Consider the following 55,446-nt stretch of genomic DNA (forward strand, 5'->3'; position numbering starts at 1 on the left):
CGCCAAGCGTCTTGCTCAGGATCGCGTGACCGATATTCACTTCAGCGATCAACGCCTCGATCCCGTAGACCGGTCCCTGCAGCGGCGCCAGTCCGGCCTGCGACGTCGCCAGTTCCTCCTTGAACTGACCCAGCGTCGCCGAAAAATCCTGCAAGCTCCGGAGACGCAATCGGCAGTCGACGATGAATTCGTTCAGCGCGTTCTGGCGGTCGAGCAGGCTGGCGCCGCTGGAATCCGTCTCAATCGCCGCAAGTGAGCGCTCCAGATGCGTCCGACGTTCCCTGAGCTCTTCCAGGTCAAGGCGAATAGCGTCCAGAATATGGAGGCAATCATCAACGTGCGCGACCCGCTGCTCGATCTCGACCTTGTTCTTCGAGAGGCTCTCGACCCGCAGGCTGAGCTTTTCATCCCCGCTGGATTCGAGTTCATCCAGCATCCTGGTCAACTGGTCGCCGGATGAGCGCAGCTCGGTAATGAGGGCGTTGATCCCCGTTTCCGGCGTGCGCACGGGTACAAGCTCTGCGTGGGTCTTGGCCAGTTCTTCCTTGAAGCGGTTGAGCGTCGCCAGTGACTGCTGCAGCACACCGTGACGGTCGTGAATCGCTGATACGCTTTGGTCCAGTTCGTTGACGCGATCGCCGAGGTTTTTCTTGTTGTCGTCGGTCTCCAGCTCAGTGAGCCACCGCTCGAGCTGACGCAGCCGGTCCTTCAATTCGCTGAATACAGGCTCGGCAACGCGCCGCTTTTCCGATACGACGCCGACCGTCTCCCGAAGGGCCTGCTGGCGGCGCCGGATTTCTTCAAGCCGCTCATGGAGATCAACGGAATCGTACCGGCTCTGCTGTTCGGCTATCCGTTTTTCAGTGTCCGCGAGCGTCGTCTGAAGCGATACGATGGCTTCTTCGGGGTCACTCTTGGCGAGATGCTGGACCGACGAGTCGAATCCAGCTTGCGCATCATGCGCGGCCAGAACCCCTTGTCGCAGGCCCCTCAGACGATCCCGCAATAACTTGTTCTGGCGTGCCAGGCCGTAGGCTTGCCAGACGGATGAGCCGATCAGCGACAAGGTGGTCAGCATGATGGCGCCGAGCGCGAACCGCTGGGGACCTGGCAACGCCGCTAGCTGAACCGATATTTGGGCTGGATCGAGTCCCAATGTCGCGCCTGCAAAAAACGCGCAAGCGCTGAACAGCACTATCCAGGCGATGATCGGAAACCACATACCGCGATCTAATCAAACTGTGTCGTAATCGATTGAAGGGATATTTCTTTGGGGCGAACCGGGTTGGATGCCCGTTTCCGCAAATCTACGTCCCCCTTTTGGTCGGGAACCATAACGGCTTTTAAGGTCGGGCGGTAGTCTTACGGCGCCGGCACACGCGACTTGGCGCCGCAACCCGGGCGCGTCCATGGAGAGAAGGCCGGTAGGGTCGCGTGTCCGAACGGCGCCAGGCGCCAGACGTCATCCACTAGCGCTTCGCCATGCTTACGGCGCGGCCGGTCTCGCCGATTACCTTCACTTCATCCTTGCCGCAGGTGAAGCTGCGCGCGACCTCGTCTGCGGCCTTGCGGGCGAGTTCGTTGGGATTTGGGTTGGCCTGTGCATCGATATAGGCGACGTGGCAGACGGCGCCGGGCGGCAGCCTGGTCACCGCCAGCATCGGCTTGGCGGTGGGGCGGCCTTCCTTGTCCGGATCGCTGTTGTCGGCGATGTGCCAGCGCTGGATGATCGCGAACGGCTTGCCGTCCATCGCCCGCCATTCGACGGTGTGGGTGGTCGAGTTGAACGGGCCGAACCAGCCTTGCGCGGCCGGCTCCTTGGCCGCCGCGGCGCGGTTGCGGCCGACCGAGACGGTTTCGCGTAAGTCGCCTTCGCTGATCAGCACCACCAGGCCCGCTGTGCCCTGGCAGACCCGCGTCGTGCTGCCGTCGAGTTCGCTGGGCTTGCCGATCATGCGGCAATCCTTCGGCGCCGTGGACGTATAGCTGCTGCTGAATGTCTGGGCATTTGCGGGTGAAAACAGGCCAAGCACGGCGCATGCCGCACCGGCCAATGCCGTCAAATGCAGATTGCGGAGGCGTTTCATCCCTTGGCGTCCCTTGCCGCCCCCTTGAGGTCCCCTGGGCCATCCCCGGCCTTTGGGGAACCATGACATTCTGACGTGTGCAATCTGGGGAAGGTTCAAGGAAGCCAAGCGAAATACCTGACATCGGCGCGGAATCGTCCTAGAAGAGCAGCTTCGCCGTTCCTTTCACTCACCAGCGTGTCAGTAATTCAATCGTCATGGCTACCGTATCTCCGAACAAACCCTTCCGCGTCGGCCGCTCCCGCACCGGGCTTGGCCTCTTCGCCACCAAGCCGATCAAAAAGGGCGCCAAGATCGTCCGCTATTTTGGCCCGCTACTGGATTCGAAGAAGAAAAAAGACGACGCGATCGAGAACAAATATCTGTTCGAGCTGACCAACCGCTGGACCATCGACGGTTCGGTGCGCGCGAACGTCGCCCGCTACATCAACCATGCCTGCAAGCCGAACGCGGAATCCGACGTCAAGCCGCGCAAGCGCAAGGTCATCATCCGCGCCATCAAGAACATCGAGCCGGGCGATGAGATCAATTACGATTACGGCACCGACTATTTCAAAGCCTATCTGAAGCCGATCGGCTGCAAATGCGCGGCATGCGAAAAGAAGCGCAAGAAGAAGCGCGCCGAGGCGAGGGCGGAGAAGCTTCGCCTCAAGGCCAAGGCGGAGCGGAAGGCTTTGAAGGAAGCCGAGAAGCAAAAGGCGAAGGCCGCCAGGGCACGCAAGGCCAAAGCAAAGGCCAGCGAGAAAGACAAGCAGAAGCTGGTTGCCAAGAATGGCACCAAGGCGAATGGAGCCAAGACGAACGGCGCCAGGCTCAACGGCAAATCCTTGAACGGCAAGGCCTTGAACGGCAAGTCGCTGAACGGACACGCCCGCAAGACCCCGACTGCACGGTCCGGTATTCTGGCAAAGCCGCAGCAAGCCAGGGAAAGCCGGGCGACGGCGTAAATCCGTCCGTCATTCCGGGATGGTCCGAAGGACCAGACCTCAGATGTGCAATTGCACATCGGGGAATCTCGAGATTCCGGGTTCGCTTCGCACCCCGGAATGACGATTACTAGCCCGGCTTCCGCGCCGACTGCGGCAACGACGAAACCCCGAAATCTACCGCCGAGCGCTGAACGATCGCGCCCGACGCGTCGACCACGACGCGAAAGCGCCGATGCTCGGAGAAGAACGTCAGGCGATGCCGCCCCTGATCCGCATCGACGCCACGCTCGGAAACGCTGGTGATCGTGCCCGCGCGCATGCCTTCCTTGAGCCGCGGCAGCGCGATGCCGAGACCTTCGGCGACGATCGACGCATCGATCTGCACTTCGCCATCGGCAAACTCGATCGGCTTCATGCGGCACCTCGCGCCGGGCTCGCTTTGGATCGCGCGGGATAGGCGCATTCCGCCAGAGTGGTGCCGTCGAGTTCGCGCATGAAGGCTTCGCGCGCGGCGGCAAGTTTCCCTTTCAGCCGGCAGCGCGGCAGCAGGGAGCAACAACCGCCATCCTCACGAAAACACTCGACCAGCGCTTCGCCTTCCAGCGCGCGCACGACTTCGCCGAGCGTAATCGATTGCGGCGGCCGCGCCAGGCTGAACCCGCCGCCGACGCCGCGTTGGGTCGAAATGAAGCCGCCATCGGCGAGATCCCGCACCACCTTGGCCAAATGATTGCGCGAGATGCCGAACTCGGCCGCGATCTCGCTCGTGGCGAACGAGCGCGCCGGCTCGCCCGCCAGCCGCATCAGGGCGCGCAGGGCAAAATCGGTGAACGATGTCAGGCGCATGGGAGGCCCTCAGAAATGTGACTTGGCAGAGCATTTATAGCCGTCTAAATATGCATTTGAAATACCTATTTAAGGATACCCGTAATGACAGGGGCAGAACGGCGTGAGGCGATCACCGCCGAGATCATGGAAAGAACCGGCATCACGGAAGCCATGATCGAACGGCTGGTGCGGGGCTTCTACGCAAAAGTCCGCAGCGATCCGATGCTGGTGCCGGTGTTCGAGGCGCGCATTTCGGATTGGGAGCCGCATCTGCAACAGATGTGCGCGTTCTGGTCGTCGGTGGCGCTGATGTCGGGCCGCTATCACGGCACGCCCATGGTCAAGCATATGCCGCTGCCGGTCGACGCCGGTCATTTCGACCGCTGGCTCGAACTGTTCGAGGCTGCGGCCGGCGAAATCTGTCCGCCGGTGGCCGCAGCCCATTTCGTCGAACGGGCGCGGCGGATCGCGGCAAGCCTCGAATTGGGCATCGCCAGCGGGCAGGGCGTCATGCTCGCACCCGGCGAGAGATTTCGGCGCAACGAAACAGGAGCGGTTCAATGACCAATCAGACGCGTGCGATACCAAGCAAGGATCAGGCTGATCCCTATTCCGGCAACAGCCTCGTGCCGATGCTTGTCATCGGGCTAGTCCTGACGCTGGGAGGAATGTTCGCGGCTTTGGCGTTGAGCTAGCCGCCAACGCGTGTAGCCGGACCAGGCTAGCGCGCCTTTTTCTTCGAGCTGTTCAGCGCCGCCGCGGCGCGGATCAGCGTCTTGAAGGCTTCCGCATTGATTTCAACGCCCTCATGGATGTCGATGGCGCGTCTGGTGTTGCCTTCGAGGCTGGAGTTGAACAGCTTTGACGGGTCCTTGAGCGAAGCGCCCTTGGCGAAAGTCAGCTTCACGGCGCTCTTATAGGTCTCGCCGGTGCAGATGATGCCGTCGTGCGACCAGACCGGAACGCCGCGCCACTTCAACTCCTCAACCACATCGGGCACGGCCTGTTTGATCAGCGCGCGGACACCGGCCAGCGTCTTGCCTCGCCAGTCGCCCAGTTCCTTGATCTTGATGTCGATCAGCCGGGAAGGGGACTCGCCTTCGTTTCCTTCCTTCGATGCGCTCTTGCTGATGTTCTTGGCCGGTGTTGCTTTCTTCGCGGTCATTTTCCCTCGTCTGTTACATCAGTATCGCTGGTCGCGAGCTGCTCACTTGGCATCCGCTCACCCGCTCACATTCGCTCGCCGGGCAATTGGCTGGCTTGCTTCACCCAAGCGGCGAGTTGAGCTTCGTCGAGCTGGTCATCCTCGTGGATGTCGAGGTAGCGCACTTCCTTCTGCTTGGAAGCGCCGGACGGAACAGGGCGCAGCGACGTGCCGCGGAAGAACGCCACCTTGACGTATCTCGTGAAGACATGGATGCCGAGGAACCAGCCCTCGCCCTCGATACCGTATAGCGGCGAGTTCCATTTAACGGCCTTGTACACGCCGGGGAAGGTGCGCGTGATGAGCGCGTCGAGGCGGCGCCCGACATCGCTTTTCCAGCCCGGCATGGCCGCGATATAGGCTTGCACCGGAGCGTCGCCGTAGGCCTTGGCGATTTGCGGATTGCCGCCCGATAGCAGCTTCGGCTTCGCGGCAACCCGTTTTGCAACTGTCTTCTTTGCAACCTTCTTCGCCGGCTTCCGCGACGTCTTGCCCGCCTTCATATCCACTCCTGCATCAGCCGCTGCGCCATTTGGCGGCATAGGGCAGCGCGAACAAGTACAAACCGCTGAACAGAAGCAGGAAGAGCGGCAGCAGCGCCAGGAAGCCGAGCCAGTCGGCATGCGTCCCCATTGCCACGGCGATGAAGTTGATGATGACGGTCACCGTAAAGGCAAGGGACAGCCAGCGGTGGATCTGTCGAATCCAGATGTTCCCGTTCAATGGAATCTCCTCTTGTTACGTACCTTGAATAACCCTCAGGCGTAGCCTGCAGGCTTCACTCCGCCTTCGCCAGCATCTGCTCCAGCTTTGCAAAGAACTCCTGCCAGCCCGCCTTGGCGCCGCCATAGGCCTGCGGCTGATCCGGCCGGAAGCCCGACTGCTCCATGCGCAGCAGGGTTCCGGTGCGTGTCGGCGTGAGCGTCCAGGCGACGACGCTGCTGAGATTGTAGGCCGCTTGTTCGTGCTTGAAATTCCAGGTGTAGGTCAGCTTTTTATTCGGCTCGACGGCGAGAACCTCGCAGTCCAGCACGCCGCCCCACTCGCCGCGCAGATTGAAATTGTGACCCACGACGGGCTTGAAGTCGTTCTTCATCAGCCACTCCTCGATCAAATGCGGTTGCGTCAGCGCCCGCCAGATCTTTTCCGGCGGATGGGGGATTTCGCGTTCGACGATGACGGAGCGCGTTTCGGTCGCAGTGTTCATTGGTCCATCCTTTTGAGGAGATCTTCGAGGTCGTCGAACCGGTTTTGCCAGAAGCCGGCCATCTGGCTGGTCCAGTCGATCAGCGGCGAAAGCGCGCCGAGCTGCGCGCTGTAATGGGTCTGTCGTCCTTCATGGCGGTCGCGCACCAGCCCGGCCTGCTTCAGGACGCCGAGATGCTTCGAGACGGCCGGCTGCGAGACGCCGGCGCGCGCCGTCAGGGCCCCGACCGTCTGCTCGCCGTCGCGGCACAGCCGCTCGAAGATCGCCCGCCGCGTTGGATCGGCGAGTGTTCTAAACAGCACGTCATGAACGTTTGGCATTGGTATCGATAACCCGTTGGCTATGGGTCTACGTATAACCATCGGGATATATGTTAGTCAAGCGGGGAATAAGGAGCGGCTGAAAGATTGTGTCAGAAGCAGGTTCCGCGGCCAATATGAGCCAGTGAAGGTAGGTGGGCGTACCTGGGCAGGACGTGGGGCGGCCGAGAATTAACATACCCCGTTGGTTATGCATTCAGCGGGAGGGCGCAAGGGCGCCAGCGGCCCACGCTAATTCGCGCCCGATGACAAGAGCCTGTCATCGGGCGCGTTCTCAATTCGCGTTCAGCTCAGGCGGTCACCTCGCCGCCGCTCTTGCGCAGTCCGATATATTGCAACTCGGCAAACACGCCGGTTGCAATCGCCTGCGCGACCACGAAGAGGATGCCGAGCAGGTTCGGGCTGACTGCGCCCGAGAACAGCAGGGCGATGCTGCCCAGCGTCCACGCGGCGTTGCCCACGATCACCAGCAGCACCAGAGCCTTCAGCACCGATTGCCGTGTGCCGAGCCAGCCGACCAGCGCGGTGTAGGCGATGAGAAACAGCCCGCTCTCGCGCAGCAGGGCTTCCGGCAGATTGAGGAACGGCGCGAGCACGCCGGCGCCGAGCGTGAGGAGCACCGCCGCGACGCCGCTGAAGACGGCGTCGGCAAGCAGAGCGCGGCTCAGGAATGAGGATGGGTTGATCATAGTTCTCTCCTTTGGTTTTACGGGGTGGGTGGTTGGGGGTTAGCGGAACCAGGACCGGAACTGACGCCAGCGCCGCATCGGGGACAGCGCCTCGCCGATCCGGTTCTCGATCGTCTGCACCTGCGCGACCACGAAGACGCCGGTGTCGTGCACCAGGGGTTCCGGCATGTTGAGGGAACGGGCCAGCGCCCAGACCGCCAGATTATGCAGGGCGCGAACGATGAGCAGAAACAGAGGAAGCATCAGCATGGGTCATCTCCTGTGCTCACGAAGATGACCCCGTCCGCGACCCAATTCGATTACGTCGGAGGTAATGGAAGCTGAGAAATTCGCATGGTAGGTTTCCACCATGAACGCACATGCTTCCACGGCGCGAGCCGAACGTCCCCAGCCCGTCCATATCGGCGATCACCTGCGCGAATGGCGGCAGCGCCGTCATCTCAGCCAGCTCGATCTGGCCGGCGATGCCGAGATTTCGGCGCGTCATTTGAGTTTCGTCGAAACCGGCCGCGCCGCGCCGTCACGCGAGATGGTGCTCAAGCTGGCCGAACGCCTGGAGGTGCCCTTGCGCGAACGCAACGTCTTGCTGGTGGCGGCCGGCTTTGCTCCCGCCTTTCCGCAGCGCTCGCTGGACGATCCCGCGCTGAAAGCGGCGCGGACGGCGATCGACCTTGTCTTGAAGGCGCACGAGCCCAATCCGGCGCTGGCCTATGACCGGCACTGGAATCTGGTCACCGCGAACCGCATGGTGGCGCCGCTGCTCGAGGGCATTCCGGCGCGGCTGCTGGGCCAGCCCTTCAATATCCTGCGGCTGGCCTTTCATCCCGAAGCGCTGGCGCCGCGCACGGTCAACCTCGCCGAATGGAGCAGTCATCTCTTGGAACGGCTGCACCGCCAATGCGAGGCGACCGCCGATCCCGAACTCCTAAAACTCTACGCGGAGCTGAAGGCCTATCCGATGCCGGCGCGATCCGGCCCGCTCTCGCCGGACAATGTCGCGATTCCCTTCAAGTTTCGGCTGGGTGGCGAGGTGCTGAGCTTCATTTCGACCACGATGATTTTTGGTACGCCGGTCGACGTCACGCTGTCGGAACTGGCGCTGGAGACGTTTTTCCCGGCGGACGACCTGACCACGCGGCGGATGCGGGAGATCGCGGCAGCGCTCACCTGACCGCGACACCGCGGGCGTTTACAGGCGCGTCCGCCCTTCGCATAATCGCCGTATGGACTCCCGCCAACATGCACGGCTGCCCGCCAATCCGATCGGCGATCTCCTGCGCGGCTGGCGCAATCGCCGGGCCATGAGCCAGGCTGATCTGGCGTTCGAAGCCGGCATCTCGATCAAGCATTTGAGTTACGTCGAAACCGGCAAGGCGGTGGCGAGCCGCGAGATCCTGCTGCAACTGGCATCCGCGCTGGGCCTGTCGCTGCGCGACCGCAATGCGCTGCTGGAGTCCGGCGGCTTTGCGCGACAATATGGCGAGCGCGATCTTGCAGCGCCCGAAGTCGCCGACGCCAAACGCGCCATCGATCTGCTGCTGCGCCGGCACGAACCGTTTCCCGCCATCGTCACCGACCGGCGCTGGAACGTGCTGCAGGCCAACGGCGCGGCGACGCGGCTGATGACGATGCTGCTCGGGGCAGAGCGCATGGCGCGTCCGCTCAATCACATGCGGATGTTTCTTTCACCCGACGAGTTGCGACCCTATGTCGAAAACTGGCCGAAGGTCGCGTCCGCACTGCTGGTCCGCGCCCGCCACGAGGCGATGGCCGCGCCGCTCGATCTGGCGCTGCTATCGACCTGGCGCGAATTGTTGAAATTGCCCGACCTGCCGGTCGCGCAGTTCGACGAGCACGAAACCCCGGGCCCGCTATGCGAGGTGCGGCTGCGCAAGGGCGATGTCTCGGTCGGCCTGATCGGCGCGGTGTTGACATTGGGCACACCGCAGGACGTCACGCTGCAGGAACTGCGCGTGGAAATGTTCATGCCGGCGGATGAAGCGTCCGAGGCCATTCTCGTCGCACTGGCGGCGTAACCGCCGACCGCTCAGTTCGCCTTCTCGATCAGGCTTTCCAGCAGGCGTTTCAAATCCGCCGTGGCCTTGTTGCCGTAATTCTCGGCGATGAAGGCCTCTTGGCTCAGCGCCAGCGAGTTCAGGCGCTGGGTCAGCGCCTTGCCGCGGTCGGAGGAGAACATCAAGACCTTGCGCCGGTCGTCGGCATCCTGGACCCGGTAGACGAGGGCATCCGACACCATCCGGTCGACCATCTTGGTCAGCGTCGGATGATTGAGCAGCACCGCTTCGGCAAGTTCACCCATCGAGTGGCCCTTGCCGTCCGACAACACCTTCAGGATGCGCCATTGCTCGACCGGCACGCCTTCCTTGCGGAAGCGCGCGTCGAGCTGGCGATTGATCTCCCGGTTGGCCTGCGCAAGCAGGTAGGCGAGATGCTCGGTGATGGGTTTACTGGGCGATTTGGCCAAGGCTTTGAACTGCGTAATGGAGTTTTGGATGAATATTTAGCGCTCTTGCTTGAACTCTATGCACGGGAATCGTTGAATATTCAATATTTTCCACTAGGATTTTTGTTGCTGATCACCTTGCCGATGGTAGTCTGATGGCGCCGGACTAAAAGAAGCTGAAAGGAGAGCGAATTGCTCTCGTTGCCGCAATTAGAAAAGTTCGGTGGGCCGCCGGTGCCGCCGGAACTGCTGCTCAAGGGGTTTCCGGGGATGGGGACGGGCACCTCGGAGCCGGCGCTTGGCCCGTTCCGGGCGCGCCGCGACCGCAAGAAGTTGCGGATTGCCAATTTTGTCGGGCTGTCCGGTCCGTCGGGAATCTGGGGTCCGGCCTCCATCAACAGTACGCTGCTGGGCATTTCCGAGATCAACCGCCGCGGCGGCATTCTCGGCCGCGAAATCGAAGTCGCGTTCCATGACACCGGTGGCGATATCGACGACGTGACGCGCACCGCTTCCGACATTGTCGCGTCCGAAGACGCCGATCTCATCATGGGCTCGCATATCAGCGCGGTCAGGGTGGCGCTGCGCAAGGTCGTCGCCGGTCACATTCCCTACCTTTACACGCCGGTCTATGAGGGTGGCGAGCGGACGCCCGGCGTCATGGCCATCGGCGAGACGCCGGGGGCGCAATGGCGCCCGGCCATCGAGTGGCTCGCCAACACCAAGCAGGCAGCGAGCTGGTATCTGATCGGCAGCGACTATGTCTGGCCATGGCTGTCCCACAAGGCGATCAAAAAATACATCGCGGACGCAGGCGGGCGTGTCGTCGGCGAAGAGTTCGTGCCGATCGGCGAGCACAATCACGGCAACCAGCTGGCGCGGATCCGGGCCGCGAAACCCGACGTGGTGCTGATCACGTTGATCGGCGCCGACAGCGTCGTGTTCAACCGTACCTTTGGCGAGCAGGGGCTCGGCTCCCGCATGCTGCGCCTGGCCGGCGCGATGGACGAGACCGTGCTGCTCGGGATCGGCGCCGACAATACCGAAAACCTGTTCTGCGCGTCCGGCTATTTTATCGACAAGGCGTCGCGCGAGAACGACGCTTTCCGCTGCCAGTACGAAGCCACGTTCGGTCGCCACGCGCCGCCGATCGGTTCGATCGCGCAGTCGAACTACGAGGGGCTGCGGTTTCTGGAGACGGTCGCAGCGCGCGCAGGATCGCTGGCGCGCCAGCCGTTGCTCTCGGCGGCTGCGAACGTGGACTATCAAGGCGCGCGAGGCAACATCGGCATTCGCCGCGGCAGCGCCAGGATGCCGATCTATCTTGCCGCCGCCAACGGGTTGGACTTCCGGCTGATCAAACAGTTCTGACCGCGAACGCGTAACCCTTCGCAACGGGAGGCGTTGCAAAATAATCCTTGAAAAGGAAAACATTTCCGTTTCTAGTGATGGGTGTGGGGTTGGGGCCCTTCGCAATTTCCTTCGCGAGCCGTCAAAGAAACAGGAGAATCCATCGTGACAGTAGCGCTTCCTACTCCCGATCAGCTGCGCGCGGTTGCCGACCAATGCGGTCTGGCCTTGACCGATGAGGACGTCGCTTCCTTCCGCGGATTGATGCAGGGCTCGGTCGATGCCTACAACGCCGTGGGCGCAATGGCCGACGAAGTCCCGATCGTGAAGTACCCGCGGACCCCCGGTTATCGCCCGTCGCCGGAAGAAAATACGCGCAACGCCTGGTACCGCAAATCGACCGTCAAGGGCGCCGCCAGCGGCAAGCTGAAGGGCAAGGTCGTGGCGCTGAAGGACAACATCATGCTGGCCGGCGTGCCCATGATGAACGGCTCCGCGACGCTCGAAGGCTATGTGCCGGATTTCGACGCCACCATCGTCACGCGCATGCTCGATGCCGGCGCCGAGATTGCCGGCAAGGTGCATTGCGAATCGTTCTGCATCTCCGGCGGCAGTCATACCAATTCGACCGGTCCGGTGCACAACCCGCACAAGATGGGCTATTCCGCAGGCGGATCGTCCTCGGGCAGCGCGGTCGTGGTCGCGCTCGGCGAAGTCGATATGGCGATCGGCGGCGACCAGGGCGGATCGATCCGGATGCCGTCGTCCTTCAGCGGCACCTACGGCATGAAGCCGACCTGGGGCCTCGTGCCCTATACCGGTATCATGCCGATCGAGATTTTCGTTGATCACACCGGGCCGATGACCGCCAATGTCGCCGACAACGCGCTGTTGCTCGAAGTGATCGCCGGCGACGACGGCTACGACCCGCGGATCAAGTCGCCCAAGGTGGAGGATTACACCAAGGCGCTGGGCGCCGGTATCAAGGGCATGAAGATCGCCATCGTCAAGGAAGGTTTTGAGCAGGTCGGCGCCGAAGCCGACGTCAACAGGAGCGTGATGGAAGCGGCGAAGCGGCTGGCGAGCCTCGGCGCGACAGTCGAACAGGTTTCAATCCCGATGCACATGGTGGCACCGGCGGTCTGGACGCCGATCGGCGCCGAAGGCATCGCCCAGACCATGATGTTCGGCGACGGCTATGGTCTTAGCCGCTCGGATCTGTACTCGACGTCGCTGATGGATTTTCATCGCGGCTGGCGCGGGCAGGCGGACTCGCTCTCGGAAACCACAAAACTGTTTCTGATGCTTGGCGTCTACATCAACAATAATTTCGGGCCGCGCTACTACGGCAAATCCGTCAACATCTCGCGGCGTATCACCGCGGCCTATGACAAGGTGCTGGCGAATTACGATCTCCTGCTGATGCCGACCACGCCGATGAAGGCGACGCCGTTGCCTGCACCCGGCGCCTCTCGGGAGGAGGTGTGCCAGCGCGCCTTCGAGATGATCACCAACACCGCGCCGTTCGACATCACGCACCACCCGGCGATGTCGGTACCCTGCGGCATGGTCGACGGCCTCCCGGTCGGGCTGATGCTGGTCGGCCGGCATTTCGAGGAATCGACCATCTATCGCGCGGCGCACGCCTTCGAGCAGGCGGCAGACTGGAAGAAAATGTAAGCAGCCGAACCCGCAAACGCTGCTGGATGCCATATGGATAATCTGTTCGTCGCACTGTTCGAGATCCTGAGTTTTGGCGCGATCGTCGTTCTGGTCGTGCTGGGGCTCGGGATCATCGCCAGCATGATGGGCATCTTCAACTTCGCGCAGGGCGAGTTCGTCCTGCTCGGCGCCTACGTCACCTATATCGTGCACAGCGCCGGCGCGCCGGTCTGGGTCGGAATGGTCGCCGCACCGTTTGCCGTCGGTGCACTGGGATTTGTGCTGGAGCGGAGCATCGTCCGGCGATTTTACGCCGCACCGATCGTGGCGATGCTGGGCACCTACGCGCTCGGACTCATTATCCGCGAAATCGTCCGCGGCCTGATCGGCGGGCTTTATCTGTCGGTCCCGGAGCCGCTCGGCGGTTCGGTCAATATCGGGACCATGCACTTTTCGAGTTGGCGGCTGGTCATCATCCTGATCACGGCGCTGGTGATGATCGGCAGCTATCTGCTGCTGGCGCGCACCGCCTTCGGGTTGCGCATCCGGGCCTCGCTGGAAAACCCCGCGCTCGCCCGCGCCTCCGGCATTTCAACCAATGCGATCTATGGCGCCACCTTTGCGTTCGGCGCCGCGCTCGCAGGTCTTGCGGGCGCGCTGATCGTGCCGGTGTTCTCGCTGTTTGCCGATCTCGGCCTGCGCTTCCTGATCCAGGGGTTCGTCGCCGTCATGGTCGGCGGAGTCGGCTCGTTCGCGGGACCCGTCGCGGGCGCCGGCGTGATCGGCACGCTGGCCGCGGCACTGCCCTGGATCATTCCGCCCGTGATCGCCGACGTCCTCGTGTTCGTTCTCGCCATCATCTTCATCAAGTTTCGGCCGCAAGGCCTGATTTCAGGAAAAGGGGTCTAGTCCATGTCCAGCGATCGCAGCCATCTCAACCGCCGGCGGTTTCTTTCCAACTTCGCGTTTGCCAGCACCGCCATCGCCACCGGCGTCGGCAGTTGGGTCGTTCGTCCCGATTGGGCGAACGCCGCGGCCGCCCCAATCAAGGTCGGCATCGCGACCGACTTGACCGGTCCGATCGGTTACGCCGGCAACGCGGATGCGAACGTCGCAAAAATGGTGATCAAGGAAATCAACGACTCCGGTGGATTGCTCGGCCGGCCACTGGAATTGTTCATCGAGGACACGGCCTCGAATGAATCGGTCGCGGTCGGCAACGTCCGAAAACTGATCCAGCGCGACAAGGTCGATCTGGTGCTGGGCGGCATCACCAGCTCGATGCGCAACGCTATCAAGGACGTCATCGTCGCCCGCGGCAAGACGCTCTACATCTACCCGCAGCTCTACGAGGGTAAGGAATGCACGCCCTATCTGTTCTGCACCGGCCCGACGCCGGCGCAGCAGTGCGACGAATTCATTCCCTGGCTGATCAAGAACGGCGGCAAGCGGTTCGCGCTGCCGAGCGCCAACTACGTCTGGCCGCACACGTTGAACGTCTATGCCCGCAAGGTGATCGAGGCCAATGGCGGCGAGGTGGTCTTCGAAGAATATTATCCGCTCGACCAGATCGACTTCAGCGCCACGGTGAACCGGGTCATCTCTAACAAAGTCGACGTGGTGTTCAACACCGTGATCCCGCCGGGCGTCGGGCCGTTCTTCAAGCAGCTGTACGAGGCGGGATTCCTCAAGAACGGCGGCCGGTTGAGTTGCGTCTACTACGATGAGAACACGCTCAACATCAATCAGGCGGCCGAGATCGAGGGCCTTGCGAGCTGCCTCGACTACTTCAAGGCGCTCACGCCGGAAGACCCGTTCAGCGCCAAGCTGCATGCCGCCTACGAAAAGCAGTTCCCGGGCACCTTCCTGTTCGCCGCGGGCAGCGCCGCGACCGGGACCTATCGTGGCCTCAAACTGTGGGAGGCGGCGGTCAAGGAAGCCGGCAAGATCGATCGCGACGGGGTCGCGGCGGCACTGGACCATGCCAAGATCGCCGAAGGTCCCGGCGGACCCGCCGAAATGGTTCCCGGCAAGCGGCATTGCAAGATGAAGATGTACACGGCGGTTGCCAAGGGCGGCAATTATGAGATCGTCGCGCGCAGCGCCGGCCTCGTCGATCCCAAGGAATGCTAAAAGGGAATGCTGAGAAGGAATGCTGATGCAATGTCAAAGGTAACACCGAGCATCGCGCGGCGGCAGCAAGCCGCCGCCAAGTCAGGAGCAGGTTTGCTGGCCATTTGATGACAGAAACGACACCGACGACGTCGCTGCCGCTTCCCCTTCGGGTCGGCCGCCAGCGCCGATGGCAAGTGCTGCCGATCATTGAAATCGTGGTGCTGGCGATCGCCGTGCTGCTGCCATTCGTCCTCAAGGACTACCTGACGATCTATGCCACGCGGGTTCTGATCCTGTGCCTGTTTGCGCTCTCGTTCGATCTGGTGTGGGGATATGCCGGCATCATGAGCTTCGGGCAGGCCGTGTTCTTCGGTACCGCCGGTTACGGCGTGGCGCTGATAGCGCGCGATCTCGGCGTCACCTCCATCCTGCTGGTGCTGCCGGCCGGGCTTTTGATCGGTTTTTCCTTTGCGCTGCTGCTCGGCGGGTTTCTGCTGCTCGGACGTCATCCATCCAGCGTGATTTTTGTTTCGCTGGGCACGCTGACCGGCTCCTACGCGGCCGACCGCGTGGCGCGGGGCTGGTATTATCTCGGCGGCCAGAACGGCATTCCCTCGATCCCGCCGATGAGCCTCGGCAGCTACGACATCACGGAGGGGCCGGTCTATTATTACATGACGCTCGGTATTCTCCTGGCGGTCTATTTGCTGTGCCGTTTTCTGGTGCGATCGCAATTCGGTCTGGCGCTGGCAGGCCTACGCGAGAACGAGCAGCGGATCGCCTTCTTCGGCTATCAGGTGCAGCGCCTCAAGGCGATCATCTTTTCCTTTGCCGGCGCCGTCGCGGGCCTCGCGGGCAGTCTTTATGCGTTTCACGAAGGGTTCGTCTGGCCCAACATGCTGGGCGTGGTGATCTCGACGCAGGTGGTGCTTTACGTTTTGTTCGGCGGCTCCGGCACGCTGATCGGCGCCGTGATCGGCACGGTCGCGATCGAGGCGGTCAGTTTCTGGCTGTCGAACTCCTATCAGGACATCTGGCCGATCATCCTCGGCGTATTGCTGCTGCTGGTCATCCTGTTTCGGCCCGCCGGCCTGATCAGCCTGATCCTGAGCGAGCGCGAGCGTGTCGGCAATTTCGGCCGGCTGCCGGAGGAGGGCGATCGTGGCTCTTCTTGAAGCGCGCGGCCTGATCAAGATTTTTGGCAAGCTGACGGCGCTGAACGGCGCCGATCTCACCGTTGCCGAAAACGAATTCCACGGCCTGATCGGACCTAACGGTTCGGGCAAGAGCACGCTGATGAAATGCGTCGCCGGCGCGGAAATCCCGACCTCGGGCACCGTGACGTTCGGCGGCCGCGATATCTCGCAAGCCTCGCCAGCGGAGCGGGCGCGCGCCGGCATGAGTCTCAAGTTCCAGATCACCAGCGTGCTGCCGGCGTTGACGCTGTACGACAACATCCTGCTGGCGCTGCAAGCGCAGTGCTCGCTGCCCAGCCTGGTGTTTTCGCGCAGCCGCGGCGTGCTGCACGATCGCGCCATGGCCATGCTTGAACAGTTCCGTCTGGTGGATCGCGCGGCGGAGCCGGCGTCCGCGCTGTCCCACGGCCAGCAGCAATGGCTTGAGATCGCGATGGCGCTGGCGCCCGAGCCAAAACTACTGCTGCTGGACGAACCGACCGGCGGCATGAGCCTTGAGGAACGCCGCGTGACCGGCGAGTTGTTGCAGCCGATCAAGAAAAAATGCTCCCTCGTCATCGTCGAGCACGACCTCGATTTTATCAGGGACATCTGCGACCGGCTGACCGTGCTCGATCAGGGCAGCGTGCTCGATTGCGGATCGGTGTCGCATATCCAGTCGAGCGCCCGGGTTCAGGAGGTCTATCTTCGCCGTGCCTGACCAGGACAGATACCTCAATATCCAAAGCGTCAACGCCGGCTATGGCCGCAGCCAGGTGCTGTTCGGCGTCAGCATGGCCGTGCCGTGGCGCGGCGGCGTCGCCATTCTCGGCCGCAACGGTGCCGGCAAGACCACGCTGATGAAGGCGATCGTCGGCGAACTGCCGCTGCTCGGCGGCGCCGTCAGTCTCGATGGCCGCAGCGTCGGCGCGCTGCCGACCGAGCAGCGCATTCGCCTCGGTGTCGGCTACGTCCCGCAGGAGCACTCCGTATTCGGCAGGCTTTCGGTGCGCGACAATCTTGCCGTCGGCGCATTGACCAACCGTGACAGCCAGGCCGTCAACCGCGTGCTGGAGATATTTCCAAAACTCGGTCAGCGCATGGATCAGGTCGCCGGCACATTGTCCGGCGGCGAACGCAAGATGCTGGCGATCGGCCGCGCGCTGTTGTCGAACCCCCGGGTGTTGTTGCTGGACGAGCCGACCGAAGGCGTCTGGATCGGCGTGATCGAGGAAATCACCGAGCGCCTGATCCTGCTGGCCAAAGATATCGCCATCGTGATCGTCGAGCAGCATCTCGATCTTGCGCTTCGCGTCGCGGACCGCGCCTTCGTGCTCGACCGCGGCAGGGTCGCGCTATCAGGATCGGCGCAGGAAGTCCGCGATGATCCGAGGCTGCTGCAGTATCTGGCGCCTTAGGGTGATGAGATTCCGCGAGGGCGGTGCGCTCCCTCTCCCGCGCTTGCGGGGGAAGGCTGGGGTGGGGGTGCTGCCGCGAGTCAGACTGTTCGTGTGGAGAGAGTTTCCCCCACCCGGATCGCATCTCACGATGCGATCCGACCTCCCCCGCAAGCGGGAGAGGTGAAGCGAGTTTGCCGAACGGCCGAGTCAATTCAACGTCATCGAACTCACGACGCCTGGGCCTGCGCGGCGCGGCGCTCGAAGGTCATCGCTTGCAGCACCTCGGCGAATGCACCTTTGCGGTCGCTGAGCGTTGCCATGGTGAGGCCCGCGCCATTAGCGCCGGCGCGGGTGCGTGAGCGGATCAGGATCCATTCGCCCTCGGGCGGGCGGAAGAAATACAGACTGATCTCGGGATTGATGAACGTCCATTCGCGCATGTCGACGATCTGGCCGACGCCTGAGGCAAAATCCGCGGCCTGCACCGCCTGTAAGAGTGGCGTGTTGGTCTCGCCCTCGACCATGGGCACGTCGAGCCGCATCCATGCCGCCGCGGGTCCCGGCTTTTCCAGCGCGCCTTCAATCAGCCGCACCGAAACGTTCTGGAAATAGCGGCTCCATTTCTGCGCAAAGGCCGGCGGCGGTGTGCCGGATTCCGGCGGCGTGTCGCTGGCCGAATTTTTGGAGAAAGGATCGGCCGGCGACTCGCTGCCCTGCGCGGTCAAGAGTGCCGTACAGCGGCCGATTTCCGTGTCGCCGTCCGTCAGCCGCACCTGGATGGTCTTGGCCTTGCGGCCGTCGCGCAGCATGTCGGTTTCAACGCCGAAGGCGCGCAAGCCCGCGGGCCGCCACAGATCGAAGGTGAGGCGGCGCACGGCAAATCCGCTATTCTCGGCCAGCCGCTCGACCTCGCGCGTCATCAGCGCGGTGGTCGCGCTGCCCTGCAGCATATCGGGCGACCACGGCCCGCCGGCGTGCTCGGTGGCGCGAAAGAGACGGCCTTCCGGCTTGAAAATGGCGGTCATATCGGGCTCCGCGGTTGAATCGTTGCCCGATTTCTACGAAGACCCGTCCGCCGCCACAATAACCGCGGAGGTTATGTAATGGCGGCATGCGGCCCGGGCCCTTGCCCCGGGCCTCAATCGGCTTACTTTCCGGCCATCATTTGAAGCCCGAGGACGCGCCCATGAGCACCATAAAGCCGCTGAAGATCGACATCGTCTCCGACGTGGTCTGCCCGTGGTGCTATATCGGCAAGCGCCGGATCGAGAATGCGCTGGCGCTGGTGCCTGACGTGCCGGTCGAGGTGCGCTGGCGGCCGTTCTTCCTCAATTCCTGGGTGCCGCGCGAGGGCATCAGCCGCGACGAATATCTCACCGCCAAGTTCGGCTCGGTCGAGGCCTACAAGGGCATTGCCGGCCGCGTCGTCACGGCCGCGGGCGAGGAGGGCCTGACCTACCGGCCTGAACTCGTAAAGCGCCAGCCCAACACCACCGATTGCCATCGCCTGATCCACTGGGCGGAAGCGCAAGGCAAATCCGGCGAGATGAAGCAGCGCCTGATGGAATTGTACTTTCGCGACGGCGGCGATCTCACCGATGTCGACGTGCTGGTGCAGGCCGCCGCCGATGTCGGCCTCGACGCCGACGACGTGCGCAAGCGCCTTGCCACCGATGAGGACGTCGCGCTGATCTCGGGCCAGGCGCAGGAAGCGTCCGAGAAGGGCATCTCCGGCGTGCCGACCTTTGTGCTGGCGCAGAAATACGCGATATCAGGCGCCCAGCCCGCCGACCAACTCGCCCGCGCCATCCGCCAGGTGTCGGGAGAGATCAACGCGCAGGCGGCGGAATAGCTCTGTGTCCCGGACGCGGTGCAGCGCTTCTTCAGCGGTGCACCGCAGAGCCGGGACACACGCACGATGGACCCCGGATCAGCGGCTCACCGCTTCGCGCTGCGCCGCATCCGGGGAACGCAGGTAACGGCGATCCCCTCCATAGCGGTTGTCTCCGCACCTCTTTCATGCCCTGATATCCACACAGAACCAAGAAACCACAGGAAAACGCCATGATCTACGAACTGCGAACCTACACCGTAAAGCCCGGCACGCTCGGGGACATGGTGAAGGCGGCGAGCACCGTGTCGGCTGACATCCGCAAGAACGACTACGGCAAGCTCGAGGGCTACTGGATGACCGAGATCGGTCCGCTCAACCAGGTCCTGCATATGTGGAGCTACAACAGTTTCGAGGAGCGCGGACGCCTTCGCGCCGAGCTCGCCAAGAATCCGCGCTGGACGGCCGAGTACATTCCGCTGATCCGCCCGCTCCTGGTCCGTCAGGACGTCCGCCTGATGAACGCGGTGAAGCCGCCGGTGGCCCCGGCATCATCAGGCAATATCTACGAACTGCGCAATTATCGCGGCAAGCCGGCCGGCGGCCTCAAGCAATGGCTCGATGCATTCACGGCGGTACTGCCGGCGCGCGAAAAATATTCAAAGATCGTGGGTTTGTGGACGACCGAAGCGGGCCAGCCCAACGAGGCCTGCCACATCTGGGCCTATCCCGACCTCAACACCCGTGCTGAAGTACGCGCAAACACCATGAAGGATCCGGCCTGGCAGGAATTTCTCGGCAAGGGCCCGGGCTTCCTCGAGGAGATGCACTCGACGATCATGCTGCCGGCGCCGCACTCGCCGTTGAAGTGAGGAGCCTTCTCCCTCGCCCCGCTCTTGCGGGGTCGAGACGAGCTAAGCTCGCTCTTAGAGGGTCGGGGTGAGGGGCCTCTCTCCGCTGATGCGGTGTCGCGATTGGCAGTGTGCCTCGCCCCTCACCCGGATCGCAAGGGCGATCCGACCTCTCCCCGTAAAGGACGGGGAGAGGTGCAGAGGCAGGCTCCTACGTCCCCTTCAAATAATAATTCGCGCGCTTGCCGAGCGCGATGCGGCGCAGTACGCGGCGCATTGCCATCGAGGCGCGGAGCGGTTTGATCGCGGTCGTCACCGTGCGGTAGAAGGCGAGCTTGAGCGCGTCGCGCACCGGCTGCTTGCCGGGCGGCTGCTGCGCCAGGCCGATGCCGCGCAGCATCGAATTGAAGAAGTGCAAATCGTTGAGACGGCGCACTTCGCGCGTCTTCCAGGTGATCGCCATCGAAATCGAGAACGAGTCAGCGGTGCGCACCCAATGCGGCCACTGATACGGCACGTAGCAGCCGTCGCCCGCGAACAGATGAAACTCCTTGCCGCGGGCGGCAAAGCTCTCGTCATATTTCAGATTGCGGTGCTTGGTCATCGAGCGCTCGATCTCGTCGTCGGGCACGATGGCGCGGTCGTTGTTATCGAAGATGGTGAAGAACTTTTCGCCGTGGATGTGCACGAAGAAATTGTCTTCGCTGTCGAGATGGAACGGCGTGGTCGATTTCGGCGAGGACACGAACAGAAAACCTTCGAGCTGCTCGAAGCCGGCGTCGCCTAAGCTGTTGAAGCCGCGGGCGCGCGCCACCGAGAGCAGGGTGTCTTCCAGCAACTGGCGATATTCCGGCGAATTCTCCACGCGCTTGAGCACCATCCAGGCGCCGGCGGTCTCGATGCTCTTCACCACTTCCACGGGATCGAGATCGAGCGAGGGAATGGCGTCGGGATCCTGGCTGATCGCGACCTTGCCGGAATTGTATTCGATCAGATCGCGCGGCAGTTCGGCCGCGAGCTGCGCGATACGCGGCAGCATCAGGAGCGGATGGCCGGCCAGCTTGTGGCGGATCGCGAACGGCTTTAGCGGAAAGTCGCGGCGCAGCGCGTCGTTATCGGCGGCGATGACCGGTGCTACGGCGGTCTGCGTATTCATGAGGATTTCTCCTGGCGTTCCCGGATGAAGCGGATGGCGCGGCGCGCCGGCTCGCGGGCCAGCTTGCGCAGCGTCAAGGCGGTTTGGGCCAGCGTTGCGACCACGTCGCCGCGCCGCAGCGGAAACAGCACGTCGCCGATCGCAAGCCGTCCGCGCCAGATCGGATTGATCATGGGGTGGTCGGCGTTGGCGGTGGAATCGACGAGCGCAATTGTGGGATCGGCGCAGAGATGCCGGGTCAGGTCGAGCGTCAGCTGCACGCCCGGCGAAAATTTCGAAAAGCGTTCATCGACGCCGAGCTTGAAATAGAACGCTCGATCCTGATGTCGCAGCACGATGGCTGATGCCACCGGCGTCTCGCCGGCGCGCAACGTCACGATCTCGCATTGGCCGGTGGCCGCGAGCGCCGAAGTGGCACGGCGGACAAAGGCGGCATCGCCCGCGTGCTGCACCAGCGCCGTGCCGCGCTTGGCTTTCCAGCCGCTGGCTTCCAGGTTGAGGAAGGTCTCGATCGCCGCCGTAACCTCGGCGGGCGTGCGCGCGATGTCGAAATGCACCTCGCCATGGTCGCCAAGCCGGTTACGCTGGCGGCGCAATTCCTTGAGTTTCTTCGGTCCCAGCCCCTCGCGCAGCAACTCATCGGGGTCGAGGGTGGCATCGAGGGCGGCGCGGACATGCGACTGCAGCACGCGAGGCGTGAGACCGTCGCGGGCCAGGACAGCGGTGAAAGCCTTCATCGCGGCGCCGTCCAGCGACATGTCGCGCAGCATCAGCGCGTGGGCGCCGGCCTTGCGCGCGCCGTCCAACAGGCGCCCGGCTGCTTGTTCGGCATGATCGCGGCCCAGCAGCGGCGTGGACAGGGAGCCATAGGGATCGGCGCTGACCCAAACGGGCAGGGGAATCTTGTAGGCCCGCCACATCGAAATAACCGGCATCAACCCGGTCAGCTCGCCGGCATCGCTCCAGGCACTCAATGCAGAAGCACCGACGCGTCCGCGTGCGGAAGCGTTGACCGCCAGTTCCCATTCCGGGAGGTAATAGCCGTTGGGCTCGGCGACGCGCTCCGACAGCGCGCGCCATTGGGCGGCGGGCATTTCGGCAAGCGGCGTCAGCGCACCGGCAGGCGCCACCGGCGCGCGCGTGCGTGCGGCATCCCCTGGCGATGCACGACGGACTACCGCTGTCTCTGCAATCTCGGCCACTTCCCCGTTTCCCCGGTCGCGATGTCGAGAGCGGCACCAACAGGGTGCCGCCTGCTTCCACCACGTTCTGGGGGCAACGCTAGCGTAGAGAAATGGAAAATGCCGGTGGGGCCGCGCTCGGATTTGAGCGGTTATGTTAACGGCTGATTCAGCATGCCGCCGCCGGGCAGATGCTGCGAGGATAAGCGTTCAACCACCTCCGGCCGGGCAAGCGGCTGTCTTGACGGCCCGGATCGCAGGAGTGGGGACGTAGCCCCCGCCGGCGTGAACCGGCGGGAAGTATCTTCGTTAGCCAACTCTCAGATTTTCCGCGGAGGTCTTGCCACGGTTTTCTTTTTCTTCGTAGCTGACCTTGGCGCCCTCATTCAGGGAGCTCAGTCCGGCTTTTTCCACCGCCGAGATATGCACGAACACATCCTTGCCGCCGCTGTCGGGCTGGATAAACCCGAATCCCTTGGTTGCGTTGAACCACTTCACAGTACCTGTCGCCACGTCCGCACTCCCTGTTTTGATCGAGGCCGACAACCTAGGTCGGTCTGAGGGTGCTCCGCAAGGAAAACCCGCCGGGGCGGACCGCCAGGAGGCAACGGACGGCCAAAACCAGCCGGTTGGACTAGGCTGCGCAGTCGTTGGCCACGCGGCCCACTGTGCCTGATGTCACCGATAATCGTTCGGGTTCCATGTGAGGTTACCGGTCTTCATTCGCCCGCTTCGGCCAGCTGGTACCGGACCGGCGTGTGGTGCCAGCCCTCATCGTGCTTGCGCCAATAGATATCCTTCAGCCGCGTCGAGATCGGCCCGGGCCGGTCGTTGCCGAGGATGCGCCCGCCGATGCGCGACGCCGGCATGACGCCGCCGGCGGTGGTCGCGAGAAAGACCTCGTCCGCGTGGTCGAGCGCCGACCGCGGGATCGGCTCGACCGCCGCCTCGATGCCGAGTTCGGCGCACAGGTCCAGCACCGATTGCCGCGTGATTCCGCGCAGGCTGCCGCGGTCGGGCGTGCTCACCCGGCCGTCCCTGACGACAAAGACGTTGAAGCCCGGCCCCTCGGTGAGAAAACCCTGCGCGTCGCACAGCACGGCGGTGTCGAACCCGGCATCGTGCGCCTCCATCAGGCCGGAGGTCAGGTCGTTCCACTGATAGTTCTTCACCGTGGGATCGACCGAGGCGTCGGGCACCCGCGGCGTCGAGGCGATGAATACATGCGCGCCGCGCGCCTGCACGTCTTTCGGCACGACGTCGATCCACGGCAGCGCATACGCGATCAAATGGTTTTCGCAATCCGCCGGCCGGCGCGATCCCATAACCCGCGGCCGTCCGCGCGAGGCCACCATCGCGACATAGGCGTCCGCCAGGCCGGTGAGCGCGACACAGCGATGCAGGATCGCCTCGATCGCGGCGCGGTCTTCCGGCGGATGGATTCTGCGCTTTTCCATCGAGCGCTCGAACCGGTCGAGGTGATCTCGGAGCCGGAAGAAGCCGCCCTTGAACACATGCACGACGTCATAGACGACATCGGAGCGCGTAAATCCCCAATCCGTCACCGGCAGCGTCGCCTCGGCGATCGGAACATAGCGTCCCCGGACGTAGCCGGCTCCATCGGGGTAGGGGGCAGTGGTCATGGGGTGTCTCCCGGTTCATATCCCATAGAGTAGATTAGCCGACTTGTCCGCCGGATCCGACATCCTGGGCCTTCGCCAAGTGCTCAGGGGGTACTGGCCTATTTCCGGCCTCAGTGCCGGTTTTGAGAATCGCAGTGGCCTGATTTGAAACCTGCCGCTACGTTCCCTTGGTTGTACCTGTGGCGACCATTGGAGGTATTTGGGAATGCTAAAGTTCATAGCCCTTGCAGCCATCGCGATAGCGCCGTTCCTGCTCAATGTTGGCGCGGCAAACGCCCAGGGAAAAGCGGGGCTCAGAGGAGATTCGGTTAGGTGTCCCTTAAACACCTGCGGGAAGACAGGGAAAGAACGGGCGAAGAATGTCAAAAACTGTTCCGCGGCGAACTGCCCTAAGAACGGGCCAAAATGAAGGGAATGGGCCGCCTCAGTTGGCGGCCTCTCGCGTAACGCTCTCTCCGCGCGATGTCCCTCGTTTTCTCCGCACCCGCAGGTCAGCCATGACTTTTATGGTCGCCGCAAGGACCAGCGCGCAAAGCGCGGCCTTCGACATCGTCTCCATCGTCCCCTCGATCAGGATGCCGTGGACCACGCTCCCGACGACGATGACAATCGCGAGGGGCATATGGACGACACGCCACGTTCGCGCCCGCAGTCCCAATCGCCGGCGAAGTGCAGCTATGATTGCGACGGCGAAGATTGCCCACATGGCGATCACACCCCAAGGGGAAAACGGCGTCGGCGATGAGAACAGAAGGGCGTCAATCATGTCGGGAGGACTGGTGATCCAGAGGCCCCCGACGTGGACCACCACCGCCACGACCAGCGCGCCTCCGATCCAGTGATGTACACGCCGTCCACGATAAGCCGACAGTCCCGGTAAGTATCCGCCAATCAGCAAAGGCTGAACGAGCACAAGATCCAGTGCGAAAATCCCTGCGAACCCGGCCAGTATGTAGACCGGATCGCGCCATGCGAGCAGCGGGCTCGCTGCCGCAGCGGCGATCGGCACGCAAATGGCTGCTGCAAGGGCGGCCCAGGTCAGGGTCACCTTCGCCAATTTCATCCCTGCGTTCCCAACTCGGTCAGGCCGGCTGAAGGATGAAGTGCGCCTCGAGGCTGGTATCTTTGGCGCTGCGCATCACGGGACGTAGAAAGACGGTTTTGAATTCACCGCTGTCATAGGCGAGGTGACCATGCGGCTGGCCAAAGATCGGAATGATCTGCGGCATCTCGAGGCGGAATGCCCCGTTCTTGTCGGTGAGCGTGGCCCCATGACTACGCTGGTCTCCCTCCCGCCCTTCGGTCGTGTGCGCCCAGATCTGGACGCGCTGCCCGGCAAGCGGGGCCCCGTCGCCTGCGCGGCGTACGGTGCCGGTCATCCAGAAGCCACCCTTGCCGATCCGATCCACGGTCGGCGCGCCCTTGAGGTAGTTGTTGGCTCCGCCCGGCATCGAAGGGGTCGGTGCGAGACCTTCCGCGCGGGCGGGCAACAGCAGCCCGGAAACCCCGGTTGCCAGGACGGAGCCGCCGGCGGCGAGGAGGTTGCGGCGGTTGAGTACGAAGGTGTTCATGTAAATTCCTCCTCGCGACCGTGCAGTTGCTCTGCCCAGAATACAACACCAAGCGCGAGAGGCCCAGTTGAGGGAGGCGAAGCGCGCGATGGGTCGCAATAACAGTGTTGTGAACGGGTGTGCCGGCCGCTCAACCCGCGTCGTTGACGAGGCGTACTCAGCAGCGTCCGGGGGTATTGGTCCTTCGCTCCTGGTCGCCGATGGATGACAGGCGATCGATGGCTTGTCTGCTTCCGGGACCCTAAACGGACATTTCTGCCGATCCGAGCTTTCGTCCTTTCGTCCAAGTTCGCCGAGAGACTGGTCAGAGGAGGGGATAATGCGCGCGTTTCTGCCAGCTGTCTTCTTGCTCATTTCGCTTTGGTCTACCGCGAGTCGATTTTGCTGACGATGGCCGCTCACGGGGATAAAGCAGACCATCACAGCCACGGCCGCCGACGTCTGCTAGGGGCAATTTGAATTTGGGACACCTTCGTTGTCCGATCTGTACATTCTCGCAATCCATACCGCTTTGCATTGCTGTTGAACCTTCGCGAAGTTCCCGTGACCCACACTAAGGGGCTTTGGGACCATAGGAGGTTCTGATGACGAAGCATCGAACGATTACTGGGTTCGTCGCTGTCGCTCTGCTCGCTGTTGCCGCAACCGCTGCCACCATGAGGTCGTCCTCGGTTTGGACCAACGGCTTTGTCGCCTCTACCGGCACAACCATGTTGAAGAGCCTCGAGGTTGACGCGAACAAGCTTCCGGCGGCGAGTTTTGACGATCGCTGGTTCGCGATGTCAACTTCGACACCTGGCACGCCTGAGCGCACGCTCGCGGATCGCTAGGTGCCGCCGCATCGGACGAAATTTGTAATGACCTTAGCGATTGGGTATCCGGCCGCGTGCACGACGGGATGATCAGGGAGGTACATTCACACCACACTGGCAGTCGTTCGAAATTCCAACTTTTCGAAGGAGGCAACGATGAACGTACTGAAATCTGCAATCGTCGGCGTGGTCCTGGTTTCAGCCAATACGCTGGTCCGCGCGGACGTCATCGGCGACTGGAACAACACGGCAGTGGACGTGATGAAGGCAGTCAACGTTGGCGGTAATCCGTGGACGCGCAGCATGGCCCTGGTGAATGTATCCATGTCCGACGCGGTCAACTCGGTGCAGAACCGATATTCCCGTTACGTACCAGAGCTTCCGACTGACCCGAACGCCTCGGCCGAGGCCGCGGCCGCCGCGGCTGCCCGCGAAATTCTCTTGCGCCAGTATCCTGGCCAGAAGGAGCGGATTGAAGCGGCCTTCGCAGAAACGATGAAAGCCATTCCGGACAATCCCGCACGGGCTGCGGGTATTGATTTAGGTGTAAAAGTTGCGGACGCTGTTTTCACGGAACGGCAGAGCGACGCGACAAACACGCCCGACACATATCGTCCGCTCACGACGCCTGGCGTGTGGGTACCGACCACGCCGCCGCTCTTTCCTCAGTATGCGACGGCCAAGCCTTGGGGCATGGAAAGCGCGAGTCAGTTCCGCCCGGGTCCGCCCCCGGCACTCAACGGTGCGCTTTATGCGCGCGATTACAACGAAACCAAGGAAATGGGCGGAGTGAAAAGCACGAAGCGCACCGACGCGCAGTCCGACGTCGTGCGCTTCTGGACACAGGCCAACCTTGGGCCCGCATGGTTCCAGGCTGCCAGGCAGGCTTCCGCTCGTCATAACCTCTCTCCGCCAGAAAGTGCGCGAGTGTTCGCACTGATGTCGATGGCTCTCGCCAACTGCTTCATCCTCGATTGGGACGCCAAATTCCAATACAATTTTTGGCGGCCGATCACCGCGATCCGCAACGGCGACCAGGACAGTAACGATGCGACTGAACGCGACGCCGGGTGGCAGCCTCTGAACACCACGCCGATGCATCCGGAATACCCGTCGCAGGCGGGCATCAACGCGGGTGCGGCGCGAACCGTTCTGGAAGCTGTTTTCGGCAACGGGACGGAAGAATTCGTCGCGACCGACATTTCCGACGCCCGCCATTCACGCAAATTCACCAGCTTTGCGCAACTGGCCCAGGAGCACAAAGAGGTGCGCATCTGGGGCGGTATTCATTTCCGCAATTCGCTGGACGTCGGAGATGCGATGGGTCGCAAGGTCGCTGATCATCTCGTGGCAAACTACATGAGGCCGACGAGGTAGGCCCATGCTCGGAGCCATCTCAAGGCGCCTGCTTACTGGCGGCGCGTTGTTGCTCTCCGTGTTCCTTGCCGCTGATGCGGCGGAGACCGACGACGATATGCCCGACCTTGTGGACCAGATCAAAGGGATGGCCTTGGAGGTCGCGCTCGAGTTGCAGCAGATCTGTCCCCCTGCTGCCCCCTCGGACCAGGCAGCCTTCGACCAATGCCGGCGCAGCCTATTCGGCGACTCCGCGCTGCGGCGCAGCCTCGCGACGAGACTCCTGTGGGGCCGCCGGAATCAGGACGCCGGGGCATCGCTCAATAACACCAATCTCACGCAGTTCGCGCCCGATGTCATTGCCGGCCTCTACTTGCCGCTGTTCATGTTCAGCGGTGAGTACGGCACCGAGTACGTCGAGCGCGAGCGATTGTACCTGATCCGTCTGCGTGCAGGGTTCCGCAACCTGTTGCCGCCTGGGCAGTTTCCGTATCCGTTCTGGCATCAAGAGGCGAAGTGGGGTGTTTATCAGACCGCCAATTCGGTTCTGCTCTGGGTCAATCCTAAGACCGCGAAGATCGTCATCGGGCAATTTACCGAGCGGGGCAGCGATAGCCCTGTTGTCTCCACCGAACCGATATGGCCCAAGTTTGACGGCAAATGGATGTGGATGGACAAGGAAGGAAGCATCCAGCCGCGCGTGACGCTCTTCGACGGTTTGTTCCGACATAACAATCCCCATCTGCCAAGGCTCGACTCCACCTACAGGACGCTGGCGTTGCGGATGCGCGACGCGCAATGCGACAGTTGTCACCTGCCGAACAACCCCATGCCGATGCGCCGCTTGGTGCTTATGCACACACCGGCCCACGCGGCAGGCGAGATTGCGCGGCTAATGACGGCGGTGCGTGAGGACAGGATGCCGCTGGACGATAGCGGCGCCGAGCAGCCGCTCGAACCTGCGCTCAAACGTGCGCTACTTGAAAGCGGCGCAGCTTTCGAAGAGTCGGTGATGGCCGCAAAAGAGTGGGAAGCGGCACACCCGGATTGAAAGGCACTCGACAGATCTCGTCGTCATGGGAGGTCAAGCAGATAATCACGGCCCCAGCAATTCAAGATCGCGCTGCGTTTGAGCCCGTTGGATCCATTGATCTTCAACACCCAGAACGGGCTGGCCATGGCCTATTTTTAGCTGGCCGCAACGAGGATGCCTCATCGTGGGCGGCAGCCGCTACCAGACAACAACCCAAATTTGTGGCCGGACAATACGTTCTGGCGGCATGCCGTGTGATGTCCGGACGGGTCGATCAAGCACGAGAGGCCTGTGCGCACGCAATGCAACTGGATCCAAACCTGCGCATTTCCGGAATCCTGGCGCGATATCGTCGACCTGACCATATCGAAAGATGGGCGCAGGCTTTCCGGATCGTTGGCATGCCGGAATGACCGTTGTTGGTACGTTTCGGAAGTGGCGGCCTTGATGCGTGATGTCTGCTGTTTGGGAAAGAGCGGACGTTAGGTTTGAGGCCACGACCGCATCCGGTTCCAGAATTAACCCGCAGCGAGCGTATCAAGCTTAATACGCGAGTTTCGTTGCCGCGTGCGAACGCAGGCCTATCATTCCGGGTAGTCGTGCGGATTTGAGAGGTGTCCAGATCACCAATCCAGCGTACCGCTCGACTAGGGGCGCCGCTGTAGGCGGCGTCCCGCTCAAATTGATCCTGCTGCACGCTTCACGGGACTGCCATGTCGACTGTCGAGCAAGTGCTAAAGTCCGCAGGTCGAGAGCGTCGCGCGATCGGCCGGACGCACATCAATCGGGGCGCGCTGTTATACTTTCATGGCGGGGCCGGTGTCCTTCCTTGTTGCGTTCGCGACGTGACGAATTCTGGAGCCGGCGTTCGTTTGGAGCGGCTAAACGTGTTGCCGGTGGAATTCGATCTGTCGTTCGATAATTTTCGGACGGTTCGGGAGTGTCGCTTGGTCTGGCGAGACGCTGACTTCGTCGGCGTCGCGTTCGGGGCCTGACCGTTGGGATCCAAAGCATGACGAAACGCGAACGCGGCGATCTAATTTATGGAGTCGTCGCGAGTGCGTTCGTATTTGTATTCATGATCATCATGATTTTCTCGCAATGATGGTTTCGCTTGTCGGAGGTTTCGCAGCGGCGCGGCGAGAGACCTGCAGATTGATCTGGAACCAGTTCATAGGCGGCGAAATGAGGCCGAGCCGAACGGGGGCACGCTTTCTAAGCAATGGAACGATTGTTGCCGAGATTGCTTGATTCTACACGACCGGGTGCAACGTCCCCCACGGTGTACCCGATGAAAGACGGCCCCAGTCGCTGCCCCGCCGCTGGGGCCGTTTTCCGCTTGTGTTAGGGACTCAGGACCCCAACACCCCCTGATCAACGGCCAAGTCAGTGTCGTCGCCGATGTGGTTTGGGCTTCGGAGGGTCTGTTCCAGTAATTGCGCGATACCACGCGGCGTCTGATTGTGCGCGCGCTCTGGCAGCGGCAAGGTTGGATTGTCCACGATGGAACTGACTTAGGCCTAGGTAGCAATCGGTGCGCACGGGTCCGTGAGGTATTGCTTCGCAGCTCACCTGCGCGCTCGCAACGGCGGGAGAGACCGCCAACAAGATTGCGACGACACCTACGGTCCAATATGTCATGCCGCCTCCAGGCGATTTGCTCACGCTGGCCGGTCGGACTTTCATCAAGTCGCTTGTTCTTCCGTCTGGACGGCCGTCTCAAACGGCAGCCCGGGCTTTGCGATGCCAACGCGCGCTGTGCTGCCCTTTAAGGGATTAGTTACCAGTCATTGTCAAGCTTTCCGCCATTGCAGATAGGTCGCGACGAGCGATAGCGAATTTCCGAAACGCTTTAATCCGACCGGCCCGGTTGGCGGTCTCCATAGGAGGCCCACTATGTTCAAGGGCTTCGTGATTGCAGTCTTGCTTATGCTTGGTGCATCGCAGCTAGATCAGTACTTCTGTAATGGCAGGTACACCGACGGTACTATGTCGATGCTGCGACAAATCAGGCACTCCTTTCGCAGTTGAAGGTCGCTTCGGTGGACGCCGCTGCGCGCAGGGTCCCGCGTCTGCGAAGGTTTACGCAGTCGAGCCCTATAACTACCGCTGGTTACTTCCGGCCAGCGACTGTTGCTCGCCCTTTGGTGCACGGCTTCGCGCATCATCGTATCCAGCGCGATAGCGCCCGATTACGCCGGTAGTTGGCCGCTGGTATGTCCGTTCACCGCGGTAGACCGGAAGTCGCCGTGGTCCGGTCAAACCGACGCGAATGATCCAAAGCGGACGTCAGCCGTACGCCTTGCAGCGATGACGCGAACCGTTAGTATCACGCGGAATGATCGCAATGTCCGCCCTGGGGCGTAAAGCAGACATACAACGACGTATCATGAGAAGTTGAGAGGGAGACCCGTTACATGAGCATCGCCGATCCCAACAAAACGATCCTGACGGGCGAGAACCCGTTTATCCGCTTGAGCCCGAAGGACGGCGAACCGAACTCGACAGAGGCGAGCTATTGGCGGATCATTTTTTCGCCGGCTGGTCCCGGACACGTTCTCTACTTGAAGAGCGAGCTGACGGAAGGTCGCTGGCGCATTTACTCCGACAACATCGCGATGGCGCGGTGGCTGCAGTCTACCGTACAGGGCATGCTCAATGCCGAACTTTCCGACATAGCCATCCCTTGTGCGGACGCGCAATTCTCCAAAGCCGGAGATCCGCGCTACTTCTGGACTGAACATATCAAGTCGCACGGCGAAGACATCTCACTTACCTGGTTCGATATCGGCGAACCGCTGCTCATCCACTCGCAGCCGAACCAGATTCCCGACCGGCGCTACGGCGTGTGCACCGTGCTGATCCCGGCGCTCGGCACGCGTCTCGTCCGCAACGGCGTCGAGGCGCAGGGCCGATCCTGGCCGCGGGAGCGCGAGGGGCGGCCATTCTCGACGTCGGCGTTGGCATTCTCGGAAAGCTGGACGGAAGCGGTCTGAGGCGGAGCTGCCAATCAGTCTCCGCCTTCTCCGAGCCTTGCATCAGCCGGAACATGTCGAATTGACGAGAAGGCGCCTCATGCTGCCGGCTACGCACTCATGATCTCTGTACGTCCGCTCGTTGGTGTCTGCTGCTGGCACCTGGCGGACAGCGACATATTAGCGAGCCCGCTTTGCCGCCAGAAGCGGGCATTTCGGGTTGGCTTTTGACGGTGGGCTCAATTGGTCAGCGCAACACTCTAATTTTTTAGCAAAGCTGGAGTGTGGACAAGAAACAGCGACGTCGCATTTACTAGGCGGCGCCTATTGTCCGTGACGGTCAGCCACACCTGGCCTGTTTTCCCTTTCTGACCCATCGGCACACCGGCGAGTTTGGCCTCCGAGCGCGGCTTTTGACACGGCCTTGACATGCGCATAGCCAGACACCGGCCACCAAGTATGCTACTGACGGTTTAATTTCCGAGCCTTGGGGGTGCCCTTGAGCAACCAGCATTTAGAGCGGCGACTCGCGGCGATTCTGGTGGCGGATGTTGCGGGTTCTTGCCGCTTGATAGGAATCGACGAAGAAGGGACCGTAGAGCAACTCAAGGTTCTGAGAGCGGTCCTCTTTGACCCCAAAGTCACCGAGTATCGTGGACGCATCGTCAAGAACACGGGTGACGGCGCGCTTGTCGAGTTCGCTAGTGTGGTCGACGCCGTGCGATGTGCCGACGAAATTCAACGCGGTGTGGCCGAACGAAACGTTAACGTGCCACAGAACGAACGGATCGAGCTTCGTATAGGCATTCACGTCGGTGATATCATCATAGAAGAGCATGATATCTATGGTGACGCGGTCAATATTGCTGTGCGCCTCGAAGGGATTGCAGAACCGGGTGGCATCTGCATTTCCGAGGATGCCCGCCGACAGATTCGGGCCAAGGTCGGCCTCGATTACGACGATATGGGTTCTCGGACATTGAAGAATATCACCGAACCGATACACGTCTGGCGGGTTCGCCCAAACGGTCCAACCACTGCACTTGATGGTCAGACGGCATTCCGCGAACTACTTGCAGTGCGATCTGCTACTGGCACGGCTGAATCAGAATGGCCACCCCAGTCAATGGCCGGCGACCAAAACGCGCCGGCTCTTTCAGTGCTGACCGATCCGAGATCGCACCAGATGGTCGGGCGTGACGCCACACTCCAGTCGTTGGAACGGATAACCCAACGCATGCTGACCGGGCAGCGACAAATCGCTCTCGTCACTGGAGAGGCTGGAATCGGTAAGACGGCCTTCATCGAAATGGCCGTGGCCCAGTTAGCGCAGCACGGCGTCGATTTGTTGTACGGGCGTTGCACGGAGAGGTTTGGAACCGATGAAGTCTTCCTGCCCCTGATCGACGCTCTGGTAACCCGCTGTCGCGCGGCAGATGGTGAAGAACTGCTGACGGCAATTCGTAACCACGCGCCAACCTGGCTGCTGCACATACCGGGCGCGGTCGATGCGGCCGAGCGTGCTGCGCTCCAAAGCGAAGTATTTGGCGCCACCCGCGAGCGCATGCTGCGCGAATTTTGCGATCTCTTGGAAGCACTGAGTACAATTCGTCCGTGGGCCTTTGTTCTTGAGGATTTACATTGGAGCGACTTTGCAACGCTGGACATGCTGTCTCGCTTTGCGCGAGGCACTCGCAAGGCGTCGGTGCTGGTGCTGGGTTCTTATCGGCCGGCTGATAGTGCCATTGGCGGTCATCCAATCCGGCGGTTGCATCAGGATCTGGAGATCCACGGGTGTTGCACCGAGTTGCGACTAGATCGATTGTCGCGCGCGGCAGTCGAGCAATATGTTGGGCTGCGATTTGGCGACAGCGCGTTCGCTCCAGCCATGGCCGGCGCCGTGTTCGAGCGAACCCAAGGGCAGCCCTTGTTCATCGCATCGCTGCTCAAGCATTACATCGATCAGCGAGCGGTTGTCGAAATGGACGGCGTCTGGCGCCTGTCATCGGAGAAGGCGATTTCTCAGGATGATGTGCCGGACGACTTGCTGAATATGATCACCTATCAGGTAACCCGCCTTACGGAAGAGGAGCGGCGGCTGCTCAACGTTGCCAGCGTGGCCGGTGTGGAGTTTTCTGCGGCGCTGGTGGCCGCGGGCTTGTTGCGCGACACCGTCGAGGTTGAACGTGACCTGGATACATTAGCCCGCAAGGACCATATGTTGGTCCGGGCGAGTGCAACCGACTGGCCGGATGGCACGTATTCGGGATCATATGCCTTCCGTCATATTCTCTATCAAAATGTCATTTATCAGCATCTTGCAACGGGAGAGCGCGTGCAATTGCACAGGCGCTTGGGCAATCGATTGGAAAAGGCGTTTGATCACCGCACCTCGGAAATCGCATCGGTGCTCGCGCTCCATTTTGAGCAAGGCCGCGATTTTGCAAGCGCCTTGCGCTATCTCGCACAAGCGGCGGAAAGTTCCGCCAAGCGGCTCGGCCACTCGGAAGCGGCCAGCTATCTGACGCGCGGTCTAAGTATTCTTGATCGCTCCGATGCGGCCGACCGGTTCCGGGCGCGCATTTCCGTATTGCGACAGCGTAGCCTGGCCCTTCGCTCAAGTGGCAATCTCGCCGGCTCCGTAAGTGATCTCAACGAAATGATTGCCTGCGCACGACAAGCCGGCGAGCTTCGGCAGGAGGTCGCCGGGCTTCTCGCGCTTAGTCGGTACTGCTTGCATGCCGATCGGAAAGCCTGCCTCAAGGCAGCTGAAGATGTGCTGGCCAGAAGCCAAAACCTCGAGGATGACGCCTTCAAGGCTATGGTCCAAGGCAGCAGCGCCAGCATCAACCTGTATCTCAAGGGATGGCAGGACAAGGATGCCGCTCTTTGCAGGAAAGCGATGGAATTGAGCGAAGGCGCGCAAGACCACGGCACGCTGCTCCGTCGTTACGGGATCGAGGGCATTCTCGACTGTTGGAGGTCGCGGTACCAGGAGTGTCGTCGCTCCGCCGCGCATGGAAAACGCTTGGCAAGCGAGGCCGGAGATGTGTACGTCTTCGTCATTTTCAACATCCTGGACTCGACCGCGCTAATCCATCTGGGCAAGTGGCGGGAACTGCAGCTCGAAACCACGACGGCCATGGAGTTGGCGACGAAGAACGCAAACGCACCGGCCAGTGCGTTGTGCCGTTTGACACTCGCATGGATGCACGCCGAGGCGATGGATTTTGATGGAGCCCGGGCGCTCTGCGAAAGCGTCGACGACAGGATCCTCAACAGAAATCAGTTCGCCTATTTTATTCATCGAGCGGTCTTGGCGAAGGCCTTCGTAGGACTGGGCGACCTGGGACAAGCAAGCAAACAATTCGACGATGTCCAGCACCGCCTCGAGGAGGATGGCGTCCCGCTGGACTTCACGATATTCACCCAACTCTATTATTGCCTGGGTGAATATTGTCTGCGGATTGCCGAATTGAATAAGGCGCGTAGTTGGGCCGTCCAGCTTCGCGACTACGCCGCTCCGGCGCCCGATCGCAATCATCTGGCGCTCGCCCATGGTCTGTTGGCCCGGATTGCGTTTGCGGCAGGCGACTGGGAGGAGGCACGGGATCACTTGTCCCGCGCCTTGCCGATTGTCGACGATGCCGATTTTCCTCTCGCCGCCTGGAGAGTTTATAGCGCCGCTACCGAAATCTACATGAGTATGGGAGAAACCGAGGAGGCGATTAAATACCAGAACCGCTTTTCGACGGTTCTACGCACTCTCGCGAAAAATTTTGATGCCGACGATTACCTGCACAAGTGTTTGTTGACGGCTGTGGCGACGTATACGGCTCGATGGGGTCTTGCCGTCTAACGCCTGTTTGCCCTGCGGTTCTTAACCTGCTCGCTGCCACGCGGAAGTTAATGCTGCCGCAGCAATCTTTTGGTGCCTTCGTTCTGCGCGCGACGGATGCGACAAATCAACCCGACGGGCAAATCAGTTCTTATTTTCAGAAATCAGTCAAGTCTAACATTTCGGAAAAACAAAAATATTCCACTTCCCTTCGACCCCAAATCACCAGCACATTCTCACCCATCCCGTCCCACTCAGAGGGGCGTTGGCCATCGTCACAACGAGGGACGGGTCGCGGTGGACGCCTGGTTCACGTCTGACGACGGCGTGGATTAAGCGTACGGCAAAACCGTGTGGTCCTGGCGCCCGTTGCAGGCGTCAAGCTGTCGGAGAAGCGCAAGCGGAAACGGCAGTGACGGAGTCAACCAAGAACTCGTCTCCGGGGAGATCACGGCATAAGCCGTAAAGCCATTGCGCAGGGAATGTCGGATGTTCTCCGCTGCCCTGTATGCTCGTGTGCAGCCTACTTAGCACTAACCGCACACGGGACCGCGGGTGCAGCGCGCATCCGGCATTCCCTGCGCCCTCTGATTTTCGAGGGTGAAGAATTTTCTATAACTCGGGCGCATCGCGTCGCGAGAATGCGAAACTATTTCCACGTCGTCCCGGCGAAGGCCGGGACCCATAACCACAGGAAGAAGTTTTGCGAATGGTCTCTGCTACCGAGCTTCATAGAGAGATCACGCGGTATGGGTCCCGGCCTGCGCCGGGACGACGGCGCTCTTTAAAATTCGAATCCGTTGCAACGCACCGGCTGCACCGACCCCGCTAAACCGGCTCGTAGCTCTCCGTCGCGCAGGTGTCTTCCGCCTCGACGTGGCGGCGATCGAAAATCGCGCCGTTGGAAATCGTGATACGATAGGTTTGCGTGCCGAGCGGCTTGCCGTTCACCGAGGTCAGCTCAGCCTTGACGCAGGCGGTCCAGCCCGTTCCGCGCAGCTCGGGGCGCGGTGCCGAGAACTGTACTCCCCTCGGATTGGATGCCGCCAGGAACACCGAATCCAGTTTTTCGCTGAGCAGACGCTTGAGGTCCGGCGGTGCCTCGAGCGGCGGCGGTTCGGGTGCTTTGGCGCGCATGAATTCCGGCACCGGCGAGCGGACGTCGGCAAAGCCGCAGCCTGCCAGCACAAGCGCAACGCCCGCGATCAACGCAATGTGAACAATGACCCGCCCCATCGCCGGCTTTCTACCCCGGGACGGCGAAAATTGCGCCCCCCGGCGGCGATCAAATTGTGCGGCCGATCGGGTCACGCCGATCAACATTTGCTGAACAGCGCATCCGGACAGGCTATCATGCCCCGGATACCGATCCCGGGATTGCCATCATCCCGACGGAACGTAGCCGAACAGGATGGCGAAGAAAGCAAGGGCGATGAAGACCATTACGATTGCGGCATTCATTCTGGCGTTGCTTGCGATGCCGGCGCACGCCCAGGGCCGGCGACAGCAAGGTGGTGCTGAGGAAACGAGAGCGAAGCAGGACACCAAGCCGAAGGTGGACGAGAAAGCCTACAAGGCTGCGCTCGATCGAATTCCCGAACCGAAGGAAAAATACGATCCCTGGGGCGTCGCGCGCCCGGCGGAACCCGCCAGGAAATCCAAGTAATCCAAGAAATCCAAGTAAACCAAATTGATTACATCAATCGCGTTGGATTTATGCCTGCGACAAATTCGTCGTTGAACTGAGTCTGTGTCCCACCTCACACTGCCTGACTTGCTTGAACCTTTACCACCAAGACCTTGACCAATTTGCAGCCTGCATTGCCGGAGGTGGCCCCATGTTTCGTCACGCGCTTTTCCATCTGGTGTTTCCGGCGGCGCTGCTGCTGGGCGCGCATTCCGCCTCCGCCGAAAGCCGTCTCGCGCTGGTGATCGGTCAATCGGCCTATAAATCCGTTCCGGCGCTGCCCAATCCGATCAACGACGCCAAGGCGGTCAGCCAGATGCTGATCGATTCCGGCTTCGAGGTTTCGACCGCTTCCGATCTGTCGCAAAGCCAGATTCGCGACCAGCTCTCCGAGTTCGCCGGCAAGGTCGCGTCCAAGGGCGGCGATTCCATCGCGCTGGTGTATTACGCCGGACATGGCGTGCAGATCGACGGCGAGAATTTTCTGGTGCCGGTCGACATCGATCCGAAGCGGGAATCCGACATTCCGATCCAGGCGATTCGGCTGAACGACGTCTTGAACACGCTGACCTCGGCGCCGAGCAAGATGCGTATCCTGCTGCTCGATGCCTGCCGTAACAATCCGTTCCCCAGCATTGCCAAGAGCGCGGGCGGCGGGCTCGCGATCATCGACGCCAAGATCGGCGCGCCGAATACGTTCCTGTCGTTCTCGACCTCACCCGGTGCGGTGGCCGAGGACGGCACGGGCAGCAACAGTCCCTACACCACCGCGCTGATCGCCGCGGCCAAGGAAACCAACATCCCGATCGAGGAAACCTTCAAGCGCACGCGCGTGTCGGTCAACAAGGCGACCGACGGTCGGCAGACGCCGTGGGACAGCTCCTCGCTGACCGAGGATTTCAGATTTTCCGGCACCCCGGTGGCCGGCCCGAAGCTGGCTGCGACCAAGAAAACCGTCGAGGAGTGGACGCGCGAATTGAAGGGCAAGCCGGTCGAGGCCGCGAATGAAATCATCGTCGCCGATGGCACCGATGAATCCTACGAGGCGTTTGCCGTTCTGTACGCGCAGACTCCGCTCGGTGCGCTGGCCCGCGACTGGCTCAATCGGCACAAGCGCATGGTGGCGTGGAACAATGCGGTGATCACCAACACCGCGGCGGGCTATCGCGCCTTCCTGACGAGGTTCCCGGACAGCGATTTGACGCCGACCGCACGCACGATGGAAGAACGCCTGCGCAACCGACCCGAGATCATCCCGGCGGTGGCGGTGAGCGGTGGCGCTACGCCGCAGAACGTCGCGCTGACCTGTCCCTGCACCCCGCCGGCGTCAGCGCCGCAGCTGAAGAAGAACAATACGCCGATCAAGCGCGTCGATCCGGATCCGCCCAAGCGCGTCGAGCGTGCGCCGCCGAAGCGGGGGCGCGGGCCCGACTACTATGATGATGAAGTGGTCTATCGCCGCCCGCCGCCGCGCGAGGTGTATGAGCCCGTCGGGCCGCCTGTCGGCGTCGGCATCGGGATTGGCATCGGTGGCGGCGGCTATGGCGGCGGCGGTCATCAGGGCGGCCGGGGTAGATACTGAAGCGGCAATCACGTAATCGATCTTGCAGGAGAGCGCCGCGCGTGCGGCGCTTCTCCTTGCGGAGATAGCATGCGAAGCCTGATCGGCCTGTTCGCCTCGCCCTCGTTGTCGCGCTGCTGGTGCTCGCGGCGTGGCGCTGGCACCGCCGCCGTCGTGCGAAACGTTATCGTGCTCTGTTTGAGAATCCCATGTAGCGCAGCGTAATTGCGGACGTTCGATTGAGCACACGCGGTGCTTGCGCATGCATTCGGATTTCGATTACGACATTGCCCGGGAAACGTGCTGGCGCGGTTTTCCGGCATTGGTGCCGGCTTTCGCTGTCATGCGCCAAGGGAGAGCATCATGAAGACGACTGTTTCGATCCTGTTTGCGGCGGCGCTTACGCTGTCATCCGTTCCGGCGCATGCCGTCGTGCTCGATCTGTCGACCATGACCTGCAAGCAGTTCGTCGATGGTGGTGATGACACCATCAAGATGGTGCTGACCTGGATGGACGGCTGGTACAAGGGCGACTCCGACGAGGCGATCATCGACACCGACGTGTTCGTCGAGAACGCCAAGAAGTTCGGCACCTATTGCGGAAAGAATCCGACGATGAGCATCGTCAATGCCGCAGAATCGGTCCTCGGCAAGTAACGCCTGAATAACTACAGCATCGCGAACGCGCTCGAGACCATCGCCACCGGCTTGTTGTCGGTGGCGCTGGAGAGCGTGACGCGGCCGAAGCTCATGGTGCGCCCGAGGCGAACAACGCGCGCATCGGCCAGCACGTCGGAGGCGGTGACCGCGCGCATGAAATGCGTGGTCTGATCGACCGTCGTCATCGGGCGATAGCCGCGATTGGCGGCCACGTTGGCAATCACCATCGCGGTGTCGGCAAACGCCATCAGCGCCTGGCCGGAGACAACGCCGCCATTGCGGCACAGCCGTTCCGAGAACGGCATGCGCAGGATCGCACCGGGCTGCCAGTCGGCCGATCCACCCGGCGGCGGGGTGAAGTCGAAACCCTCGATCGACAGATTGAGGTCAAGCACCCACGGTGCAAACACCTCGTCCAGCACCCGCTTTGCTTCCGTGATGCCGAATGCCGCGGTCTGTTCCTGTTGCATGAATGGTTGTTCCTCGGACGATATTTATCCGCCCATTGTAAGGGGCATTCGGCCGAAATGACCATGGCAAGCCCGGTCGGCATTCCCAAACGACCGCCTGCATTGGCTTGAAAATGCCAGACTTGAGGGGCATGATCGCCGCTTCGGGGAGTGGGGCGCGTTCATGTTTCGCCGGGTGGTATTGATTTCGAGCCTGATTGCCGTGGGCCTTGCGCTTAGCGGCTGCACCAAATGCGGTCCGATCTGGGACGACTGGATGCAATCCCCCAAATCCTGCAAGTCGGACCGGCTTTGATCCACCGTGGGCGCGCGCTTGGCGGCGCGGCTGCGGCGGTGCTATACCGCCCGAAAACGCCGGGGGAGAGCGTCCCAAAGGAGAGCCTGTTATGAGAATTCTGAGCGCGGCCGCGATGATGGTGTTGCTGATGGCGCCCGCTTACGCGCAAATGCCCAATCTCAACCTGATGCCTGAAGTCGCCACCAGGACTCCGGAGGAGAAGGAACAGGATGCGGTCAGGGATAAGGCCTACAAGGAATCGCTGAAGAAGATTCCCGACTCCAAGGCCTCTTCCGATCCGTGGGGAACCGTGCGCAGCAACGACACGCCCAAGGCGGCTGCGCCAGCCAAGCCGAAGACCGGCAGTGCGGCCAATACCCCTCGCTAGCCGAAAGCCCCCATAGCGCAGACTCGGAATCGTTCTCCGCCGGCCCTATATTGAACGTGTCGTCATGTGTTTCGGAGTTGCGGCATGGTCATGCGCCCGCGCGATCTGGCCAGCCGGATGGCCACCCGGCGCAAGCCGGATGATGGCTATCTGCGCGAGACCTTCACGCTGCCGCGCGAGGTAGCGCGGACGAGGGCGCGCGATTTCCTCAGCCGCTATCCCAAGGCGGCCTATTTGAGCGCGGTCGAGAGCTGGCGCGAACTACCCGGCGGCGACATCGAATTCACGATGCGGCGGCTTCCCAGCGCGGACTAGAAAATCAGGCATTGGTCGCAAGTCTAGTGCTGCGGGCCAGCACTTGGAGCCCAGCGCTTGTTCGCGGCCACCGCCAAGGCGGCCGCTTGGTTGTCGAGATGGTGCTGGCAATGCAGGGAACGGCGAACTAGCCAGATGCGCTTTTTTTCCGCTCGCGGTTGATCCGCAGCTGTACCCGTCTCACCGCGAGCAGATAGAGTTTGGCTTCGGTTTTGCCGGTGACGACCCTGTCGTCAATCCGGAATTGCCATTTCCAGATACCCGGAGCAACCGCAGTCACGGTGTATTCGACGCCCTTGTAGATCATGAAGCAGCCCTGTCCGACCCAAGCCGCATTCAATCCGAGATTGTCACTTTAGATTGTAAATATTATTTGATGCCCGTTGAGGGAATGGGCGGGTGCGGGGCCCCGAACTGGGAGGTCGCTCCGCGCCCGGTGTGCCTGAGCTCGCGGTCAATCTTCAGCTGAACGCGGCGCATCGCGAGCAGGAGCAGTCTCGCTTCCGTTCTTCCCGATCTGACGAGGTCACCGATCCGGAATTGCCAGTTCCAGATCCCCGGGGTTTCCGATCTTGTCAGCGTATATTCTATACCTTTGTGATTCATAGGGAATCTCCCCATACGCCAACTGAATTAACTGAGTTGGGCGGGCAAAGTTTCCATTTGTCCGATAGCGTACTTTGCGGTCGTCTAACGATAAAGCGCGCCTGTGACACGCGGTGATCGCTATGCGAGGGGCAATCCCGCGTTCGGCAGTTGGGGTGGCCAAGCCGCCTTGCCGGCGCGCCCACGAGCCGCGGCTTGTTGCTTGCCGGCAGCGCCTGGAATGCCCGCGGAGGCAGTCTTTGACCTTCCTGACCTCTCCAAAACGCACCGCGCCGCGCAAGCGGAATATACTCGCTTGGCGGCGCAGGCTTATACCCCGAGTGATGCAATGTCCCAGGCAGCAATATGTCTTGGCGGCCCTGCAAAAGGTTCAACGTCTGCTGTTAAAAAAATCCGATGCTGAAACGAAGCATCGCTGCCGCCGTATCTGTCTGACGGTGGGGTGGTCCTCCAGATTATTCCCCGCTGTCGGCGACCCCGTCCGTATGGCCCCATGCGGCGGGGTCGTTTTGCTCTGGCGACGCGACCGGCGCGCGGCTTAATCGAACGTGACGCCGATGCGCTTATCCTTGCGCCAGACGATATGGCACGGCCGCTTCAATTGTTCTGATGGCACGAACAATGTGAAGCGGTCCGGGATGAACAGCGGGGTCACGACCTCGAGCGCTGCGCCGGAGGCCGAGAGATTCCGAACGGTGCAATCAATCCCGCCGCCGCCGAACTCGATGGTTCCGGCCTTCAACGTGCGACGCCGCGGTGCGATCCGGGTCTCGTCCATAGAATCTCATTATAGCACTGATTCACCTGCAAATGGATGGTGGGTCCGGGTTCGCGCGGGGGTAAGGCGCGAACACAAGGCGAAAAACTGGCGACCATCCGGTTGGGAACTTTGTTCTTGTCCGGAGAACTACGGGGGAAGGCCGCCTTGCGACGACGGCCTGGCGCCGCATTAAGGTTCGCTCGCCGGAGCCTTTGCGGATCCCGCCTTGAACGCATTTTTCAGGTCGCCCAAGAGGCCGCCAATGAAAGGCGGCCTCTTCAAAGCGTCGGTTACGGCAGGGTTGTCGCGATGTTCCTGATGGTACCGGTATGGAAGCGAATGACGGCTACGACATGGTGGTAAAGATCGCTCAAACGGCCGCCGCCGTTCACGGCGTCCAGTTCGTCGATGGTCAGTTCGCCGACGTTCAGTTCATCGATAGGCTTCTGGCCAATCTCAATCATGCGTCTCTCCTTTGATGGGGATTACGACAATCACGTTGCAAGGGTGCGCTCGGATGTTCCCGTTGGCTGTGACGGCTGGCACACTCCAAATCGCGTCGAGCGAAGGCACCGATCAATTCGCCGATCATCGCCGCACAAGTTGCGTTGAGCGGATACGCGGTCAGCACAGCTTCTCGCAACTGGCCGAAATAGGACGTCAGGCATTCTTGGATGGCGCTGGCGGCGTCCTCAAACAAAAGAGGCCGCCAAGCAAGGCGGCCTCTCAATTCCGGTTTGCCGGACCGGCACTATCGCATGTGCAGGGTCATCTTCTGCGGCGATACCAGCGGCTGGTGCACGGCGTCCAGCAAGCGGGCGCCCAAAGCCTTCAGGTACGCGTCGACGATCCGGTCGAGGATGGCGCCGCCGCTGACCTGTTCGAGTTGTTCAAACGACATTTCGCAGATTTCGTTGTTGAGTTCGGTCATGTCCGTCTCCTGTTTGCGTGGGCAGGACCATTCCCGCCACCCTGGATGTCAGGGATAGGCTGACCCTCGACGCACCGCTGTGATGACCGTCACACGACGGCTCAGACGCAAAATCGCGAAAACAACCCCATGCAAAGTAGAATAGGCCCCGCCGATGATGCCGAGTCGGGTATTGGCCGAAATGGGACACCCGTGAAGGCAAAGTAGCCACTCAAAAGCACAACGCCGCCAAGCTGAATAATGCTTGGCGGCGCTGCACCCGAGCTGGAAATTGCAATGCCCCAGCCTGGAGTATACGTCCGGGACAGGACAAGGTTGCTGAAAAGGGACACAGAATTTCGGGAACAAGTGGCAATGGGCGGAGTTGTGAAGGCGCTGCCAGTCCCAATTGCCCCGGCAGCACAAGCGGCCCCAGTGCCTCTTCCCCGAGGCTGGGGCCGTTTCTTTGGGCGCGCTTAAGACAGCTTCGAGGGCACGGCAAGCGCCAGTGCTTCGATAGCCAGTTTCACGAATGATGGTGGCAGCGCGCCCTTTGCTGGTGAGAGAGACAACGATCAGGATAGCAATACGCTGGCTGCGGGTTGGATGCGCAACAAAGTCGTTCGCGAAATCAATGTGCGGTTATTGGTCGAAGGGAAGATGGACCGATAGAGATCGGCAAACTTGATCAAAGTTGCTCGAGGCCAAAAGCAAAAGGAAGTCTTGGAGGACGATGACGAAGAAGGGGCCGCCAACGGAGGCGGCCTCGGAGCCTTGTTCACGGTCGGAGAACTACGGGCAGTGCCGACTCGGGCGGCCTCGTTTACGCGACGGGCGGGTAGCTGGGTTTCGGAAGGCTGATTGCACTGGAATTGATGACGCCCTTCGAAATGACTTTACCCCCTGAGACCGATTCAAGCGCATCGTCGGTCAGTCGCTCCGCATCGGTCAGTTCGCGAATTTCATTCTGGTTGTTCATGGTCCCGCTCCGCGTTACGGCGCCCTTGTGCGCCGTTGATCTGGAGCGAGTATGCCGGGCGGCTATCGGGGCGACTGTGACAGTCGTCACGAAAGCGTCCCTGCAAAGGAAAGAGGGCCGCCAACTGAGGGCGGCCTTACTTTTCTAGGCTGGTTCTGGTGGTTGAAGTCCAGGAGAGGAAAGCCACTCGTTGATGTGAGAGGCCGTCTCTAGCTGCCTGATCTTCCTGAGCAGCACTTCCTTCTGAGGACCAGGTTTGAGCTTGGTTGCCTGTGCTTCCAACCGGGCCTTCTCAGCTGCAATTCGATCTTCAAATGTGTGAGGAACGGATCGGCGACGCTGCATGATACAACCTCGTTGCTGACGGGTCCTAACCGTAGGGTTTGCATGTCCGATCCTATAAAATTCCGATCCCGGACGTCGGTTCCGAAGTGAACACTCCAAAAAAGGCCACTGCGCATTTCAACTTCGGCCACCACTAGGGGTCGAAACAGGCCAGTACCGGCCGGTCCGACCTACCCATTTAGGGGGATGAACAGAGCGCGGCAACATCGCGGCGCTGGTGAGGGCCAAAAGGGGCCACCTCAAAAATCACAAGGGATCATTAACTTAGAATGGGGTTGAGAGGGGCCAGCACCGATCTCTCTAAAAGAACATATTGCGAACATAGAACAAAGGTGGTACAAGCATTCACCGTCAGTCGAATCCCCTGAGATCCTCGTCGTCCGTTTGTCCCGCTAGCGAATCCCCGCCATAAGGAGCACCCATGTCCGCCACTGCCCTGCGTATCGTCGAAGGATCCTCCATGGATAAGACCAAGGCCCTGTCCGCCGCGCTCTCCCAGATCGAGCGCCAGTTCGGCAAGGGTTCTGTGATGAAGCTGGGCAAGAACGATCGCTCGATGGATATCGAGACGATTTCGTCGGGCTCGCTCGGGCTGGACATCGCGCTCGGCGTCGGCGGCCTGCCGAGAGGCCGCGTCGTCGAAATCTACGGGCCGGAATCCTCAGGCAAAACCACGCTGGCGCTGCATACGGTGGCCGAAGCCCAGAAGAAGGGCGGCATCTGCGCCTTCATCGACGCCGAACATGCGCTCGACCCGGTCTATGCCCGCAAGCTCGGCGTCAACATCGACGAGCTCCTGATCTCGCAGCCCGACACCGGCGAGCAGGCGCTGGAAATCTGCGACACGCTGGTGCGCTCGGGTGCGGTCGACGTGCTGGTGGTGGATTCCGTCGCCGCCTTGGTGCCGAAGGCCGAACTCGAAGGCGAGATGGGCGATGCGCTGCCCGGCCTGCAGGCGCGGCTGATGAGCCAGGCGCTGCGCAAGCTCACCGCCTCGATCAACAAATCCAACACCATGGTGATCTTCATCAACCAGATCCGCATGAAGATCGGGGTGATGTACGGCTCGCCGGAAACCACCACCGGCGGCAATGCGCTGAAGTTTTACGCCTCGGTTCGCCTCGACATCCGACGCATCGGCGCGATCAAGGAGCGCGATGAAGTCGTCGGCAACCAGACCCGCGTCAAGGTCGTAAAGAACAAGCTGGCGCCGCCGTTCAAGCAGGTCGAATTCGACATCATGTATGGCGAGGGCGTCTCCAAAATGGGCGAAATCCTCGACCTCGGCGTCAAGGCCGGCATCGTCGAGAAATCCGGCGCCTGGTTCTCCTATGACAGCCAGCGGCTCGGGCAGGGGCGTGAGAACTCGAAGGCGTTCCTCAAGGCCAATCCCGACATGACCGCAAAGATCGAGGCTGCGATCCGCCAGAACTCCGGCCTGATCGCCGAACAGATTCTGGCTGGTCCCCCCGAGCGCGACGCCGACGGCGAAGAGCCGGCCGACGAGTAGGATTTTCCGGACCTCGGATCGCATGATCCGGGTTTCGACATAGCGGGTGCTGAGGACGTTGAGTTGCCGACGTCTTCAGTGCCCGTTTTGTTGTGTGTAGGCGGGTGACGAACATGACGCGGTTGGTTTTGACATCGAGCGATTCGGCAGGCGGGTGCCTGCTGCGCGCCGGGGTCGGCGATATCGTAATTCCATTTGGCTTCCGGCTCGTCTGGGGCGAATTGCCATCCGACGCGAAGCTGGAAGCCATGTTGGGGCCGGGCTTACTGGATCGTTTTCTACCGCACCGGCTTGGCAAGTTTCATTCGGAAGAGGTGGGGCCGCTTGATCTCTGCGAACGCTGCGAGACCGTCGAATTGTGGTTCGACCTCGAGCCGAACGCACAGCTCTTGCTCATTCAGCTTCTCGATTGCCTGAGTTCGCGCAAGAGTATCGTCTCGAAACTGAGCTTGTATCAGGCGGACGTCGACATTGCCCAACAACATCCGGAAACGATTTCGGAATGGAAGCCGCCCGGCATTAGAATCCAAATTGAGCATACCGAGGCGGCCAGTATGGCTTGGCACGCTTATCGACAGCCGACGCCGCGGCATTGGGCTGATTTGCTCGATAAGGATCTCAGCGCTTTGCCGCAGCTTCGGCAGACCGTGATGGAATTACTCGAAGAACTACCCAGGCCTGCAACCGGCCTAGGCGCGACCGAAATGCGAATGCTGGAACTGGTCGCGGCCGGCGACGTAACTCCGTTCGACCTTTTTCCGGGCCACAACAAGCAAAACACGCGGCGAGTGTTCGGCTATTGGGAGGTCGGCGCGCTGCTGGACGGCTTGGCTCGCGGTCCGGCACCTGCCGTAGCCGGCCTCGAGGAGGGACCGTTTACGGACGAGATGCATGATGACGCTGACCGTCTCGTGCGATACAGAAAGAGCAAACTGTCGCTGACCAAGCTCGGCGAGGCCGTCTTGGCGCAGGCTGAAGATTTCAGCCGGCACAATCCGATGCACCGCTGGTGGGGTGGGACGGAATTGACCAATGACAATCTGTGGCGCTGGGATCCGGTGAACCGCGCGTTGGTCGCGCCCTGATTTGTAGGATGGGTATCGCTGCGCTCCGACGAAGCTTACTCCGCTGCCTGCGCGTAATCCTCGACTGGCGGGCACGAGCACACCAGGTTGCGGTCGCCATAGACGTTGTCGACGCGGCCGACCGGGCACCAGTATTTGTCCGTCCGCGAGGTGCCGGCCGGGAAGCAGCCCTCGGCGCGGCTGTAGGCGCGGGCCCAGGCGTCGTCGGCGATGTCGTGCACGGTGTGCGGGGCGTGGCGCAGCGGCGAGGCCTCGATCTTCCAGCGGCCGCTTTCGACCTCGGCGATCTCGTTCCGGATCGCAATCATGGCGTCGCAGAAGCGATCCAGCTCCGCCTTCGATTCGGATTCGGTCGGCTCGATCATCAGCGTGCCCGGCACCGGAAAGCTCATGGTCGGAGCATGGAAGCCGTAGTCGATCAGCCGTTTCGCGATGTCGTCGACGGTGACGCCGCTGGTCGCTTTGAGCGGGCGGGGATCGACGATGCATTCATGCGCGACGCGGCCTTTTGCATTTTTGTACAGCACCGGAAAATGCGGATCGAGTTTCGCCGCGATGTAGTTGGCGTTGAGGATCGCGATCTCGGTCGCCCGCGTCAGGCCTTCGCCGCCCATCATCAAAATGTAGATGTAGGAGATCGTCAGGATCGACGCCGAGCCGAACGGGGCGGCCGACACCGGCCCGATCGGATGCGGGGTAGCGCCATCGGTCGCTGGGTGGCCGGGCAGGAACGGCGCGAGGTGCGCCTTGACGCCGATCGGTCCCATGCCGGGGCCGCCGCCGCCATGCGGAATGCAGAACGTCTTGTGCAAATTGAGGTGGCTGACGTCGGCGCCGTAATCGCCGGGCCGCGACAGGCCGACCTGCGCATTCATGTTGGCGCCGTCGAGATAGACCTGTCCGCCATGGCCGTGCACGATGTCGCAGATATCGCGGATATGCTCCTCGAACACGCCATGCGTCGAGGGATAGGTGATCATGATCGCGGCGAGATTTTTCGAATGCTTCTCGGCCTTCGCGCGCAGATCATCTACGTCGACGTCGCCTCTGATGTCACAGGCGACCACCACCACGTCCATGCCGACCATCGCGGCGGAGGCCGGGTTGGTGCCGTGCGCGGAGGAGGGGATCAGGCAGATTTTGCGCTGCGGCTCGCCGCGCGCGGCGTGATAGCCGCGGATCGCGAGCAGCCCGGCATATTCGCCCTGCGCGCCGGAATTCGGCTGCAGCGAAATCGCCTCATAGCCGGTGATGTCGCACAGCCATTTTTCCAGCCGTTCAAACAGTGCGTGATAGCCCCTGGCCTGTTCGTTCGGAGCAAACGGATGCAGGCTGCCGAACCCGGCCCAGGTCAGCGGGATCATCTCCGCCGTGGCGTTGAGCTTCATGGTGCAGGAGCCGAGTGGAATCATCGCCCGGTCGAGCGCGAGATCGCGATCGCTGAGCTTGCGCATGTAGCGCAGCAGCTCGGTCTCGGAGCGGTGGGCGTGAAACACCGGATGGGTCAGGAACGCGGTGGCGCGCTTCAACTCGGGCGGAAGGTCCTCGCGTACGCCAATCTCGATTTCCGCGTAGGACAATTTGCCGCCGAACGCGCGCCACACCGCCTCGATCACGGCCGGCGTCGTGGTCTCGTCCACGGCAATGCCGAGCGTGCCGTCACTGATCCGCAGATTGATCCTCTCAGTGCGGGCGCGCGCGACGATCTCGTCCTGCTTCGCAGCAGTCGCCACCGTGACGGTGTCGAAGAAATTCTGTGACGCCGGCGCAAAGCCGAGCTTGCTCAATCCCGCCGCCAGCACGGCGGCGCGCCGGTGCACCTGGCGCGCGATGTACGTCAGTCCTTCGGGGCCGTGATAGACCGCGTACATCGAGGCGATCACCGCCAGCAGCACCTGCGCGGTGCAGATGTTGGAGGTGGCCTTTTCGCGGCGGATATGCTGCTCACGGGTTTGCAGGGCGAGGCGATAGGCCGGCTCGCCGCGCGAATCCACCGACAGCCCGACGATGCGGCCGGGCAGCGAGCGCTTCAGCGCGTCGCGCACCGCCATGTAGGCGGCATGCGGCCCGCCGTAACCCATCGGCACGCCAAAGCGCTGCGCCGATCCGATTGCGATATCGGCGCCGAGTTCGCCGGGCGAGGCCAGCAGCGTCAGCGCGAGCAGGTCGGCGGCGACGACGGCAAGCGCCCCCTTGGCGCGCAGCGACGCAATTGCGGGGCGCAGATCACGCACTGTGCCGGAACTGCCGGGGTATTGCAGCAGCGCACCCAACACGTCCGCCTTGTCGAGATCGGCGAGGGGATCGCCGACGATCAGTTTCCAGCCCAGCGGCTCGGCGCGGGTGCGGAGCAGCGCCAGCGTCTGGGGATGCACGTCCGCATCGACGAAGAACGATTTGCTCTTCACGCCAGAGAAGCGCTCCGCCAGCGCCATCGCTTCCGCGGCGGCCGTGGCTTCATCGAGCAGCGAGGCGTTGGCGACGTCGAGGCCGGTGAGATCGCAGATCATGGTCTGGAAGTTGAACAGCGCCTCCAGCCGGCCCTGGCTGATCTCGGGCTGGTACGGCGTGTACGCCGTGTACCAGGCCGGGTTCTCCAGGATGTTGCGCTGGATCACGGCGGGCAGAATGGTGCCGGAATAGCCCTGGCCGATCAGCGAGGTGAACACCTGGTTCTGCGCGGCGAGTTCCCCCATATGCGCCAGCGCTTCGGTCTCGCTCAACGCGCGCCCGAGATCGAGCGGCGTCTTCTGCCGGATCGAGGACGGCAGCGTCTGGCTCATCAACTCGCCGAGGCTCTTGGCGCCGACGCTCTCCAGCATCGCCGCGATGTCGCGGGGTGAGGGGCCGATGTGGCGGCGCACGAAATCGGTGGCGGCCTCGTTGGTATGCTTGAGCGGCGCGTTCATGGCTATTCCTCTTTATTCGCCGTCATGCCCCGCGAAGGCGGGGCATCCAGTAATCACTGGCTTCAGCGGTTGAATCGAGATGTCACGGCGTACTGGATCGTCCGCCTTCGCGGACGATGACACCGGATATGTGGTTATGAAGCGCTTCATCTTCTCACGCGGTGTGCTTGGCGTAGGCGGCCTCGTCCATCAGGCCATCGAGTTCGCTCTTGTCCTTGATCTTCAGCTTGAAGAACCAGGCCTTGCCGGCGGCGTCGGAATTCACCAGCGCGGGTTCGGCGGCGAGTTCCTCGTTGACTTCGAGCACGTCGCCGGAGATCGGCGCGTAGACGTCGGAGGCGGCCTTGACGGATTCGACCACGGCGGCGGCCTCCGCCTTCTTCAGGCTGCGACCGACCTTGGGCAGTTCGACGAACACGACGTCGCCGAGCTGCGACTGCGCATAATCCGTGACGCCGATGGTGGCGACATCGCCCTCGATGCGGAGCCATTCATGGTCAGTTGTGAACAAGATCGTCATGAGACTTCCTTCAGCGTTTATAGGTGTTGGGAACGAATGGCATGGGCGCGACCTGCAGCGGCAGGCGCTGGCCGCGGACTTCGGCGAAAACTTGCGTGCCGGTTGTGGCGAGTGACGACGGCAGATAGCCCATCGCGACGGGTGCATTGAGGCTCGGGCCAAAACCGCCTGAGGTGACCTTGCCGATCGGCTGGGCCGAGGAGCTATCGGCAAACAACACCGCGCCTTCGCGCACCGGCGCGCGGCCTTCGGGCCGCAGGCCGACGCGGCGGCGCGCGGCGCCTTTTTCAAAATGGGCAAGAATGGCCTCAGTGCCGGGGAAACCGCCGGCACGCGCGCCGCCAGTTCGCCGGCTTTTCTGCACCGACCATTCCAGCGCGCCCTCGACCGGGCTGGTCGTGGTGTCGATGTCGTGGCCGTACAAACAAAGTCCGGCCTCGAGCCGCAGGCTGTCGCGGGCGCCCAATCCGATCGGCAGCACGTCGCTGTTCTCCAGCAGCGCGGTCACCAGAGCTTCGGTGTGTTCAGCCGGAACCGAAATCTCAAACCCGTCTTCGCCGGTATAGCCGGAACGGGAAACGAAGCAGTCGAAGCCCGCGACCTTGCGCGGACCGGTGTCCATGAATTTCATCCCGCCGACATCTGCACAAAACTTCGCCAGCGCGGATTCGGCCTTCGGCCCCTGCAGCGCGATCAGCGCGCGGTCGGCCAGCGAATCGATCACGCAGACATCCGAAAGGTGCGCGCGCAGATGCGCCTCGTCCTCGGCCTTGCAGGCGGCGTTGACCACCAGAAACAGATGGTCGCCGAAATTCGCCACCATCAGGTCGTCGAGAATGCCGCCATCGGGATTGGTGAACTGCGCGTAGCGTTGCCGCCCGGGCGCCACCGCCACGATGTCCTGCGGCACCAGCCGCTCCAGCGCCAGTGCGGCGTCCTCGACCTTGCCGGATTTCGGCCGCAGCGCGAGCTGGCCCATATGCGAGACGTCGAACAGGCCGGCGGCGCTGCGCGTGTGCTGGTGTTCCCGGAGCACGCCGGCGGCGTACTGCACCGGCATTTCATAGCCGGCGAACGGAACCATCTTGCCGCCGCGTGCCACATGGAGCGCGTGCAGGGGTGTGTGATGTAAAGGAGATTCGTCGCTCGCCAGCATCCCAAGGACCCTCCAGGGTTCGGGGACCAGCCCCCGAAAACCCAAAGAAAGCCCCATCTGTCGCTGTGCCTGAGAGTATTATCCCGTCGGCGGACACCCCTGGGCCAAAGCCCTTCGGTGTCTCTTTCCAGATGCTAGTCCGTCACGGGGTCCGTTTGCCTGAGAGTTTCCGGGGCGGTTGCTCCTTCGGCGCCGGCGCTTAAGCCGATCTCTCCCGACGTGACGTCTTGAACATAGGCAGGAAAACACGGCGCCACCATGGCTGTCAACGCACGGCGGCAGCTATCAACCAGTCTTGTGTGCTGCGGCAAGCCTATGATCCGCCTGCACAGTTTCTGGACACCGCCTTTGGCCTTGTCTAAAAGCGTTGCGCCGGCAGAGAAGGCTATTTGCGGCCTGACCCGGTCCTATTTCCGATTGGATGAACATGAGCGGCGTCAACGAGATCAGGTCGACATTTCTGAATTACTTCAAGGCGAATGGTCATGAGATCGTGGCCTCGTCGCCGCTCGTGCCGCGCAATGACCCGACCCTGATGTTCACCAATGCCGGCATGGTGCAGTTCAAGAACGTCTTCACCGGCGTCGAGAAGCGCTCGTACCAGCGCGCCACCACCTCGCAGAAATGCGTCCGCGCCGGCGGCAAGCATAACGACCTCGACAATGTCGGCTACACCGCGCGCCATCTCACCTTTTTCGAGATGCTCGGCAATTTCTCGTTCGGCGACTACTTCAAGGAGCGCGCGATCGAACTCGCATGGAATCTGATCACGAAGGATTTCGGGCTGAAGAAGGACAAGCTGCTCGTCACCGTCTATCACACCGACGACGAGGCGGCCGCCCTTTGGAAGAAGATCGCGGGCTTTTCCGATGATCGCATCATCCGCATCCCGACCTCAGACAATTTCTGGGCCATGGGTGATACCGGGCCCTGCGGTCCCTGCTCGGAGATCTTCATCGACCGCGGCGAGCACATCTGGGGCGGTCCGCCAGGCAGCCCGGAGGAGGATGGCGACCGCTTCCTCGAATTCTGGAACCTCGTCTTCATGCAGTTCGAGCAGGTGACGAAGGAGGAGCGCCAGCCGCTGCCGCGTCCCTCGATCGACACCGGCCTCGGGCTGGAGCGCATGGCCTGCATCCTGCAGGGTGTCGAGAGCGTGTTCGAGACCGATCTGTTCCGTCATTTGATCGATGCCACCGCATCCGCGCTCGGGGACGGACCGCAGGAGCAGAACGTGGCGTCGTTCCGCGTCATCGCGGACCATCTGCGCTCCTCGGCCTTCCTGATCACCGACGGCGTGCTGCCGTCGAACGAAGGCCGCGGCTATGTGCTGCGCCGGATCATGCGCCGCGCGATGCGCCACGCGCAGTTGCTCGGCGCGCGCGATCCCTTGATGCATCGTCTGGTCTCGGCGCTGGTGCGCGAGATGGGCCAGGCCTATCCGGATCTGGTGCGGGCCGAAAAGCTGATCGAGGAAACGCTGCGGCTGGAGGAAACTCGCTTCCGGAAGACGCTGGCGCGCGGCCTTTCCATTCTCGACGAGAAGAGCAGTTCGCTGAAGAAGGGCGACATGTTCGACGGCGATACCGCGTTCACGCTGTACGACACCTACGGCTTCCCGCTCGATCTCACGCAGGACGCGCTGAAATCGCGCGGCATCAGCGTCGATCTCGCCTCGTTCACCGATGCGATGGAAAAGCAGAAAGAGAAGGCGCGCGCGTCGTGGTCCGGAAGCGGCGATACCGCGAGTGAGAACATCTGGTTCCCGCTGCGCGAAAAACTCGGCGCCACCGAATTCCTCGGTTATGAAACCGAGAGCGCCGAGGGCGTGGTTTCCGCGCTGGTGAAGGACGGCAAGGATGCTGACAGCCTCAAGGCCGGCGAGACCGGATCGATCGTTCTGAACCAGACGCCGTTCTATGCGGAGTCCGGCGGCCAGGTCGGCGACACCGGCGTGATGATCGGCGAGGGCGTCAAGTTCCGCGTCACCGATACGCAGAAGCGGGCCGGCGATCTCTTCGTGCATCAGGGCACGGTGGAGCAGGGCACGCTGAAGGTCGGCACCGCCTTGCAGCTCGAGGTCGACCATATCAGGCGCTCCTCGATCCGGGCGCATCACTCGGCGACGCATCTGCTGCACGAGGCGCTGCGCCAGGTGCTCGGCGACCACATCGCCCAGCGCGGCTCGCTGGTGGCGCCCGATCGCTTGCGATTCGATTTCGTGCACCAGAAGCCGATCACGGCGGAAGAAATCGCGCGCATCGAGGATATCGCCAACGAGGTGGTGCTGGAGAATGACGAAGTCACGACGCGCCTGATGGCGGTAGACGACGCCCGCGAGGCCGGGGCGCGCGCACTGTTCGGCGAAAAATATGGCGATGAGGTGCGCGTGGTGTCGATGGGCAAGCAGGCCCGCGACCAGGGCCAGAACACGCTCGGCTGGTCGGTGGAATTGTGCGGCGGCACGCATGTGCGCCGTACCGGTGACATCGGCCTCATTTCAGTGACCGGCGAAAGCGCGGTTGCCTCCGGCGTCCGCCGCATCGAGGCGCTGACCGGACGTCATGCGCGCAAGCACGCCAACGACACCATGCAGCTTGCGAGGAATGCGGCCGGCGAACTGCGCACCTCGGTCGAAGAGATGCCGGCGCGCATTGCCGCGCTGGTGGAAGAGCGCAAGAAGCTCGAGCGCGACCTGTCGGATGCGCGCAAGAAGCTCGCGATGGGCGGCGGCGGAGGCAATGGCGCTGGGGCTACCGGCGGCGTGCGCGAAGCGGGCGGCGTCAAGCTCCTGGCGCGTGCGGTCGAAGGCGTCGAGACCAAGGATCTCAAGAGCCTCGTCGACGACGGCAAGAAGCAGATTGGCTCCGGCGTGGTTGCGATCGTCGGCGTCACCGAGGATGGCAAGGCCGGCGTGGTGGTCGGCGTCACCGCCGACCTGACCTCGCGCTTCAGCGCGGTCGATCTGGTCAAGATCGCCTCGGCGACGCTCGGCGGCAAGGGCGGCGGCGGGCGGCCCGACATGGCGCAAGCCGGCGGGCCCGACGGCACCAAGGCGGATGCCGCGCTGTCGGCGATCGAACAGGCGATGGCCGGCGCGTAGCGACGCGCTGCGCGATGGCGGGGACGCGCCCGACGACTAGGCGCGTCGCTCAGGGTTTGCGCAGGAACACATAGTCCGCGGAGTAGGGCACGTTCAGGAAGCTGCCGATGGTCTCGCAGGCGCCGTCGCGCTTGCCGCCCTTGGTGTTGATCCGCTGCACAATGGTGGCATCGGCGAGGACGCCGCTGCCGCGCCTTGAGGTCACTTCGAGCTTCAGCCACGGGATGTCGTTCGCGGTCGTGCCGGGGGCGTTGCCGGCGACCTTGGCAGCCACCGCGCTGCCGTCGCTGTGTTCCCAGTTCGGTCCGGCGTAGTGGCGGCCGACGGTCTTGCCGTCGGCGAGCAGCGTCGCGATCGGTTCGCGGAACGACCAGATCGCCTTGCCGTCGGCGCCGGCCTTGCATTCATAGACCTGCGCGCCTTCGGCATGCAGGGTCACGACGACGCTTTGGCCTGGTGCGCCGATGGCTTCGGGAAGCGGTTCGGCGGCGCGTGTGGTCGCTGAACTCGCAAGCAGCAGGAGGGTAA

57 protein-coding genes and 1 riboswitch (2 of these 58 running past the window's edge) are annotated in these 55,446 nt (G+C 62.2%); of the genes, 27 read left to right on the forward strand and 30 right to left on the reverse strand.

Features of this window, described 5'->3' with window-relative positions; all coding sequences use genetic code 11:
* Both JQ597_RS11720 and JQ597_RS11725 read right to left on the reverse strand, forming a co-directional pair.
* Positions 1–1,222, reverse strand: the 5' portion of a protein-coding gene (locus JQ597_RS11720) for a coiled-coil domain-containing protein (RefSeq protein ID WP_212264323.1). It extends 182 nt beyond the left edge of the window; the window shows 1,222 of its 1,404 coding nt (coding positions 1–1,222); it begins with the start codon at positions 1,220–1,222; its stop codon lies beyond the left edge, outside the window.
* Between the two features lie 247 nt (positions 1,223–1,469).
* Positions 1,470–2,087 carry a hypothetical protein gene (locus JQ597_RS11725; RefSeq protein ID WP_212264324.1) on the reverse strand — a complete coding sequence of 206 codons (618 nt, stop codon included), beginning with the start codon at positions 2,085–2,087 and terminating at the stop codon, positions 1,470–1,472.
* Between the two features lie 197 nt (positions 2,088–2,284).
* On the opposite strand from JQ597_RS11725, the gene JQ597_RS11730 reads away from it, so the two are divergent.
* Positions 2,285–3,034, forward strand: coding sequence for an SET domain-containing protein (locus JQ597_RS11730; protein ID WP_212264325.1), 750 nt, complete (start codon positions 2,285–2,287; stop codon positions 3,032–3,034).
* A 109-nt stretch (positions 3,035–3,143) separates the two neighbouring features.
* On the opposite strand, the gene JQ597_RS11735 is transcribed toward JQ597_RS11730, so the two are convergent.
* Positions 3,144–3,431: a DUF6522 family protein gene (locus JQ597_RS11735; RefSeq protein WP_212264326.1), complete on the reverse strand. Its 288-nt coding sequence runs from the start codon at positions 3,429–3,431 to the stop codon at positions 3,144–3,146.
* The gene (locus JQ597_RS11740; RefSeq protein WP_212204423.1) at positions 3,428–3,862 is read right to left on the reverse strand and encodes an RrF2 family transcriptional regulator; all 435 of its coding nucleotides are present in this window, start codon (positions 3,860–3,862) and stop codon (positions 3,428–3,430) included. Before JQ597_RS11740 ends, JQ597_RS11735 begins: the two co-directional genes overlap by 4 nt.
* Before the next feature lie 84 nt (positions 3,863–3,946).
* On the opposite strand from JQ597_RS11740, the gene JQ597_RS11745 reads away from it, so the two are divergent.
* Positions 3,947–4,408: a group III truncated hemoglobin gene (locus tag JQ597_RS11745; RefSeq protein ID WP_212264327.1), complete on the forward strand. Its 462-nt coding sequence runs from the start codon at positions 3,947–3,949 to the stop codon at positions 4,406–4,408.
* Complete coding sequence (locus JQ597_RS38075; RefSeq protein WP_283813411.1) at positions 4,405–4,539, forward strand: hypothetical protein; 135 nt, start codon at positions 4,405–4,407, stop codon at positions 4,537–4,539. The genes JQ597_RS11745 and JQ597_RS38075 overlap by 4 nt, the downstream gene beginning before the upstream one ends.
* 26 nt (positions 4,540–4,565) lie before the next feature.
* On the opposite strand, the gene JQ597_RS11750 is transcribed toward JQ597_RS38075, so the two are convergent.
* The 7 genes from JQ597_RS11750 to JQ597_RS11780 all read right to left on the reverse strand — a co-directional run bounded on the left by JQ597_RS11750 (position 4,566) and on the right by JQ597_RS11780 (position 7,513).
* On the reverse strand, positions 4,566–5,009 hold the full coding sequence (locus JQ597_RS11750; RefSeq protein ID WP_212264328.1) for a DUF1801 domain-containing protein: 444 nt from the start codon (positions 5,007–5,009) through the stop codon (positions 4,566–4,568).
* Positions 5,010–5,074: 65 nt separating this feature from the next.
* Complete coding sequence (locus JQ597_RS11755) at positions 5,075–5,551, reverse strand: DUF1801 domain-containing protein (RefSeq protein WP_212264329.1); 477 nt, start codon at positions 5,549–5,551, stop codon at positions 5,075–5,077.
* Between the two features lie 13 nt (positions 5,552–5,564).
* Positions 5,565–5,771: a hypothetical protein gene (locus tag JQ597_RS11760; RefSeq protein ID WP_212264330.1), complete on the reverse strand. Its 207-nt coding sequence runs from the start codon at positions 5,769–5,771 to the stop codon at positions 5,565–5,567.
* Positions 5,772–5,826: 55 nt separating this feature from the next.
* Positions 5,827–6,255, reverse strand: a complete 429-nt coding sequence (locus JQ597_RS11765) for an SRPBCC family protein (protein WP_212264331.1) — start codon at positions 6,253–6,255, stop codon at positions 5,827–5,829.
* Positions 6,252–6,575, reverse strand: a complete 324-nt coding sequence (locus tag JQ597_RS11770; RefSeq protein WP_192740300.1) for an ArsR/SmtB family transcription factor — start codon at positions 6,573–6,575, stop codon at positions 6,252–6,254. Before JQ597_RS11770 ends, JQ597_RS11765 begins: the two co-directional genes overlap by 4 nt.
* Before the next feature lie 290 nt (positions 6,576–6,865).
* Positions 6,866–7,264 (reverse strand): hypothetical protein, encoded by a 399-nt coding sequence (locus JQ597_RS11775; protein WP_212264332.1) that lies wholly within the window; start codon positions 7,262–7,264, stop codon positions 6,866–6,868.
* Between the two features lie 39 nt (positions 7,265–7,303).
* Positions 7,304–7,513 (reverse strand): hypothetical protein, encoded by a 210-nt coding sequence (locus JQ597_RS11780; RefSeq protein WP_312012107.1) that lies wholly within the window; start codon positions 7,511–7,513, stop codon positions 7,304–7,306.
* 100 nt (positions 7,514–7,613) lie between these two features.
* Between JQ597_RS11780 and JQ597_RS11785 the strand changes: the two genes are divergently transcribed.
* Positions 7,614–8,435 (forward strand): helix-turn-helix domain-containing protein, encoded by an 822-nt coding sequence (locus JQ597_RS11785; protein WP_212264333.1) that lies wholly within the window; start codon positions 7,614–7,616, stop codon positions 8,433–8,435.
* A 52-nt stretch (positions 8,436–8,487) separates the two neighbouring features.
* Positions 8,488–9,300 carry a helix-turn-helix domain-containing protein gene (locus JQ597_RS11790; RefSeq protein ID WP_212264334.1) on the forward strand — a complete coding sequence of 271 codons (813 nt, stop codon included), beginning with the start codon at positions 8,488–8,490 and terminating at the stop codon, positions 9,298–9,300.
* An 11-nt stretch (positions 9,301–9,311) separates the two neighbouring features.
* Here the strand turns inward: JQ597_RS11790 and JQ597_RS11795 are convergent, their stop codons facing one another.
* Entirely contained in the window at positions 9,312–9,749 is a 438-nt protein-coding gene (locus JQ597_RS11795) for a MarR family winged helix-turn-helix transcriptional regulator (RefSeq protein ID WP_211996396.1), read from the reverse strand.
* A 171-nt stretch (positions 9,750–9,920) separates the two neighbouring features.
* Here JQ597_RS11795 and JQ597_RS11800 point away from each other — a divergent pair, with 171 nt between their 5' ends.
* From JQ597_RS11800 to JQ597_RS11830, 7 genes are all read left to right on the forward strand, one after another.
* On the forward strand, positions 9,921–11,099 hold the full coding sequence (locus tag JQ597_RS11800; protein WP_502754397.1) for a substrate-binding domain-containing protein: 1,179 nt from the start codon (positions 9,921–9,923) through the stop codon (positions 11,097–11,099).
* Between the two features lie 144 nt (positions 11,100–11,243).
* Positions 11,244–12,758, forward strand: a complete 1,515-nt coding sequence (locus tag JQ597_RS11805) for an amidase (RefSeq protein WP_212264335.1) — start codon at positions 11,244–11,246, stop codon at positions 12,756–12,758.
* Between the two features lie 33 nt (positions 12,759–12,791).
* On the forward strand, positions 12,792–13,649 hold the full coding sequence (locus JQ597_RS11810) for a branched-chain amino acid ABC transporter permease (RefSeq protein ID WP_212264336.1): 858 nt from the start codon (positions 12,792–12,794) through the stop codon (positions 13,647–13,649).
* A gap of 3 nt (positions 13,650–13,652) precedes the next feature.
* A complete protein-coding gene (locus tag JQ597_RS11815) occupies positions 13,653–14,873 on the forward strand; it encodes a substrate-binding protein (protein ID WP_212264337.1) in 1,221 nt (406 codons plus the stop codon).
* 107 nt (positions 14,874–14,980) lie between these two features.
* Positions 14,981–16,030 carry a branched-chain amino acid ABC transporter permease gene (locus tag JQ597_RS11820; RefSeq protein ID WP_212264338.1) on the forward strand — a complete coding sequence of 350 codons (1,050 nt, stop codon included), beginning with the start codon at positions 14,981–14,983 and terminating at the stop codon, positions 16,028–16,030.
* Positions 16,017–16,751: an ABC transporter ATP-binding protein gene (locus JQ597_RS11825; protein WP_212264339.1), complete on the forward strand. Its 735-nt coding sequence runs from the start codon at positions 16,017–16,019 to the stop codon at positions 16,749–16,751. The genes JQ597_RS11820 and JQ597_RS11825 overlap by 14 nt, the downstream gene beginning before the upstream one ends.
* A gap of 73 nt (positions 16,752–16,824) precedes the next feature.
* Positions 16,825–17,448, forward strand: a complete 624-nt coding sequence (locus JQ597_RS11830; protein WP_249133370.1) for an ABC transporter ATP-binding protein — start codon at positions 16,825–16,827, stop codon at positions 17,446–17,448.
* A 209-nt stretch (positions 17,449–17,657) separates the two neighbouring features.
* On the opposite strand, the gene JQ597_RS11835 is transcribed toward JQ597_RS11830, so the two are convergent.
* Positions 17,658–18,455: a thioesterase family protein gene (locus JQ597_RS11835; RefSeq protein ID WP_212264341.1), complete on the reverse strand. Its 798-nt coding sequence runs from the start codon at positions 18,453–18,455 to the stop codon at positions 17,658–17,660.
* 161 nt (positions 18,456–18,616) lie between these two features.
* Here JQ597_RS11835 and JQ597_RS11840 point away from each other — a divergent pair, with 161 nt between their 5' ends.
* Together JQ597_RS11840 and JQ597_RS11845 are read left to right on the forward strand one after the other, a co-directional pair.
* Complete coding sequence (locus JQ597_RS11840; RefSeq protein ID WP_212264342.1) at positions 18,617–19,282, forward strand: DsbA family oxidoreductase; 666 nt, start codon at positions 18,617–18,619, stop codon at positions 19,280–19,282.
* Between the two features lie 212 nt (positions 19,283–19,494).
* Entirely contained in the window at positions 19,495–20,133 is a 639-nt protein-coding gene (locus tag JQ597_RS11845; protein WP_212264343.1) for an NIPSNAP family protein, read from the forward strand.
* Positions 20,134–20,323: 190 nt separating this feature from the next.
* Here the strand turns inward: JQ597_RS11845 and JQ597_RS11850 are convergent, their stop codons facing one another.
* From JQ597_RS11850 to JQ597_RS11875, 6 genes are all read right to left on the reverse strand, one after another.
* A complete protein-coding gene (locus JQ597_RS11850; protein ID WP_212264344.1) occupies positions 20,324–21,268 on the reverse strand; it encodes a cupin-like domain-containing protein in 945 nt (314 codons plus the stop codon).
* Positions 21,265–22,470 carry a GNAT family N-acetyltransferase gene (locus JQ597_RS11855; RefSeq protein WP_349628811.1) on the reverse strand — a complete coding sequence of 402 codons (1,206 nt, stop codon included), beginning with the start codon at positions 22,468–22,470 and terminating at the stop codon, positions 21,265–21,267. The genes JQ597_RS11850 and JQ597_RS11855 overlap by 4 nt, the downstream gene beginning before the upstream one ends.
* Before the next feature lie 288 nt (positions 22,471–22,758).
* Positions 22,759–22,962 carry a cold-shock protein gene (locus tag JQ597_RS11860; protein WP_192734282.1) on the reverse strand — a complete coding sequence of 68 codons (204 nt, stop codon included), beginning with the start codon at positions 22,960–22,962 and terminating at the stop codon, positions 22,759–22,761.
* A gap of 206 nt (positions 22,963–23,168) precedes the next feature.
* Positions 23,169–24,092: an aminotransferase class IV gene (locus JQ597_RS11865; RefSeq protein ID WP_212264345.1), complete on the reverse strand. Its 924-nt coding sequence runs from the start codon at positions 24,090–24,092 to the stop codon at positions 23,169–23,171.
* 424 nt (positions 24,093–24,516) lie between these two features.
* Positions 24,517–25,155, reverse strand: coding sequence for a ferric reductase-like transmembrane domain-containing protein (locus JQ597_RS11870; protein WP_212264346.1), 639 nt, complete (start codon positions 25,153–25,155; stop codon positions 24,517–24,519).
* Between the two features lie 19 nt (positions 25,156–25,174).
* Positions 25,175–25,663 carry a peptidase associated/transthyretin-like domain-containing protein gene (locus JQ597_RS11875; protein WP_212264347.1) on the reverse strand — a complete coding sequence of 163 codons (489 nt, stop codon included), beginning with the start codon at positions 25,661–25,663 and terminating at the stop codon, positions 25,175–25,177.
* A 584-nt stretch (positions 25,664–26,247) separates the two neighbouring features.
* Between JQ597_RS11875 and JQ597_RS11880 the strand changes: the two genes are divergently transcribed.
* The 5 genes from JQ597_RS11880 (at position 26,248) to JQ597_RS11900 (ending at position 35,698) form a co-directional block, all read left to right on the forward strand.
* Positions 26,248–26,493: a hypothetical protein gene (locus JQ597_RS11880; protein WP_212264348.1), complete on the forward strand. Its 246-nt coding sequence runs from the start codon at positions 26,248–26,250 to the stop codon at positions 26,491–26,493.
* A 138-nt stretch (positions 26,494–26,631) separates the two neighbouring features.
* Positions 26,632–27,852, forward strand: coding sequence for a vanadium-dependent haloperoxidase (locus JQ597_RS11885; protein WP_212264349.1), 1,221 nt, complete (start codon positions 26,632–26,634; stop codon positions 27,850–27,852).
* 4 nt (positions 27,853–27,856) lie between these two features.
* The gene (locus JQ597_RS11890; RefSeq protein ID WP_212264350.1) at positions 27,857–28,882 is read left to right on the forward strand and encodes a hypothetical protein; all 1,026 of its coding nucleotides are present in this window, start codon (positions 27,857–27,859) and stop codon (positions 28,880–28,882) included.
* Between the two features lie 2,399 nt (positions 28,883–31,281).
* A complete protein-coding gene (locus tag JQ597_RS11895) occupies positions 31,282–31,860 on the forward strand; it encodes a hypothetical protein (RefSeq protein WP_212264351.1) in 579 nt (192 codons plus the stop codon).
* A gap of 478 nt (positions 31,861–32,338) precedes the next feature.
* A complete protein-coding gene (locus tag JQ597_RS11900) occupies positions 32,339–35,698 on the forward strand; it encodes an AAA family ATPase (protein WP_249147717.1) in 3,360 nt (1,119 codons plus the stop codon).
* Between the two features lie 807 nt (positions 35,699–36,505).
* Here the strand turns inward: JQ597_RS11900 and JQ597_RS11905 are convergent.
* Positions 36,506–36,913 carry a hypothetical protein gene (locus tag JQ597_RS11905; protein ID WP_212264353.1) on the reverse strand — a complete coding sequence of 136 codons (408 nt, stop codon included), beginning with the start codon at positions 36,911–36,913 and terminating at the stop codon, positions 36,506–36,508.
* A gap of 196 nt (positions 36,914–37,109) precedes the next feature.
* Here JQ597_RS11905 and JQ597_RS11910 point away from each other — a divergent pair, with 196 nt between their 5' ends.
* The 3 genes from JQ597_RS11910 (at position 37,110) to JQ597_RS11920 (ending at position 39,582) form a co-directional block, all read left to right on the forward strand.
* The gene (locus JQ597_RS11910; RefSeq protein WP_212264438.1) at positions 37,110–37,343 is read left to right on the forward strand and encodes a hypothetical protein; all 234 of its coding nucleotides are present in this window, start codon (positions 37,110–37,112) and stop codon (positions 37,341–37,343) included.
* Positions 37,344–37,515: 172 nt separating this feature from the next.
* Complete coding sequence (locus JQ597_RS11915; protein ID WP_212264354.1) at positions 37,516–38,946, forward strand: caspase family protein; 1,431 nt, start codon at positions 37,516–37,518, stop codon at positions 38,944–38,946.
* 342 nt (positions 38,947–39,288) lie between these two features.
* Positions 39,289–39,582, forward strand: coding sequence for an HdeA/HdeB family chaperone (locus JQ597_RS11920; RefSeq protein WP_212264355.1), 294 nt, complete (start codon positions 39,289–39,291; stop codon positions 39,580–39,582).
* A gap of 11 nt (positions 39,583–39,593) precedes the next feature.
* On the opposite strand, the gene JQ597_RS11925 is transcribed toward JQ597_RS11920, so the two are convergent.
* Positions 39,594–40,055, reverse strand: a complete 462-nt coding sequence (locus JQ597_RS11925) for a PaaI family thioesterase (RefSeq protein WP_212264356.1) — start codon at positions 40,053–40,055, stop codon at positions 39,594–39,596.
* Positions 40,056–40,441: 386 nt separating this feature from the next.
* On the opposite strand from JQ597_RS11925, the gene JQ597_RS11930 reads away from it, so the two are divergent.
* Positions 40,442–40,720, forward strand: coding sequence for a hypothetical protein (locus JQ597_RS11930; protein WP_212264357.1), 279 nt, complete (start codon positions 40,442–40,444; stop codon positions 40,718–40,720).
* 84 nt (positions 40,721–40,804) lie between these two features.
* Complete coding sequence (locus JQ597_RS11935) at positions 40,805–41,035, forward strand: hypothetical protein (RefSeq protein WP_212264358.1); 231 nt, start codon at positions 40,805–40,807, stop codon at positions 41,033–41,035.
* Positions 41,036–41,162: 127 nt separating this feature from the next.
* Here the strand turns inward: JQ597_RS11935 and JQ597_RS11940 are convergent, their stop codons facing one another.
* The 5 genes from JQ597_RS11940 to JQ597_RS11960 form a co-directional block, all read right to left on the reverse strand.
* Positions 41,163–41,342, reverse strand: a complete 180-nt coding sequence (locus JQ597_RS11940) for a hypothetical protein (protein ID WP_212035073.1) — start codon at positions 41,340–41,342, stop codon at positions 41,163–41,165.
* Between the two features lie 837 nt (positions 41,343–42,179).
* Positions 42,180–42,419 (reverse strand): PilZ domain-containing protein, encoded by a 240-nt coding sequence (locus JQ597_RS11945; RefSeq protein ID WP_192734191.1) that lies wholly within the window; start codon positions 42,417–42,419, stop codon positions 42,180–42,182.
* A 272-nt stretch (positions 42,420–42,691) separates the two neighbouring features.
* Positions 42,692–42,865 carry a hypothetical protein gene (locus JQ597_RS11950; protein ID WP_192734190.1) on the reverse strand — a complete coding sequence of 58 codons (174 nt, stop codon included), beginning with the start codon at positions 42,863–42,865 and terminating at the stop codon, positions 42,692–42,694.
* A 287-nt stretch (positions 42,866–43,152) separates the two neighbouring features.
* Positions 43,153–43,332, reverse strand: a complete 180-nt coding sequence (locus JQ597_RS11955) for a hypothetical protein (RefSeq protein WP_212204474.1) — start codon at positions 43,330–43,332, stop codon at positions 43,153–43,155.
* Positions 43,333–44,134: 802 nt separating this feature from the next.
* Positions 44,135–44,290 carry a hypothetical protein gene (locus JQ597_RS11960; RefSeq protein WP_212264359.1) on the reverse strand — a complete coding sequence of 52 codons (156 nt, stop codon included), beginning with the start codon at positions 44,288–44,290 and terminating at the stop codon, positions 44,135–44,137.
* 766 nt (positions 44,291–45,056) lie between these two features.
* Between JQ597_RS11960 and recA the strand changes: the two genes are divergently transcribed.
* Complete coding sequence (gene recA, locus JQ597_RS11965; RefSeq protein WP_212264360.1) at positions 45,057–46,145, forward strand: recombinase RecA; 1,089 nt, start codon at positions 45,057–45,059, stop codon at positions 46,143–46,145.
* Between the two features lie 113 nt (positions 46,146–46,258).
* Positions 46,259–47,230, forward strand: coding sequence for a hypothetical protein (locus JQ597_RS11970; RefSeq protein ID WP_212264361.1), 972 nt, complete (start codon positions 46,259–46,261; stop codon positions 47,228–47,230).
* A 35-nt stretch (positions 47,231–47,265) separates the two neighbouring features.
* Here the strand turns inward: JQ597_RS11970 and gcvP are convergent, their stop codons facing one another.
* The 3 genes from gcvP to gcvT all read right to left on the reverse strand — a co-directional run bounded on the left by gcvP (position 47,266) and on the right by gcvT (position 51,815).
* Entirely contained in the window at positions 47,266–50,139 is a 2,874-nt protein-coding gene (gene gcvP / locus JQ597_RS11975) for an aminomethyl-transferring glycine dehydrogenase (RefSeq protein ID WP_212264362.1), read from the reverse strand.
* Between the two features lie 154 nt (positions 50,140–50,293).
* Positions 50,294–50,659, reverse strand: a complete 366-nt coding sequence (gcvH, locus tag JQ597_RS11980; RefSeq protein ID WP_212264363.1) for a glycine cleavage system protein GcvH — start codon at positions 50,657–50,659, stop codon at positions 50,294–50,296.
* 10 nt (positions 50,660–50,669) lie between these two features.
* Positions 50,670–51,815, reverse strand: coding sequence for a glycine cleavage system aminomethyltransferase GcvT (gene gcvT / locus JQ597_RS11985; RefSeq protein WP_212264364.1), 1,146 nt, complete (start codon positions 51,813–51,815; stop codon positions 50,670–50,672).
* A gap of 137 nt (positions 51,816–51,952) precedes the next feature.
* Positions 51,953–52,043: riboswitch (glycine riboswitch) on the reverse strand.
* A gap of 199 nt (positions 52,044–52,242) precedes the next feature.
* On the opposite strand from gcvT, the gene alaS reads away from it, so the two are divergent.
* Positions 52,243–54,918 (forward strand): alanine--tRNA ligase, encoded by a 2,676-nt coding sequence (gene alaS / locus JQ597_RS11990; protein WP_212264365.1) that lies wholly within the window; start codon positions 52,243–52,245, stop codon positions 54,916–54,918.
* A 49-nt stretch (positions 54,919–54,967) separates the two neighbouring features.
* Here the strand turns inward: alaS and JQ597_RS11995 are convergent, their stop codons facing one another.
* Positions 54,968–55,446 carry the 3' portion of a DUF3455 domain-containing protein gene (locus tag JQ597_RS11995; RefSeq protein ID WP_212264366.1) on the reverse strand. Its footprint extends 25 nt past the window's final position, so only the last 479 of its 504 coding nucleotides appear in the window; its start codon lies beyond the right edge, outside the window; the stop codon is at positions 54,968–54,970.

Source organism: Bradyrhizobium sp. AUGA SZCCT0177 (assembly GCF_018130125.1).
Lineage (GTDB): Bacteria > Pseudomonadota > Alphaproteobacteria > Rhizobiales > Xanthobacteraceae > Bradyrhizobium.

Bases quoted from the DNA above. Each gene is read 5' to 3' on its own strand.
- gcvT (WP_212264364.1), bottom strand. From the start codon at position 51,815: ATGCTGGCGAGCGACGAATCTCCTTTACATCACACACCCCTGCACGCG.
- JQ597_RS11925 (WP_212264356.1), bottom strand. From the start codon at position 40,055: ATGCAACAGGAACAGACCGCGGCATTCGGCATCACGGAAGCAAAGCGG.
- JQ597_RS11775 (WP_212264332.1), bottom strand. From the start codon at position 7,264: ATGATCAACCCATCCTCATTCCTGAGCCGCGCTCTGCTTGCCGACGCC.
- JQ597_RS11950 (WP_192734190.1), bottom strand. From the start codon at position 42,865: ATGATTGAGATTGGCCAGAAGCCTATCGATGAACTGAACGTCGGCGAA.
- gcvH (WP_212264363.1), bottom strand. From the start codon at position 50,659: ATGACGATCTTGTTCACAACTGACCATGAATGGCTCCGCATCGAGGGC.
- JQ597_RS11850 (WP_212264344.1), bottom strand. From the start codon at position 21,268: ATGAATACGCAGACCGCCGTAGCACCGGTCATCGCCGCCGATAACGAC.
- JQ597_RS11970 (WP_212264361.1), top strand. From the start codon at position 46,259: ATGACGCGGTTGGTTTTGACATCGAGCGATTCGGCAGGCGGGTGCCTG.
- JQ597_RS11790 (WP_212264334.1), top strand. From the start codon at position 8,488: ATGGACTCCCGCCAACATGCACGGCTGCCCGCCAATCCGATCGGCGAT.
- alaS (WP_212264365.1), top strand. From the start codon at position 52,243: ATGAGCGGCGTCAACGAGATCAGGTCGACATTTCTGAATTACTTCAAG.
- JQ597_RS11875 (WP_212264347.1), bottom strand. From the start codon at position 25,663: ATGAACACCTTCGTACTCAACCGCCGCAACCTCCTCGCCGCCGGCGGC.
- JQ597_RS11870 (WP_212264346.1), bottom strand. From the start codon at position 25,155: ATGAAATTGGCGAAGGTGACCCTGACCTGGGCCGCCCTTGCAGCAGCC.
- JQ597_RS11915 (WP_212264354.1), top strand. From the start codon at position 37,516: ATGTTTCGTCACGCGCTTTTCCATCTGGTGTTTCCGGCGGCGCTGCTG.
- JQ597_RS11895 (WP_212264351.1), top strand. From the start codon at position 31,282: ATGAGCATCGCCGATCCCAACAAAACGATCCTGACGGGCGAGAACCCG.
- JQ597_RS11815 (WP_212264337.1), top strand. From the start codon at position 13,653: ATGTCCAGCGATCGCAGCCATCTCAACCGCCGGCGGTTTCTTTCCAAC.
- JQ597_RS11765 (WP_212264331.1), bottom strand. From the start codon at position 6,255: ATGAACACTGCGACCGAAACGCGCTCCGTCATCGTCGAACGCGAAATC.
- JQ597_RS11880 (WP_212264348.1), top strand. From the start codon at position 26,248: ATGACGAAGCATCGAACGATTACTGGGTTCGTCGCTGTCGCTCTGCTC.
- recA (WP_212264360.1), top strand. From the start codon at position 45,057: ATGTCCGCCACTGCCCTGCGTATCGTCGAAGGATCCTCCATGGATAAG.
- JQ597_RS11820 (WP_212264338.1), top strand. From the start codon at position 14,981: ATGACAGAAACGACACCGACGACGTCGCTGCCGCTTCCCCTTCGGGTC.
- JQ597_RS11740 (WP_212204423.1), bottom strand. From the start codon at position 3,862: ATGCGCCTGACATCGTTCACCGATTTTGCCCTGCGCGCCCTGATGCGG.
- JQ597_RS11945 (WP_192734191.1), bottom strand. From the start codon at position 42,419: ATGGACGAGACCCGGATCGCACCGCGGCGTCGCACGTTGAAGGCCGGA.
- JQ597_RS11725 (WP_212264324.1), bottom strand. From the start codon at position 2,087: ATGAAACGCCTCCGCAATCTGCATTTGACGGCATTGGCCGGTGCGGCA.
- JQ597_RS11785 (WP_212264333.1), top strand. From the start codon at position 7,614: ATGAACGCACATGCTTCCACGGCGCGAGCCGAACGTCCCCAGCCCGTC.
- JQ597_RS11780 (WP_312012107.1), bottom strand. From the start codon at position 7,513: ATGCTGATGCTTCCTCTGTTTCTGCTCATCGTTCGCGCCCTGCATAAT.
- JQ597_RS11845 (WP_212264343.1), top strand. From the start codon at position 19,495: ATGATCTACGAACTGCGAACCTACACCGTAAAGCCCGGCACGCTCGGG.
- JQ597_RS11745 (WP_212264327.1), top strand. From the start codon at position 3,947: ATGACAGGGGCAGAACGGCGTGAGGCGATCACCGCCGAGATCATGGAA.
- JQ597_RS11830 (WP_249133370.1), top strand. From the start codon at position 16,825: ATGGCCGTGCCGTGGCGCGGCGGCGTCGCCATTCTCGGCCGCAACGGT.
- JQ597_RS11750 (WP_212264328.1), bottom strand. From the start codon at position 5,009: ATGACCGCGAAGAAAGCAACACCGGCCAAGAACATCAGCAAGAGCGCA.
- JQ597_RS11920 (WP_212264355.1), top strand. From the start codon at position 39,289: ATGAAGACGACTGTTTCGATCCTGTTTGCGGCGGCGCTTACGCTGTCA.
- JQ597_RS11885 (WP_212264349.1), top strand. From the start codon at position 26,632: ATGAACGTACTGAAATCTGCAATCGTCGGCGTGGTCCTGGTTTCAGCC.
- JQ597_RS11890 (WP_212264350.1), top strand. From the start codon at position 27,857: ATGCTCGGAGCCATCTCAAGGCGCCTGCTTACTGGCGGCGCGTTGTTG.
- JQ597_RS38075 (WP_283813411.1), top strand. From the start codon at position 4,405: ATGACCAATCAGACGCGTGCGATACCAAGCAAGGATCAGGCTGATCCC.
- JQ597_RS11935 (WP_212264358.1), top strand. From the start codon at position 40,805: ATGGTCATGCGCCCGCGCGATCTGGCCAGCCGGATGGCCACCCGGCGC.
- JQ597_RS11770 (WP_192740300.1), bottom strand. From the start codon at position 6,575: ATGCCAAACGTTCATGACGTGCTGTTTAGAACACTCGCCGATCCAACG.
- JQ597_RS11735 (WP_212264326.1), bottom strand. From the start codon at position 3,431: ATGAAGCCGATCGAGTTTGCCGATGGCGAAGTGCAGATCGATGCGTCG.
- JQ597_RS11810 (WP_212264336.1), top strand. From the start codon at position 12,792: ATGGATAATCTGTTCGTCGCACTGTTCGAGATCCTGAGTTTTGGCGCG.
- JQ597_RS11940 (WP_212035073.1), bottom strand. From the start codon at position 41,342: ATGATCTACAAGGGCGTCGAATACACCGTGACTGCGGTTGCTCCGGGT.
- JQ597_RS11955 (WP_212204474.1), bottom strand. From the start codon at position 43,332: ATGACCGAACTCAACAACGAAATCTGCGAAATGTCGTTTGAACAACTC.
- gcvP (WP_212264362.1), bottom strand. From the start codon at position 50,139: ATGAACGCGCCGCTCAAGCATACCAACGAGGCCGCCACCGATTTCGTG.
- JQ597_RS11865 (WP_212264345.1), bottom strand. From the start codon at position 24,092: ATGACCACTGCCCCCTACCCCGATGGAGCCGGCTACGTCCGGGGACGC.
- JQ597_RS11755 (WP_212264329.1), bottom strand. From the start codon at position 5,551: ATGAAGGCGGGCAAGACGTCGCGGAAGCCGGCGAAGAAGGTTGCAAAG.
- JQ597_RS11910 (WP_212264438.1), top strand. From the start codon at position 37,110: ATGAAGACCATTACGATTGCGGCATTCATTCTGGCGTTGCTTGCGATG.
- JQ597_RS11840 (WP_212264342.1), top strand. From the start codon at position 18,617: ATGAGCACCATAAAGCCGCTGAAGATCGACATCGTCTCCGACGTGGTC.
- JQ597_RS11730 (WP_212264325.1), top strand. From the start codon at position 2,285: ATGGCTACCGTATCTCCGAACAAACCCTTCCGCGTCGGCCGCTCCCGC.
- JQ597_RS11835 (WP_212264341.1), bottom strand. From the start codon at position 18,455: ATGACCGCCATTTTCAAGCCGGAAGGCCGTCTCTTTCGCGCCACCGAG.
- JQ597_RS11905 (WP_212264353.1), bottom strand. From the start codon at position 36,913: ATGGGGCGGGTCATTGTTCACATTGCGTTGATCGCGGGCGTTGCGCTT.
- JQ597_RS11960 (WP_212264359.1), bottom strand. From the start codon at position 44,290: ATGAACAACCAGAATGAAATTCGCGAACTGACCGATGCGGAGCGACTG.
- JQ597_RS11930 (WP_212264357.1), top strand. From the start codon at position 40,442: ATGAGAATTCTGAGCGCGGCCGCGATGATGGTGTTGCTGATGGCGCCC.